The 57,671-nt window shown below is 64.6% G+C and carries 40 protein-coding genes (1 of these 40 running past the window's edge); 18 read left to right on the plus strand and 22 right to left on the minus strand.

Going from position 1 to position 57,671, the window contains the following annotated elements; translation table 11 throughout:
* The first annotated feature begins 111 nt into the window (after positions 1 to 111).
* The 3 genes from K9F62_00005 (at position 112) to K9F62_00015 (ending at position 3,623) form a co-directional block, all read left to right on the plus strand.
* Entirely contained in the window at positions 112 to 696 is a 585-nt protein-coding gene (locus tag K9F62_00005; GenBank protein ID UJX41127.1) for a hypothetical protein, read from the plus strand.
* Between the two features lie 275 nt (positions 697 to 971).
* Complete coding sequence (locus K9F62_00010) at positions 972 to 2,609, plus strand: MFS transporter (GenBank protein ID UJX41128.1); 1,638 nt, start codon at positions 972 to 974, stop codon at positions 2,607 to 2,609.
* A gap of 24 nt (positions 2,610 to 2,633) precedes the next feature.
* Positions 2,634 to 3,623, plus strand: coding sequence for a transporter (locus K9F62_00015; GenBank protein UJX41129.1), 990 nt, complete (start codon positions 2,634 to 2,636; stop codon positions 3,621 to 3,623).
* Positions 3,624 to 3,831: 208 nt separating this feature from the next.
* On the opposite strand, the gene K9F62_00020 is transcribed toward K9F62_00015, so the two are convergent.
* The 4 genes from K9F62_00020 to K9F62_00035 form a co-directional block, all read right to left on the minus strand.
* Positions 3,832 to 5,103, minus strand: coding sequence for an Hsp70 family protein (locus K9F62_00020; GenBank protein ID UJX41130.1), 1,272 nt, complete (start codon positions 5,101 to 5,103; stop codon positions 3,832 to 3,834).
* A gap of 474 nt (positions 5,104 to 5,577) precedes the next feature.
* Entirely contained in the window at positions 5,578 to 6,255 is a 678-nt protein-coding gene (locus tag K9F62_00025) for a response regulator transcription factor (GenBank protein UJX41131.1), read from the minus strand.
* Positions 6,240 to 7,412, minus strand: coding sequence for a sensor histidine kinase (locus K9F62_00030; protein ID UJX41132.1), 1,173 nt, complete (start codon positions 7,410 to 7,412; stop codon positions 6,240 to 6,242). Before K9F62_00030 ends, K9F62_00025 begins: the two co-directional genes overlap by 16 nt.
* Positions 7,413 to 7,509: 97 nt before the next feature.
* Positions 7,510 to 9,156, minus strand: a complete 1,647-nt coding sequence (locus tag K9F62_00035) for an FMN-binding glutamate synthase family protein (protein UJX41133.1) — start codon at positions 9,154 to 9,156, stop codon at positions 7,510 to 7,512.
* A 340-nt stretch (positions 9,157 to 9,496) separates the two neighbouring features.
* Here K9F62_00035 and K9F62_00040 point away from each other — a divergent pair, with 340 nt between their 5' ends.
* The 8 genes from K9F62_00040 (at position 9,497) to K9F62_00075 (ending at position 16,849) form a co-directional block, all read left to right on the plus strand.
* Entirely contained in the window at positions 9,497 to 9,955 is a 459-nt protein-coding gene (locus K9F62_00040) for a hypothetical protein (GenBank protein UJX41134.1), read from the plus strand.
* On the plus strand, positions 9,952 to 10,128 hold the full coding sequence (locus tag K9F62_00045) for a hypothetical protein (GenBank protein ID UJX43282.1): 177 nt from the start codon (positions 9,952 to 9,954) through the stop codon (positions 10,126 to 10,128). Before K9F62_00040 ends, K9F62_00045 begins: the two co-directional genes overlap by 4 nt.
* 230 nt (positions 10,129 to 10,358) lie before the next feature.
* The gene (locus K9F62_00050) at positions 10,359 to 10,646 is read left to right on the plus strand and encodes a hypothetical protein (protein ID UJX41135.1); all 288 of its coding nucleotides are present in this window, start codon (positions 10,359 to 10,361) and stop codon (positions 10,644 to 10,646) included.
* The gene (locus K9F62_00055; GenBank protein UJX41136.1) at positions 10,646 to 10,903 is read left to right on the plus strand and encodes a hypothetical protein; all 258 of its coding nucleotides are present in this window, start codon (positions 10,646 to 10,648) and stop codon (positions 10,901 to 10,903) included. Before K9F62_00050 ends, K9F62_00055 begins: the two co-directional genes overlap by 1 nt.
* 93 nt (positions 10,904 to 10,996) lie before the next feature.
* The gene (locus K9F62_00060) at positions 10,997 to 11,170 is read left to right on the plus strand and encodes a hypothetical protein (GenBank protein UJX41137.1); all 174 of its coding nucleotides are present in this window, start codon (positions 10,997 to 10,999) and stop codon (positions 11,168 to 11,170) included.
* Between the two features lie 722 nt (positions 11,171 to 11,892).
* Positions 11,893 to 12,981 (plus strand): efflux RND transporter periplasmic adaptor subunit, encoded by a 1,089-nt coding sequence (locus K9F62_00065; GenBank protein UJX41138.1) that lies wholly within the window; start codon positions 11,893 to 11,895, stop codon positions 12,979 to 12,981.
* Positions 12,978 to 15,722 carry a ribosome-associated ATPase/putative transporter RbbA gene (rbbA, locus tag K9F62_00070; protein UJX41139.1) on the plus strand — a complete coding sequence of 915 codons (2,745 nt, stop codon included), beginning with the start codon at positions 12,978 to 12,980 and terminating at the stop codon, positions 15,720 to 15,722. The genes K9F62_00065 and rbbA overlap by 4 nt, the downstream gene beginning before the upstream one ends.
* A complete protein-coding gene (locus K9F62_00075) occupies positions 15,719 to 16,849 on the plus strand; it encodes an ABC transporter permease (GenBank protein UJX41140.1) in 1,131 nt (376 codons plus the stop codon). Before rbbA ends, K9F62_00075 begins: the two co-directional genes overlap by 4 nt.
* A gap of 60 nt (positions 16,850 to 16,909) precedes the next feature.
* Here K9F62_00075 and K9F62_00080 read toward each other — a convergent pair whose 3' ends face one another.
* The 7 genes from K9F62_00080 to K9F62_00110 are packed head-to-tail and all read right to left on the minus strand — an operon-like array spanning position 16,910 to position 23,465.
* Positions 16,910 to 17,674 (minus strand): class I SAM-dependent methyltransferase, encoded by a 765-nt coding sequence (locus tag K9F62_00080; GenBank protein UJX41141.1) that lies wholly within the window; start codon positions 17,672 to 17,674, stop codon positions 16,910 to 16,912.
* Between the two features lie 28 nt (positions 17,675 to 17,702).
* The gene (locus tag K9F62_00085) at positions 17,703 to 18,875 is read right to left on the minus strand and encodes a radical SAM protein (GenBank protein ID UJX41142.1); all 1,173 of its coding nucleotides are present in this window, start codon (positions 18,873 to 18,875) and stop codon (positions 17,703 to 17,705) included.
* On the minus strand, positions 18,872 to 19,777 hold the full coding sequence (locus tag K9F62_00090) for a radical SAM protein (protein ID UJX41143.1): 906 nt from the start codon (positions 19,775 to 19,777) through the stop codon (positions 18,872 to 18,874). The genes K9F62_00085 and K9F62_00090 overlap by 4 nt, the downstream gene beginning before the upstream one ends.
* Positions 19,774 to 20,919, minus strand: a complete 1,146-nt coding sequence (locus tag K9F62_00095; GenBank protein UJX41144.1) for a glycosyltransferase — start codon at positions 20,917 to 20,919, stop codon at positions 19,774 to 19,776. The genes K9F62_00090 and K9F62_00095 overlap by 4 nt, the downstream gene beginning before the upstream one ends.
* A complete protein-coding gene (locus K9F62_00100) occupies positions 20,916 to 21,617 on the minus strand; it encodes a hypothetical protein (protein ID UJX41145.1) in 702 nt (233 codons plus the stop codon). The genes K9F62_00095 and K9F62_00100 overlap by 4 nt, the downstream gene beginning before the upstream one ends.
* Positions 21,614 to 22,321 (minus strand): hypothetical protein, encoded by a 708-nt coding sequence (locus K9F62_00105; GenBank protein ID UJX41146.1) that lies wholly within the window; start codon positions 22,319 to 22,321, stop codon positions 21,614 to 21,616. Before K9F62_00105 ends, K9F62_00100 begins: the two co-directional genes overlap by 4 nt.
* On the minus strand, positions 22,311 to 23,465 hold the full coding sequence (locus K9F62_00110) for a glycosyltransferase (protein ID UJX41147.1): 1,155 nt from the start codon (positions 23,463 to 23,465) through the stop codon (positions 22,311 to 22,313). Before K9F62_00110 ends, K9F62_00105 begins: the two co-directional genes overlap by 11 nt.
* Positions 23,466 to 23,804: 339 nt before the next feature.
* On the opposite strand from K9F62_00110, the gene K9F62_00115 reads away from it, so the two are divergent.
* Positions 23,805 to 24,635 (plus strand): glycosyltransferase, encoded by an 831-nt coding sequence (locus tag K9F62_00115; GenBank protein UJX41148.1) that lies wholly within the window; start codon positions 23,805 to 23,807, stop codon positions 24,633 to 24,635.
* Complete coding sequence (locus K9F62_00120; protein ID UJX41149.1) at positions 24,632 to 25,858, plus strand: radical SAM protein; 1,227 nt, start codon at positions 24,632 to 24,634, stop codon at positions 25,856 to 25,858. The genes K9F62_00115 and K9F62_00120 overlap by 4 nt, the downstream gene beginning before the upstream one ends.
* 156 nt (positions 25,859 to 26,014) lie before the next feature.
* On the opposite strand, the gene K9F62_00125 is transcribed toward K9F62_00120, so the two are convergent.
* The 5 genes from K9F62_00125 to K9F62_00145 form a co-directional block, all read right to left on the minus strand.
* Positions 26,015 to 28,045 carry a glycosyl transferase gene (locus K9F62_00125; protein ID UJX41150.1) on the minus strand — a complete coding sequence of 677 codons (2,031 nt, stop codon included), beginning with the start codon at positions 28,043 to 28,045 and terminating at the stop codon, positions 26,015 to 26,017.
* Positions 28,046 to 28,145: 100 nt separating this feature from the next.
* A complete protein-coding gene (locus K9F62_00130; protein ID UJX41151.1) occupies positions 28,146 to 37,334 on the minus strand; it encodes a hypothetical protein in 9,189 nt (3,062 codons plus the stop codon).
* 357 nt (positions 37,335 to 37,691) lie between these two features.
* Positions 37,692 to 38,882, minus strand: coding sequence for a response regulator (locus K9F62_00135; protein ID UJX41152.1), 1,191 nt, complete (start codon positions 38,880 to 38,882; stop codon positions 37,692 to 37,694).
* A gap of 11 nt (positions 38,883 to 38,893) precedes the next feature.
* Positions 38,894 to 39,997: a response regulator gene (locus K9F62_00140; protein UJX41153.1), complete on the minus strand. Its 1,104-nt coding sequence runs from the start codon at positions 39,995 to 39,997 to the stop codon at positions 38,894 to 38,896.
* A complete protein-coding gene (locus K9F62_00145) occupies positions 39,990 to 43,388 on the minus strand; it encodes a response regulator (protein ID UJX41154.1) in 3,399 nt (1,132 codons plus the stop codon). The genes K9F62_00140 and K9F62_00145 overlap by 8 nt, the downstream gene beginning before the upstream one ends.
* A gap of 247 nt (positions 43,389 to 43,635) precedes the next feature.
* Between K9F62_00145 and K9F62_00150 the strand changes: the two genes are divergently transcribed.
* The 3 genes from K9F62_00150 to K9F62_00160 all read left to right on the plus strand — a co-directional run bounded on the left by K9F62_00150 (position 43,636) and on the right by K9F62_00160 (position 48,388).
* Positions 43,636 to 43,941 (plus strand): hypothetical protein, encoded by a 306-nt coding sequence (locus tag K9F62_00150; protein UJX41155.1) that lies wholly within the window; start codon positions 43,636 to 43,638, stop codon positions 43,939 to 43,941.
* Between the two features lie 284 nt (positions 43,942 to 44,225).
* Positions 44,226 to 46,190 carry a sigma 54-interacting transcriptional regulator gene (locus K9F62_00155; protein UJX41156.1) on the plus strand — a complete coding sequence of 655 codons (1,965 nt, stop codon included), beginning with the start codon at positions 44,226 to 44,228 and terminating at the stop codon, positions 46,188 to 46,190.
* A gap of 1,016 nt (positions 46,191 to 47,206) precedes the next feature.
* The gene (locus K9F62_00160) at positions 47,207 to 48,388 is read left to right on the plus strand and encodes an iron-containing alcohol dehydrogenase (protein UJX41157.1); all 1,182 of its coding nucleotides are present in this window, start codon (positions 47,207 to 47,209) and stop codon (positions 48,386 to 48,388) included.
* Between the two features lie 279 nt (positions 48,389 to 48,667).
* On the opposite strand, the gene K9F62_00165 is transcribed toward K9F62_00160, so the two are convergent.
* The 5 genes from K9F62_00165 to K9F62_00185 all read right to left on the minus strand — a co-directional run bounded on the left by K9F62_00165 (position 48,668) and on the right by K9F62_00185 (position 54,772).
* Positions 48,668 to 51,820 (minus strand): efflux RND transporter permease subunit, encoded by a 3,153-nt coding sequence (locus K9F62_00165; protein UJX41158.1) that lies wholly within the window; start codon positions 51,818 to 51,820, stop codon positions 48,668 to 48,670.
* Positions 51,820 to 53,040 (minus strand): efflux RND transporter periplasmic adaptor subunit, encoded by a 1,221-nt coding sequence (locus tag K9F62_00170; protein ID UJX41159.1) that lies wholly within the window; start codon positions 53,038 to 53,040, stop codon positions 51,820 to 51,822. Before K9F62_00170 ends, K9F62_00165 begins: the two co-directional genes overlap by 1 nt.
* A gap of 215 nt (positions 53,041 to 53,255) precedes the next feature.
* A complete protein-coding gene (locus K9F62_00175) occupies positions 53,256 to 53,855 on the minus strand; it encodes a TetR/AcrR family transcriptional regulator (GenBank protein UJX41160.1) in 600 nt (199 codons plus the stop codon).
* 222 nt (positions 53,856 to 54,077) lie between these two features.
* Positions 54,078 to 54,443: a translation initiation factor Sui1 gene (locus K9F62_00180; protein UJX41161.1), complete on the minus strand. Its 366-nt coding sequence runs from the start codon at positions 54,441 to 54,443 to the stop codon at positions 54,078 to 54,080.
* Between the two features lie 71 nt (positions 54,444 to 54,514).
* Positions 54,515 to 54,772: a YjhX family toxin gene (locus tag K9F62_00185; GenBank protein UJX41162.1), complete on the minus strand. Its 258-nt coding sequence runs from the start codon at positions 54,770 to 54,772 to the stop codon at positions 54,515 to 54,517.
* Between K9F62_00185 and K9F62_00190 the strand changes: the two genes are divergently transcribed.
* Positions 54,771 to 55,211, plus strand: a complete 441-nt coding sequence (locus K9F62_00190) for a hypothetical protein (GenBank protein ID UJX41163.1) — start codon at positions 54,771 to 54,773, stop codon at positions 55,209 to 55,211. The genes K9F62_00185 and K9F62_00190 overlap by 2 nt on opposite strands.
* Positions 55,212 to 55,339: 128 nt before the next feature.
* On the plus strand, positions 55,340 to 56,866 hold the full coding sequence (locus K9F62_00195; protein UJX41164.1) for a B12-binding domain-containing radical SAM protein: 1,527 nt from the start codon (positions 55,340 to 55,342) through the stop codon (positions 56,864 to 56,866).
* Between the two features lie 100 nt (positions 56,867 to 56,966).
* Here K9F62_00195 and K9F62_00200 read toward each other — a convergent pair whose 3' ends face one another.
* Positions 56,967 to 57,671, minus strand: the final stretch of a protein-coding gene (locus tag K9F62_00200) for a 4Fe-4S binding protein (GenBank protein ID UJX41165.1). Its footprint extends 891 nt past the window's final position; only the last 705 of its 1,596 coding nucleotides appear in the window; its start codon lies off the right edge, out of view; its stop codon occupies positions 56,967 to 56,969.

Consider the following 57,671-nt stretch of genomic DNA (forward strand, 5'->3'; position numbering starts at 1 on the left):
TCGCACCGCAGCTTCCGCCTTCGACGTCCGGCCGTTGCCCTTTCCGCCGCGGATGGGCCCTGGCGTCTGGCTCGTCGCCACACCAGCCGCGCGTTTCCCCAAGGAGGCGTCATGACCGGGATTCATGACAAGGCCAATGCGTTAAAACATACATTCGTCTCGGAAGGACGCGTCTTCATCGTACTTTTTATCTATCTGGCGCTCTTGCTTGGAGGATTTGCCTGGTACAAGCGACTTGTCCTCCTGCAATACAAATTTCAATTTCTCCACTACGGCTACAGTATTGTCGAAGCCGCCGTTCTGGCCAAGCTCATCCTGGTGGGCAACGCCTTTGGTCTGACCAAACCTTTTCGCAAGTTGCCCTTGATCTGGACGAGCCTGTTTCAGACCCTGGCGATCAGCTTCCTGGCCATCTTCTTTTCCCTGGAAGAAGAAACTGTCATCGGCCTGTTCCACGGGCAAGGATTGGCCTGGGGCTTTCACGCCATCATGCGGCACAGTTGGCGACAAATCCTGGCGGACTTCATCATCATCTTCATGTCCCTTGTCCCGCTGTTCTCCATTTGGGAACTGGGAAAGGTCCTTGGCCCCAGACAATGTTACGACATGTTTTTCAAGAGACGGCCGCCAAGCGGCTTTTGCCTGATGCCGCAAGCGCCCTCGGCGAGCGCCGCTTCCCGTGACCAAAAGCACTAAGCGTCTGGTGAAAGGCCGGCAGGGCGGGACGGGATCGTCAGCCGGGGCGCACCGCGACAACGCCTACGGGTTGCGACCTGCCCGGTAGGCGCGAGCCTGAAAGACTGCAAGACCATTGGTTTGCCCCGGCACGAAGAAGCAGCGGATGTTCGTGATCCCGTTGACGCGGGACAGGCAGGACCGCAACGGACAGGCGTCCGGGCATTCTCTTTCCAAGAGGCGTGGCGTGGCGTGGCGTGGCGAATAAAACATAACCAGGGGACAAGGTGAAGAAAATGTCTGATCAGATACAGAAGAACACAAAAGGCTCCTGGGGTGTTCTGATGGCGTTTCTGGCCTTGACGCAGATCGGACTCGTGGCCGACAATGTATTGCTTACGAACGCCATGTCCGCCATCGCCAAGAGTCTGCATGCGACCGTATCCGATTTGCAGATCGCCAACCTCATCTATCCGCTGATCAGCGCCCCGGTCATGGTTGCCGCCGGCATTCTGGGCGGCGCGTTCGGCTGGCGAAAGCTCCTGATCGTGGGGTTGGCCATTGTGGTTCTGGCCGAGGCGCTCGCGAGCGTCAGCACGAACATCCTCTTTTTCAACTACATCGCCCGCACGTTGATTGGCATCGGCGCCGGGCTGTGCGTGCCCGCCGTCCTCGGGTACATTACCGACAATTTCAGTCGCGCCCAGATGACGACGTCATTCGCCCTCCTCAGCGCCTCCGTGGCGCTCAGCGCCGCATTGGCGCCGATCGCCAGCGGGATCGTCGTCATGTACCTGAGCTGGCAAGCCGGGTTCGTTATTCTGGCGGCGCTGTTTCTCCTGTGTCTTCTCGGCTTTTTCTTCTTCGCGCCACGCGACGCCGTAAGCGGCGGCGTGGCCAGGTTCGATTATGCGGGATTCATACTGCTCTTTGTCGGCCTGACGACAATATTGCTCGCCCTGTCAAAAGCCAGCACGTGGGGCGTTTTCTTTGCCAATTCACAAGCGCCGTTCTCGATTTACCAGATTTCTCCCTGCCTGTTCTTCGTGCTGGCGGGCATCGCCCTGTTGTGCATTTTCATGCGACACGAAAACCTCCGCGAACATAAATATGGCAAAGACGCTGTCCTGCTGCGATGCGTGCTTTTGACGACGCCCGGCATCCGGGCCGGCCTGTTTATGACCGGCTTTTATTATTACCTGGCCATGGGCGCCGCCTTTGTCCTGGTGCTCTACTTGCAAATTGTCCTTAAGTATAACGCCATCATCTCGGGCGTCATTTTCGCCGTCGTCTCGGTGGGAATGATCGGAGGCTCGCTGCTGACCCCGAAATTCGGCCAGAACTTTTCCCTCAGGGCAATCAGCCTCGCGGGCATTGGACTGAGCACTGTGTCCACCCTGCTGATCGTCATGGCCATCGGCCCGGACGGCTTTTCCTTCTGGCTGTATGTCGGATCGTTCTTCCTGGGAGTGGGCTCCGGCATGGTCACGGCGGAAGCGCCCTACGCCGTCACCTCGGCCATCGAGGACACCTTCCACGACAAACAACTGGCCGGCCAATCCTCGGGCGCCCAGGGGGCGGCGCGCAACGTCGGCCAAGCCATCGGGTTGGCCCTGGTGGGACTGGTGCTTGTTGTCGGGCTGACGACATTCACGAGAACGGAGATCCTGAAGAACAAGTCGTTTCCCCCTTCCGTGGACAACCTGAGCCGCATGGTCGACAGCATGGCTTTCGTGGTGGACGACAATGTCCGGTCATTTCTGAAAGACAGGAATATCGAGGACCAATATATCGAGGAAATCGTCGCCGAATACAACAAGGGACGTATCTTCTCCGTACGCGCATCCCTGTTGCTGCTCGCTGTCGGCGGCGCCTTGTTTCTCCTCCCGGCCATGAGCCTGACCAGTCGCAAGCTCAAGGACATGCGGGACTGACGCACCGTCGCGGAAGGAGACACCATGCGCAAGCTATCCCGACACGCACGCCGTTGCAGCAGCATCCTGTGGCTTCTGCTCTCCCTTTGCCTTTCCGGCAGCGCCCTGGCCGCCGAGAGCGGCGCCAGCCACTACACCCAGGGGGCCTACGGGGACTTCCTCATGGCCTACGTTCCGGGACCCGGATTTTCCGTGCGCAACGATACCATCTACCAGTCCGCCCACATGGACGGCACGCTCAAGGGCGGCCGCGTCTACGCCGGCCTCGACCAGACCATGGTGATGAACATCAGCACGCTCACCGGCATGCTCGAGGTTGAGGCAATCGGCGGCTTTCTTGGCGCGGGCTTCGGCGTGCCGTTCATCGTCAACGAACATGTCACTGGCGACGTGGCGGCGGACTACAACGCACGGTCCCGCCTGACCGGCCATACGTCCGACCGGCATCTGGCTTTCAGTGGCGGCGGGGACCGGGGGGGCCTTTCCGACCTCTTTTTCATGCCGCTCATCGCAAACTGGACATTCGGCGAATGCCATCTGACCGTCATGCCCATGGTGTTTTTGCCAACGGGCTATTACAATAAAAGTTCGCTCACCAACCTTGGCATGCATTACGCCACGTTCGACGGCAACATCGCGTTCACCTGGCTGCGTAACAAGCAATACGAGTTGTCGTTTGACGCGGGCTACATGATCAATACCGAGAACATGGCCACCCGCTATTTATCCGGGAACCAGATCCATGTGGACTGGACGCTGGCCTACCATGTCAATGAACGCCTGGCCTTTGGCGCGGTGGGGTATCTGTTCGCCCAGACGACGCCGGATTCGGGCCAGGGAGCCAGCATGGGCGGTTTTTACTCCTCGGGCACGGGAATCGGCCCGGCCATCACCTACACCGCAACCCTTGGCGGCAAGGAGTTCACGTTGGTGACCAAATGGCTCCACGGTCTGGGCGCCAGCCACAGCTTTCTGGGGGAGACTCTCTACGGCTCGTTCATTGTGTCTTTTTGAGCCTCGGGCGCGAGGTCGAGGCGGCCCCGCTTCCTGCCTGAAAGCAAGCCCTCCGGTTCTCCAGGGCGAGTGGAGAACCGGAGGGCTGGATAACGTCCGGAGAACCGGAGGGCTCCGGGGAAGATTGGGGTTATCTTGGGAGAGATAACCGCCGACGCCACATGGCGAATGCGTTCAACGGGAATTGGCGCGACACGACGCCGGTGTTCTATTTTCCGAATTTGATCCCGGCATCGATCGTCAGCCCCATGCCGACACTCCCGAACCGGTTGCCCGGGACCAGGCGTCCAGCGGGCACAGCATTCCTACAGGCTTGGGCGATAAGCGGAATCGCCGTGCTGCCGCCGGTCATAAAAAGCGTCTGTATCTTCGAAGCGGCTACGCCGGCTCTTTTGAGACATTCCTTGATCTGGAAAACAATGCCGTCTTTTTCCTTCTCGATATCACTTTCGAACTTTTTCCGGGAGACTGAAGCGCGAAGCCCCTTCTCGACATAGTTTAGCGAGACTGAGGCGGCATCCCGTTCCGAAAGCGCAATTTTGGCAGCCTCGACATCACCGGCCAGGCGATGGCCTTCCTGCTTCTGGATAATCCTGACCAGCCGATCCACCAGATCTTGCCGCTGCGCATGGTAGTGAACGTTTTTTACGCCTTGCAACGCTCTGTTGTTATACAAAAAAACTATTTTATGCCATGTCGCCAGTTCGCGATAATAGGTTGGCGGCAGGTCCAATACCGCATCACCGGGAAAAAGGCTCCTGGTCCGCGTCCTGTAGCCAAAAAGCGGCATTATCTGCTCGAGACTCAGTTTCAAGTCCAAATCGGTTCCGCCGATATGCACGCCCGTGTTGGCCAGGATGTCCTGCTTCCTGTCCGCCTTTCCCCGCCTGTCCGGGGAAACCCGAACAACGGAAAAATCGGACGTGCCGCCGCCGATATCGACAATCAAGGCCAGCTCTTCTCTCGTGACCGATTGTTCGTAATCCAGGGCCGCCGCTATGGGTTCATACTGGAAAAACACATGGCGAAAACCGGCCTTTCTTGTGATGTCCTCAAGATGCCCCTGCGCCAGCGCATCGGCCTGCTCGTCGGCGTCCACAAACCGAACAGGACGCCCCATGACGACATTCTCGATGGCATGGCCGACAGTGGATTCGGCCCTGCGCTTCAACTGTTCTATGAAACTGACGATGATATCCTTGAAGAAAATATTTTCGTAGCCCACTTCCGTCGATTCGTTGATCAGCGAGCTGCCAAGGATGCTCTTGAGGGATCGCAGCAAACGCCCCTCACAACCATCCATATAAAACGCTATCGCCTCATTGCCGAACAGCACGCCGTTTTCTTCGGTGTCATAAAAAATGGCGCTGGGAATCGTTTGCCGCTTGCCTTCCAATTCCACAAGACAAGGAGCGCCGTCCCTTAAAAAACCGACAGCGGAATTGGATGTTCCGAAATCAATCCCAAGAGCCACCGACATACCTTCTCCGTATTTATCTCGCGCCAACAGAGTGACCAACGCATGAAACCCGGCTGAAGAAACAAAAAAGCCCCGTTGGCGCTGCGCCGACGCGACCACCTTACGAAATAGGATTTAAAAAGAGTTTCAGGGTATTAAATCACGATCAGGGGATGTCGGGATGGCATGCAGGCGCGCCCCCTGCTCCGCGGTCCGGGAAACAAACCCCGGAAACAGGCGCGAGGCCCCGCCCCGTCCCGAAGTCCCCACGGGATTTCGGTCCCGAAAAAAAGCCGGGGGACAAAAAGCGTTGGTTTCGTTGGCTGTTGTTGGAGCGGGGGAGCTACACTTCCGGGGACGGGCAGGTCAAGCGCTTTTTCCCGGAGGGGAGCCCCGACTGCGACCGGACATCCCTGCAAGCGCGGCGGGCAGAGTTTTGTTGGTTACCCCATATCGTGCTTTCATGAGACATCCCCGCCAGCCGATGGGGCCGTGTCATGCCGTGTCGTCACCCACTTCGATGAGACCCATTTTGACGGCATAATGGACCAGCTCGGCCATATTGGAAAAGCCGAGCTTGCCGAAGATGTTCGAGCGGTGGTTCTCGACGGTCTTTCGGGAAATGTAGAGATCCGCGGCAATGGCCGCGACGCCGCGCCCCTCGGCCAGCAGGCGCAGGATCTGCTGTTCGCGGCGGGTCAGGGTGTCGTAGGCCGGATCGGCGGGCCGCGAGCGATGGGTGGCGTATTCGTCGAGCTTGAGGAGCACCTGGGGCACGATGGCCCCGTCGAGATAGCGATCCCCCCGGGAAACGGCGTCCAGGCCGTGCAGCAGACTGACCGCGGCGGAATCCTTGAGGACATAGCCGAGCGCCCCCAGCCGCAGGCTCTCCGCCACCAGATCCAGGCGCGTGTGCATGCTGACCACGAGGATGCGCGGCGGCACGGGCAAGGCGCGCAACCGCCGGATGACCTCGATGCCGTCGGCGTCGGGCAGGCCGATGTCCAGCACCACGATGTCCGGCGTCTGCGTCCTGGCCAGCTCCAGCGCCTCCCCGGCCGTGCCGGCTTCGCCAAGGACGGCGTAGGCCGATTGCCCGGCGATCAGCGAGCGCAGCCCCTCCCGGAAGAGCGGATGGTCATCGACCAGGAGAATCTTCAGGGGACCTGACATGGGCCTTGCCCCTCCACCGGGACTTCCACCTTGATGCGCACCCCCTTGCCGGGGCGCGCGCGCAGCGTGAACCGTCCGCCAAGCAGCCGGATACGTTCGCCCATGCTCCAAAGCCCCATGTGCTTTTCCGCCAGGGCCTGGGGAAGGCGCACCTGCGGATCGAACCCCTGGCCGTCGTCGCTTATCCGCAGCAGACAGTGGGGATACGAGGCGACCAGCCGCACGGAAATGCTCGAACAGCGGCCATGGCGGCAGGCATTGGCCAAGCCTTCCTGGAGCACGCGGTAGAGATTGATGCTCGTTTCAAAGGGCATACGGAGCGCTTCCATCCCGTCGGCGGAAAAAGCGATGGGCACCCCGTGCCGGGCGGAAAGCTCCTGGCACAAGCGGCAGGCGGTTTCGGCCAGGCCGAGCTGGGTCAAAGCCGGCGGCAGCAGGTTGTAGGCCAGATCGCGTAGCGCCATGACGGCCGTGCCCAGGCGGGTGGAACACTCCCGGACCGCTTCCCGGGCGTCTTGCGCGCCGTCGTCGAGCAAAGGGAGCAGCCCCTCCAGGCGCAGGCGCGTGACGGACAGGAGCTGGCCCACATCGTCGTGCAGTTCGCGGGCAATACGCTGTCGCTCGTGTTCCTGCGCCTTGAGGAGTTCCTGGGACAACCGCCGCAGCCGCTCCTCGTTTTCGCGCGCCTCGATGATTCTCCCGAGGTGGTCGGCGACCGCATCGAGCAGATGGCGTTCCTCGCGCAGGAAAGGCCCCTCGTCGCAGGGCGGCCGTTTGCCCAGATAGCCCACCTCGATGTGGCCGACGGCTTCCCCATGCACCCGGACCGGACTCGACTGCTTCGCCACGGGCCGCCGCGCCGCGGGCGTGGCAAAGCCACGACCGCCGATCGTCAGCTTCACGCAGGCGATTTCAGGATACTGCCAGGCCCGGGCCACGATGCCGCACACGCCGGACAGGATGTCGTCAAGGGCCAGGTCGTGGCGCTGCGACAGCCGCGTGATTTCGTAAAGGCAGTCCAATTCCTTGATGCGTTCGCGCAGGGCCGCCGTGACGTCCTTGGGCGCGGACTCCGGTCCGGCCGAAGTCCGGCGTTGTTCCCCGGCGGCCCCGGCAGCCCCGGCGTCAAGGTCACGTTGCCTTTCGGTCTTCTCCATGCGTCGTTCCGAATCGAATGCGTCCCTGTCGGGACAGGCCGGACCGGCTTTTTCCCCGGTCCGGCGTCGTTTCTTGCCTGTACGCGCCGCCCCCCTGTCAGGAGAGCAGAATGCGCCTGGCTATGGCGTCCTCGGCCTCCGCGACGTAGGCGAGGCCGGTTTCACGCTGGGTTTCCCGGTTCGCGGCCACGATATCCTCCCGGGAAATGGCCGGGGCGGAGAACTTTCGCGCGCCGGCCAGAAGTTGTTGCAGCCCGGCCCCGAGCTTGTCCAGCAAGGTGAAGGTGGCCACGGCCCCGTAAGGGATGCGCTCCATCTCCGCCGGGCCGAGAAGGCTTTGCAGCGTGTGCCAGGTGGCGAAAAGCTGCTCGGGCGCAGTGCCGAGCGACGACACGGATTTCGGCAGGCTCTCCCAGTTGCCATGCACGCGCTCCCGCCGTTCGGGATGCAGGGCCCCCTCGATGTTCGAGCCGAGAAACCCCGGAATCATGATGGCCCTTCCCATGCAGACGAGCTTGGAAAACGGCGCGCCCAGGGCCAGCGCCTTGAACACGTGGTCCTCCCGGGCGAAGCCGCCGGCCAGGGACATGTCCGCCACCGGCTGTCCCGAGGCGGCGAGCAGGGCCGCGTATTCCCGGGCCTTGGCGTGGAGCAGGATGGACGGCACGCCCCAGGTCTCCATCATGTTCCAGGGGCTCATGCCCGTGCCGCCGCCGGAACCGTCGATGGTGAGCAGATCGAGCCCGGCCAGCGAGGCATAGCGGATGGCCATGGCCAGCGCCTCCATGCCGTAGGCTCCGGTCTTGAGCGAAATGCGCTCGAAGCCCAGGCGGCGCAGATAGGCCACCTTTTCCAGGAAGCTCTCCCGCACCTGCCCCTCGCTGGTCGCATCCGTATAGCCCAGCCGGCTGTGACGGGCGAACTCCCGGATCGCCCCGGAGGCGAAGGCCTGGGCCACCTCGGGCAGCTCGGGATCGGGGTCCACGAGATAGCCGCGCTTTTTGAGGAACACAGCGTAGTCGATGTCCCGCACCTTGATCTCGCCGCCGATGTTCTTGGCCCCCTGGCCCCACTTGAACTCGATGATCACGTCCGGGCCGTATTTGTCGATGATGTACTCGGCCACGCCGTTGCGGGAATCCTCGACGTTGAGCTGGACAAGCATCGCCCCGTAGCCGTCCCGGTCCTGATAGCGCCGGTAGATGTCGATGCGGCGATCCAGCTCCGGGGCGAGCCGGAGGCGTCCGCCTTCAAAGACGGCCTGCCGGTCGACGCCGACCACGTTTTCCCCGACCACGATGGGGATGCCGGCCAGGGCGCAGCCCACGGCGAAACAGTCCCAATGGTGCGCCGCGATGAAGGTCGAGCCCAACGCGCCGGTCATGAGCGGAAGTTTGATCCTGGTCTTGCGGGTCCGGCCGAAGGCCGTTGTCAGGTCGACATTGTGGAACAGGCAGTCGTCCGGGGAGGTGGTCAGTCCCGGAGCCAGCCCCCGGGCGCCGTAGAGCCGCCCCTGGATGCGCAGCGTGTCGTAGGAGATGCCGCTCGGGCAGGCGTTCTCCGCCCCGACGGTCACCTTGCCGAAATCGCGCGGATACAGCATGGCCCGGCCGGCCAGGCTCGACAGCCACGTCTCGCAGCGGCCGGCGCAGTCTTCCCGGCACAAGCTGCACAATCCCGATTCCACAGGGGTCCCGCGATTGGCGGTTCCCAGCACGTCGTTGCTCTTTTGCCCGTTTTGCATGTTGCTCCTCGAAGGGTTGCCTGGCGCTCCATCGTAACGGGAGGCCATGAAAAAAGAAACCGGACGCATCTCTAGCATGCTCCCCCTCCTGTCGGTCGATAGGGGGAAGGCGGCAAATTCCGGGAAGCGCTCCCGGAAAACCGGGAATATTTCCCGATAACGGACAGGTGAAAGCCCGATTTCAAAAAGCGTCGGCCGCGCTAGAGGTGAAAAAAACGCCTGGACAAGCGGCGTCAACGAGGACCGGAAGATGGAAGCCAGCCGACGATTGCAATCCCCCACGCGGGATTTTGAAAACACACGGGAGCCCAGGGTTCCACGACGGTTTATCCGGCAAGCCATGGCCAGATGCAGCGTCGCGGGGGGGCTGACGGCCGTGTCCGTTTCCTGCCTGGACGCCATGCGCTGGCACATCCGGCTGACCCCAACGAACCAGGATTCCAGGAAGGAAATCTACATTTCACCCGAGGACGGCGGTCTTTTCTACGTCACGACCGCAGGCGGCAACATGCATATCACCCTCTACAGCGACCTGGGCGAAGACTGCGTGCGCAACCTCGGCGATTGCCTCGTCAAAGCCCTGTGTGACGAGGCGCGCCGCATCGACATCTGGCTTGGCGCGTCCACGCGCATCGCCGCCGCGGCAGGCGGTATGTTCGAAAGCCTCGGCCGCACCCTAGGGGAAAAAGACCGGCGCACCGATGTCACGATTCATGGCCCCGATCAGGCCGCCCGGATGTTGACCAGGGCCTTTGCCCGGGGAGCATCGCGCGCCAACAAACGCGGAGGTCCGTCATGAACGTCTTGTTGTGGTTGCTCGTGCTGGCCATTCTTGCCTGTCTGCCGCGCTTTTTCGCCAGAACGGGACGGCCGGCGCACAGGCTTCTCCCCCGGGATTTCGACTTCGACGTGTACAAGACCAGGGAGCTCAATCTCCGGGGGCTCTTCGACAAAACGACCTGGACACGATGAGTGCGCGACAACGACCTTACGCGCCAGACGCGGCACCGGCGGCCCGGGGCCCACGTCCGGCCGGGACCGCGCATGATCCCCCAGCAAAAGCCAGGGCCAAAGTCCGGCTCCCCGCCCGTGAGCCCTGGCGCAACGGTCGCCTCTCTGCTACCCTCGGGGCCTTGGCGCTCGGTACGTCTTGACCGGCCGGGCGCCAAGGCCCGACACACCTTTGCAAGCAGGAAAGGCCTATGAAAACGTTTATCTTGCTGTTGGCATGCCTTCTTCTTTCGACAGGCGTTTCGTTTGCGCAAAAGGCATCGCAGGATCCGCAGCCAAGCGATAAGGCCGCGAAAACAACCGCCAATCCATCCGGATACAAGTCCTCCCCCCGCCTCAACTACCATAGCAACCAATCGGACAAGGACAACAAGAGCCTTGAGGGGCTCAAACCAATGTTAAATCAGGCGCTTGGAAATAATCAAAATGGCGCCGCAGGTGGGGCGCTCATGCCGACCACCGGAACGTACAGCTTTTAATGTGCCGCATGAAAAAGGATATCCCGCAGCGGGCCACCCTGGCGGACAAGAAGGCCGACGCAAAAGAGCTGTGTCTGGCCCGGCTTCGGTCCGTGCCCCGCGACAAGCGGGACGCTGTCGCCGACGCGATCCTGGCCCTGGCCGATCCCGAATGGTGGGACCGGCGGCAAAAAGGCTCGGAAGTGTTCCTGCTCATCCTGGAGTCGCGCAAGGCCGAGACCATGAAAATCATCCAGGACGCCACCAAGGAGGCCTAACAGCCTGTTCCGAAATCCCTTTTACACCGGCAACCTTCCTGGCCCCTCCGTATTCGAGGATGACACGCGCCTCCTGCCCTGCTAGTACAGAGCATGGAATGGATCTTTATCAGCCTTGCCGTGGGCATTATCGCCCTGGTAGCCATCTTCGCCATAGCGGCCAATCGCTATGACGGTGCGACCGTCCCCGGGCATTTCGATTTCGACCGGTACAAGCAAAACGAACTCTCCAAGCGCGGGCTCTTCGACAAGACGAAATGGCGATGAGCGCCTGCCCCTGGCCGCCGCCAACGCCGGGTATAAATCCTTGGCCTCTTTTCGGGTCATCCCCGGTACAGTAAAGGATTCTGTACGCCACGCAGGCCGGGTCTCGCTGGGAAGCAACCGACAAGAACCCCTAACACACCGCGAAATAAGGCGAAGGCCGCCAAGAAAACCGATCGCCGCATCTTGGCACGCTCTCTGCTAGAGAGGAAATATCCTTCCTCTGAACAACCCATTTTTGAAAAAGGCTTTTCGGGTGGCTCCCGAAAAGCCTTTTTCCTTTTGCGCCTGTCCCCGTCGCCGCTGATCGAGCGTTTCCGCGCCCTTTGCGGGCTGGCCCGCCTCTCACCGCCAGTCGCGCGGATCACCAGGTGTCGCGGGAAACATCCCTCCGCCCCTCCCCGGCGGGTATAAAATACTGCACCCGGCCTCCCAGAGCCCCCCCGGCGGCTTCGGCCCCAACGCGTCGCGCCGCAGCCTGGGCCTGCCACCACGGACACGACAACGCAAATGCCACCACTTCGCGCCGGATGCGGCGACGCGACAGGCGGGGCTCCCAGGCGCATGGTGCAAAACCTTTCTTTTCCATCGGCCCATGGTTCTTGAACATTGCTTCAGGATACGTATTATAGTAACTTTTTTTGGAAGACTCTCTGGCTGTCCCAGGGCCTCGCCCTTGGAACGAAACGGGCAGCCGTACCGGGCGACGTCGACGGAGTGTGCCCATGCCGCTAAAAAGGTCCCAACGCTGGCTCGTTTCTCTCCTGCTCCTGCTCCTCGCCGCCGGGGGCTTTTTCACCTGGTACAAACTCAAGCCCCGCGACCTTGGCGGCGCGTTTGCCGTGGGCAACGGGCGCATCGAGGCCACGGAGGTGGATGTCGCCACCAAACTGGCCGGGCGTCTTACCGCCGTGACCGTGCGGGAAGGCGACGACGTCACGGTGGGGCAGGTGCTGGCCAGGATCGACACCAAGGTCCTCGACGCCGATCTGCGCGAGGCCCAGGCGGCCATCCTCCAGGCCGCGCACAAAAAAGCCAGCGCCGCGGCCTCCGTGGCCCAGCGCCAAAACGAAATCGCCGCCGCCGAGGCCCTGGTGGCCCAGCGGGCAAGCCAGCTCCAACTGGCCGAAATCGAACTGCGCCGCACCAAGGTCCTGCATACCGGCGGCATCGTGGCCCGCGAAAAGCTCGACGTGGACCAGACCGCCCGGGAGACCAACAATGCCCTGCTCGAGGCGGCCAAGGCCCAGGTTTTCGCCGCCAAATCCGCCTTGGAAGCCGCCGAGGCCGGCGTCGAGGAGGCCCAGGCGGCCATCGAGGCGGCCAGGGCCAAGGCCGAGACGATCCAGGCCGACATCGCGGACTGCACCCTGACCGCGCCCATCGACGGCCGGGTGCTCTACCGCCTGGCCGAACCCGGGGAAGTCCTCGGCGTGGGCGGGCGGGTCGTCACCCTGCTCGACCTCACCGACGTCTACATGACCCTTTTTCTGCCCACCTCCCAGGTGGGACGCACGGCCCTCGACGCCGAGGCGCGCATCGTGCTCGACGCCCGGCCGGACCTGTCCATCCCCGGCCGGGTCACCTTCGTCTCGCCCCAGGCCCAGTTCACGCCCAAGGCCGTGGAGACCCGCACCGAGCGCGAGAAGCTGATGTTTCGCATCAAGATCAACATCCTGCCCGGGTTGCTGCGGCGCTACGCCAAGCTGGTAAAAACGGGCCTGCCCGGCGTGGCCTACGTGCGTCTCGATCCCGCGACCCCCTGGCCGCGCGAAGTGCCGCCCGTGGTCGAAGTGAGGGAACCCGCGCCATGACCCCGGCGGGCGCGGCCCGGCTGACCGGCGTGGGCCTGCGCTACGGCAAGGTCGTGGCCCTTGAGGCCGTGGACCTCGACATTCCGTCCGGGCGCATGATCGGGCTTATCGGCCCGGACGGGGTGGGGAAATCGAGCCTGCTCGCCCTGGTGTCCGGGGCGCGGCGCATCCAGCGGGGGACGGTTGCGGTCCTCGGCGGCGACATGGCCGACGCGAAGCACCGGGATGCGGTCTGTCCGCGCATCGCCTACATGCCCCAGGGCCTTGGCAAAAACCTGTACATGACCCTCTCGGTGCGCGAAAACGTGGATTTTTTCGCCCGACTCTTCGGCCTGGGGCCGCGCGAACGCCGCCGTCGCATCGACCGCCTCCTTTCCAGCACCGGCCTGGCCCCTTTTGGCGACCGGGCCGCCGGCAAACTCTCCGGGGGCATGAAGCAAAAGCTCGGCCTGTGCTGCGCCCTGATCCACGACCCGGACCTGCTCCTGCTCGACGAACCGACCACCGGCGTGGACCCGCTTTCCCGCCGCCAGTTCTGGCGGCTTATCGACGACATCCGCGCCGGCCGTCCGGGCATGAGCGTGCTGGTGGCCACGGCCTATATGGAAGAAGCCCAGGGCTTCGACTGGCTGGCGGCCATGGACGCCGGCCGTATCCTGGCCACGGGAACCCCGGCCGAGATGCTTTCCCGTACCGGCGCGCCGGACCTGGACGCGGCCTTTATCCATCTGCTGCCCGAATCCAGGCGGCGCGGGCACAAGACGCTGGTGGTGCCGCCCCTTGCGACCGGGGGGGACGAACCGCCGGCCATCGTGGCCGAAGGGCTGACCATGCGCTTCGGGTCGTTTACCGCCGTGGACCACGTGAATTTCGAGATCCGCCGGGGCGAAATCTTCGGCTTTCTCGGCTCCAACGGCTGCGGCAAGACCACCACCATGAAGATGCTGACCGGGTTGTTGCCGCCGACCGAGGGCCGGGCGCGTCTTTTCGGCAAGGCGGTCGATCCCCGGGACATGGCCACCCGCAAGCGCGTGGGCTACATGACCCAGTCCTTTTCCCTCTACGAAGAGCTGACCGTGCGCCACAACCTCACCCTGCACGCCCAGCTCTTCCAGATGCCCCGGGCCCAAATCCCGGCCCGCGTGGACGAGATGCTCACGCGGTTCAACCTCACCGCCTACGCCGACGAGTTGCCCGAGCGCCTGCCGCTCGGCATCCGCCAGCGCCTGTCCCTGGCCGTGGCCGTGATCCACGGCCCGGAGATGCTGATTCTCGACGAGCCCACCTCGGGGGTCGATCCCGTGGCCCGGGACGGCTTCTGGGAGCTGCTCGTCGATTTGTCGCGCAACCAGGGCGTGACCATCTTCGTGTCCACCCACTTCATGAACGAGGGCGAACGCTGCGACCGCATTTCGCTCATGCACGCGGGCAAGGTCCTGGCCAGCGACGCGCCGGCGGCCCTGGCCAGACTTCGCGGCAAAGCCACCCTGGAAGAAGCCTTCATCGACTACCTCGAGGAAGCCTCGGGCCTGAGCGGCCCCGGCGCCCCGGACAAGGCGGACGCCGCTCCCCTGCCCCAACCGGAGCCCGAGGAAGCCGAACCGGCCCGCATCCCGGGACTGAGCCTCATGCGCCTTTCCGCCTACGCCGGCCGGGAACTTCGGGAAATCCTGCGCGACCCGGTGCGGCTTCTCATCTCGCTTCTGGGCTCGGTGATCCTGCTCGCCATCCTCGGCTACGGCATCACCTTCGATGTGGAAAACCTGCGCTTCGCGGTCCTCGACCGGGACCAGTCGCCCGAGAGCCGGGACTACATCCGCAATTTCAGCGGCTCGCGCTATTTTAAGGAACTCCCTCCCCTGGCCGACACCATGGACATGGACCGCCGCATGGCCACGGGCGACGTGAGCGTGGCCCTGGAGATTCCCCCGGATTTCGGCCAGGACGTGCGGCGCGGGCGCAAGACGACCATCGGCGTCTGGGTGGACGGGGCCATGCCGTTTCGCGGCGAGACCATACGCGGCTACGTGGAGGGCGTGCACAGCCTGTATCTGGCTAACCTCGCCCGCCAAAGCGGCGCGGCGACCGTTGCGGCCCCGGCCGGCGTCCAGGTGCGCTACCGCTACAACCAGGATTTCAAGAGCCTCTACGCCATGGTCCCTGCCGTCATCCCGCTCCTGCTGGTCTTCATCCCGGCCATCATGACGGCCCTTGGCGTGGTGCGGGAAAAGGAGCTCGGCTCCATCGTCAACCTCTACGTCACGCCGGTGACCCGGGTGGAATTTTTGCTCGGCAAGCAACTGCCCTACGTGGCCGTCAGCATGGTCAGCTTTTTCGGCATGTGCGGCCTGGCCGTTTTCGCCTTCCACGTGCCCGTGAAGGGCAGCTTCGCCGCCCTGACGCTCACCGGCCTGGTTTTCGTGATGGTGACCACGGGCATCGGGTTGCTGGTCTCGTCGTTTACCCGCACCCAGATCGCCGCCCTGGCCGTGGCCGCCATCACGACGCTTTTGGCCACCGTCACCTTTTCCGGGCTGACCACGCCTGTTGCGGCGCTTCAAGGACCGGGGGCCTTTATCGGCACCGTGTATCCGGCCACCTATTTCCTCAACATCAGCCGGGGCATTTTCACCAAGGCCCTGTCGCTTCGCGACCTCATTCCGGATTTTCTTGTCCTTTGCGCCTATGTGCCGGCCCTGACCGGCGTCAGCGTCTGGCTGCTGCCCAAGCAGGAGAAATGACCATGCGTCGCCTGCGAAACATATACCGCCTCGGCATCAAGGAACTGTGGGGGTTGTGGCACGACAAGGTGCTGCTGGTGGTCATCGTCTGGGTTTTCACCGGGGGCATTTACGTGGTGGCCCGGGCCACGTCCCAGGAGCTGCACAACGCGCCCATCGCCATTGTCGACGAGGACGATTCGTCGCTGTCCGTGCGCATCACCCAGTCGTTTTACGGCCCCTATTTCAAGACGCCGCGGCGCATCGCCCCGTACGAGATGGACCCGGCCCTGGACGCCGGGCGCTTCATCTTCGTGCTGGATATCCCGCCGGAATTCGAACACGACGTCCTGGCCGGCCGGCAACCGGACATCCAGGTCAACATCGACGCCACCATGATGTCCCAGGCCTATATCGGCGCAAGCTACATCCAGAACATCATTGCCGATGCGGTGCGCGAATTCGTCCAGCGCCACCGTGGCGCGGCGGCCACACCAGTCGCGCTTGCCGTGCGCGTCAAGTTCAACCCCAATCTGACCAGCTCCTGGTTCGGCAGCGTGATGGAGATCATCAACAACATCACCCTGCTTTCCATCCTCCTGGCCGGCGCGGCGCTCGTGCGCGAACGCGAGCGCGGCACCCTGGAGCATTTGCTGGTCATGCCCATCTCGGCTGTGGAGATCCTGGCGGCCAAGATCTGGTCCATGGGCTTCGTGGTGGTGACCGCCGTGGCCTTGTCCCTGGCTTTCGTCGTACGCGGGGCGCTCGGCGTGCCGCTGGCCGGATCGGTGCCGCTTTTCCTCGGCGGCGCGCTGCTCCAGTTCTACGCCACGTCCTGCATCGGCGTCTTTCTCGGCACCATTGCCCGCAACATGCCGCAGCTCGGGCTGTCCATGATCCTGGTCATCCTGCCGCTGGAAATCCTGTCCGGCAGCATCAGCCCCCGGGAGAGCATGCCGGAGCTGGTCCAGGACATCATGCAGATCGCGCCGACCACGCACTTCGTGAGTCTGGCCCAGGCGATTCTCTATCGCGGCGCGGGATTTTCGCTTATCTGGCCGAGCTTCGCGGCCATCGCCGCCATCGGCACGGGCTTTTTCCTGCTGGCCCTGGCCCTTTTCCGCAGGAGTCTGGCCAAGGCGCGATAAGGCGCGCTCCAAAGGAAACAATCGAGCGAAGCGGGGGGAGAAAAACGCCGCGAACGCGGCTCAGGCTTGCTTGGAACCGACGAGCACGGCCTTGTGCTCCTTGCGGCCGGGCCGGTCCTCGGCCGTGATGGTCAGCCGGTAGTCGTACAGATGCGTTTGGGCCAGCCGCACCAGTGACGCCCGGGAAAAAAAGTGCAGGCACATGGGGTCGGCGCGGCCGCTGTCCCCCACGGGGAGGATGCAGAAGATCCGGCCGCCCGGGGCGAGCAGGCGCATCCACGAGGCGAACGCCGCCTGCGGGCACGGTTCGTATTGGAGCACGAAATAGGCCAGCACCACGTCGAAGGCCCCGATCGGCGGCGCGCACCGGTCCACCGTGCCGGCCCGGATGTCCCGGCCGAAAGCCGCTCTCCCCCGTCGGGTCATGGTCTCGTTGATGTCGCAACCGGCGACGGTGTGCCCCCGGCGACCAAGCGCGTCGATGAGCCGCCCCTCCAGGCAGCCCACCTCGAACACGCGGCGCGGCGGCCCGGACCGAAACCCCGCTTCGGGAATGTACCACTCCAGCTCGTCGAATCGCCCGGCCAGCCAGCCTTCCCACTGGGCGTCGTCCTCCAGGGAAAAAATCCCCTGCCGGTTGTAGTTGGCGGCAAAGTAGGACTCGCCCTGAAACCAGGCCCAAATCTCCTGGGCGGACGGCTGGTCCTGTACGAAAGCGTGGCCGCAGTCCCGGCAGCGGGCGCTACGCCGCATGTGGGCGATTATGGCCACGATATCGAATACGCCGCCGCAGATGGGGCACGCGTTGTGGGTGATGCCGGTCATGACCTGCCTGTCCTTTCGCGCCGCCCGCTCAATCGACGATCTTGTCCTGGGCGTCGATGTAGTGCTTCGGGTCGGTGATCGGCGCGGGCGTGACAATGGGCGCGGCCTCGTCAAAGCCGAAAAACGAGGCGTAGTCGCCGTGGAAGCCGTCGCAGATGCCCCGCGCGCCGCAGGCGTCGCAGGCCGGGGCGTACCTGTAGCCGCAATGCTCCACGGCCCGGATGCGGGCGTTTTCGCGGTAAAGCTCCTCGGTGGTGAAACGCTCGGCCACTTCGGCCGGGATGGCCCGGTAGAGCGGCGAGCGCAGGTTGGCCTCGCGCAGGGTAATGAGCGGCGACAGCTCGCCGTCGCGCATGCGCTGGGGCTTCATGTCCGTCCAGGACCAGGAGGCGTAGTCCCACTCGTGGGAGTCGTAGGGCAGCTGCTGGAAGTCGTAGATGTTTTTCCGATAGGCGTCCGGCACTTGGCACAGGGGAAAATAGCGCACGTTGGCCTCGATGCCGGCGCGCCCCAGGCTGTCCAGGGCAGCGACCAGGGCTGGCGTCACCTCGCCGTAGGCCGGCACGTCCTTGCGGGAGCGCTCGCCGGTCTGCTGGTCCTCGAAGGGATTAAAGGCGATAAAATTGACCACCCGCGCCCCGACATCGGCGGCAAGCTGGGCCACATCGCCAAGCTGCGGCAGGGCGGAGCGCGTCAGCACGCAATTAAACCGCACGGGCAGCCCCACGGCCAGGCAATTGGACAAGGCGTCCATCTGCTTCTTGTGCGCGCCGGGCACGCCGACCACGTCGTCGTAACTGTCCCCCAGGCCGTGGACGCTGACGAGCAGATCGCGCACGCCGGCCTCGGCCAGACGCCGGCAGGCCTGCCGGTTGGCCAGGGCCAGACCGTTGGTGATGAGCGTCGGCGTCAGCCCGATGTTCGCGCAGTGCTCGCAGAGGCGCTCGATGCCCGGGAAAATGGTGGGCTCGCCGCCTTGGATGTCGATGGCCCGGTTGTCGTAGTGGCCGCGCAGGGTATCGACGATGGCGGTCGCCTTTTCCAGGCCCATGAAGGGATGCTCGGGGTGGTCCTTGGCTTCGATGCGCGTCTGGAAATAGCAGAACCGGCAGCGCAGGTTGCAGGTCTGGCCCAGCCAGACCACGCCGCGCCTGGTCAGGGAGCGTTTTTTCGTCGTGGGGAGGCGCGCCGACGCGTTCATGCCCGCTCCTCCGTCGCCCCGGCCGCGTCCCCGGCCGTTTCCCCGGTTTCGAGACGCCGGGCGATGCGCGCCCGGCAGGCCAGCTCCTCGCCGCGATCGATGGCCGACATGTACCAGTTGGGCCCAGGATGCCAGTCGGCTTCCAGGCCGCCGTGGAAGACCTCCACCTTGCCGGCCGCCGCCTTGGGCGAACCGAGGGCGGTAAGCCGCCGCAGGTTCCCCGGGCTCACGTCGTCGATGCCCTGCGCGCTCGGCCGGCGCGGCAAGGCGATGGCGCAGCCGCAATGCGGGCAGGCGCGCGCCATCTGGTCCCCATAATCGCCGGGAGCGCGTTTCCACCAGCCGGGCTCGACGGGCCAGCCGCCCGGGCCGTCGAACAGCATGTCCAGACTTGCGGCAACCTCGCAGAAAAACGCGCCCTTGGGCGTGATGGACGCCGACCAGTAACGCTGCACCCAGCAGTCGTCGATGAGCCGCCACATTTCCTCGGGATCGGCGACGACCTCCTCGGCCGCCACCAGCACGGGCTGGTGCAGGATCTTGTCCAGGCTGTGGTCGTTAAACGACTGGTAGCCGAACACCTCGCGGATCAGCGTCCCGTATTTTTGGCCCAGGGCCTTGGGCACGGTGGACCACAGGCCCCGGCGTTTGCGGTCCGGGACGACCGAAGCCAGGTAGGCGGCCATGGCGGCGAAGTCCGGGTGCACCAGCGGTTCGCCGCCGATCATGCCGACGACGCCGGGAAAATCGGCCAGCGAATCGACCGCCCGCCGAAACGTGTCCATGTCCATAAAAAACGGCTCGCGGTGATGCCCGACCAGCCGCGTGCAGTTGGAGCAGCGGTTGGGACAGGCATTGGTCACATCGATCTGGATGATCTGCATCCGGGAAAGGGGAATCATGTCGCCTGCCTCCCATCCGGCCGCGCGGGGCCGGGCCTTTCGTCCCGCGTCGCCGCGACCGGCAAAATCTTGAATTTCTCGCTGACCGGGGTCCGCGAGCGCGCCCAGGCGGCCCGTGTCGCCAGCCACAGGTAATGCGCCGTGGCGCGGGGAAAGATCTCCGGATACCGGGCCACCAGCCCCGGCAGCTCGGCGGGCCTGACCAGACGCAGCAGGAACCGGACCAGCCCCTTGCCCATGAAGATGGGATAAAAGAGGTCCCTGTTCTCGCACACGTGGCGGATGATGGTCTGCCGGAAAAGGTCGTGGGGCGGGTGTTTGTCCAGGTCGCCCACGCTGTTGATGTTGCCGAGCACCGGGTTGGAGCCGAAGTTGTTTTGCCCGTGGCGGCGGTAGCAGCCGTGGATGGTGGGCACGAGCAGCGAGTCGCCGATCAGGTGGCAGAAATGGGCGATGTAATAGTCGGCGCAGATGCGGAAGGTGGTCCCGTCCCGGGGCATGATCCGCTCCACGGTGCTGCGCCGGAATACCATGGAGCTGGAGGTGGCCCAGACCCAAAATCCCTTCTGGAAGCTCGTTTTGCGCACGTGGCGGAAATAGCCCTTGGACTGGTGGTCCATGTGCTGCCCGGCGATCACCTCGCCCGCGCCGTTAATCTGGTACTGGTTGGTGCTGGTCATGGCCACCGTGGCCACGGCGAGGTGCGCCCGCATGTGGGCGGTCAGGAAATCGGGCAACAGCACGTCGTCGGCGTCGAGCATGACCACGAAGCTGCCCGTGGCCCGGTCCAGGCCGTCGCGAAAGGCCTCCATCTGGCCGCCGTTGACCGGGCGCTCGATGAGCCTGAAGCGCTCGGGCGCGGCGGCGCTTGCCAGAAACGCCCGAACCCGGGCCACGGAATCGTCCGTGGAGGCGTCGTCGACCACGAGGCATTCCCAGTTGTCGTAGTCCTGGCCGGCCACGGAGGCCAGGCAGTCGGTGATGTAGCGGCCGTAGTTGTAGCTGGTGAGGATAAAGCTCACCCGGGGGCACGTCACCGGGACGGCAAAAAGACGCGTATCCTCCAACGCCCCGGGCAGGGCAACGGGCGGGCCGGCCTCGGCGGCGTCGCGCGCGGCCGCGATCCTCTCGTGGACGTTCATCGCGCCGCATCCCCCTTCCGGCCCAGCCGGTAGTCTTCCAGAAACGCGGCCAGGGCTACATCCGCCTCCTCCCGCACCCGGAAGGTCTCTGTCTTGTCGCAGGGCAGCCCGGCCACCTTGGGCATGCAGGCAAACACCCGGCTCCAATGGGTCAGGTAGGCCGGAGCCGGCCGGTGGAGCTGCGGGATGAGCTGACGGTCCACGGTCTTGTGCAGCCAGATCGGGAAAAAGTCCCCGCCGCCGTCAACGCGCGCCATAAGCTGCGGATCGACGGGGCACAGGGGCAAAAGTCGCGCCGTAAGCGGGTCCTCGAGCAGGGTATGGTACATCTTCTCCAGCATCCGGCCGTCCAGAAAGGGCATGTTCCAGGGCAGAAAAAAGGTCAGGTCGGCCTGGGTTCCGGTCTCCAGGGTCAGCTGGAACTCCCGGAACAGGTTTTGCCCCTCGATATTGAGAAAATTGCAGGGATGGCCCCGGAAAAATTCCGGGCAGGCCATGGTCCTGGCCCCGAGCCCCTCCCCCGCCGCCGCGATCGCGGGAACGTCGGTCACGACGCACACCGTATCCACGGCCCCGCTTTCCCGGCAATGTCGCGCCACCCGCGCAAGCAGCCCTTCCCCGGCGAGCCGCCGGTCCCACAGCGCCGCCGTGCCCGGATCGAGCCAGGACAAGGCCAGAATGACGGCGGAGGTGTTCATGGCGCCCCCTCCTCCCGCGCCCGGTCGGAAAGGTAATGCAGGGCAAAGGGGATGTCGTCCGCGTGCTGGAAATCGAAGCCCTCCCGGGACGACACCTCGTGGTAGCGCGTGACGATGTCGCCGGTATTGGGCATGGTATGATCGACCACGGCCGCGCCGACCATGCGGAAAAGCGGCGGATTGGCGTCCGGTGCCCGGTCCGTGTCGTTCCAGATCGGAAACAGCCGGCCATTGGCGGAATTTTCCAGGCACAGCCCGCCGGCCACCCGGCTGACGGCCTGGACGCGAAACACATGGCCCCGGCTCCCGCGCAAGAGGTCATACATGGTCCGCAGGCTCTCCGGCCGCAGGCACACGCAGTTGCAATTGAGCGGCACCACGTAGTCGTAACGCCGGCTCAGATGCTCTTCCATTTGCTTGTCCTGGGTGCGGCACCACTCGCCGAACGTCCAGCTGCCGCCGAAATAATGCACCATGTCCCTGGGGCGCGGCAGGGCCACGGCCCCGGCCTCCCGGGCGACGTCGGCCAGTTGCGCGTCCTCGGTCCAGACGAAGACCGTGTCGATGAAACCGGCCTGCCGCAGGATGTCGATGGCCCAGGCCAGGACCGGCCTGCCGTGGAGCCGAAAGGCGTTTTTCCGGTAGAGCGTGGAACCGCCGCCCCGGGCCATGATGAGCCCCACCACCAACGGATCAGTTGCCATGGCGACAAGCCTCCGGTGTCGGTTGCGTTCCCACGAAAAGCGTCCCCAGCCGCTGGCGCAGCCGGCTAAGCCAGATGCGGCCTGGAACGGGCGGCGGCGGCACAAAGGCGGTCTGGGGCGGATCGATGACCATGAGCCGGGCGTCAAAGGGACTGCGGTCATAAGCCAAGCGCGTCAGGCGGAACCGGACATAGCGGCGCAAAAGCCCCCGGCCGCAGGGCGCGAACGTGTCCGCGTGGTCCGTAAGAATCCGGCGCATCTCGTCGTAGCGGGCCAGCCGGTACAGCATGACCAGCACCCCCACCGGTCCGAAAATGGGCCTGAAGCGGTCGTAATGGGCCAGCACATGGGCGATCATGGCCCGGCGAAACGCGTCGTGGGGCGGATGTCTGGCCACGTCGCCCAGGGCGTTTATGGCCCCGACCAGCGGGTTGGCGCTGAAATTGTTCTCCCCATGGCGGCGGTAGCAGCCGTGGATGGTGGGAATGAGGATGGAATTGCCGACCTGCTGGCAGAAATGGGCGATGTAGTAGTCGGCGCAGATGGGAAAGGACACGCCGGGATCGGGCAGGATCAGGTCCAGGGTGGCCCGGCGAAAAACCATGGAACTGGCCGTGGCCCAGATCCACCAGGTTTTCTGGAACACCTGCTGGGGCACGTAGCGGTAAAACCCCTTGGCCAGATGGTCCGGGTGGTCGCCGCCGATGACCGCGCCGGAGGCGTCGATCTGGTACTGGTTGGAGCTCGTGAAGGCCACGGCCTTGGTGCCGAGGTGCACGGCCATGTGTGTTTCCAGGAAATCGGGCAGCAGCACGTCGTCGGCGTCGAGCATCATGACGAAGGGGCCCCTGGCCAGGGCCAGGCCGTCCCGAAACGCCTCCATCTGGCCGCCGTTGCCCTCCCGCCGGACGTAACGAAAGGCCGCCCCGCTCCCCGGCCCGGCCAGATAGGCGGTCAGGACCTCGTGCGTGTCGTCCGTGGAGGCGTCGTCCACGACAACGCACTCCCAGGCCGTGTAGGTCTGGCCGCGCACGGACTCCAGACACGCGACGATGAACCGGGCGTAGTTGTGGCTGGTGACGATGATGGAAACGAGCGGCCGGTCGACGCCGACGGCTTCCAGTCTGGGATCCCATGCAAACATGTTTTTTCCGGCTCTCCGACAAATATCCTGCCCCGTTGGGGCGCCCGTTCACGATAGCGCCAACGCCTTGGCCTGACGCGAAAATTTGCTTCCCGGAACATACGCCAGCCGGCTTCGGGGCGTAAAGGACCCGGGCACTGCGCCGCGCATGGCGGGGAAACCCTTTCCCGGCTCGTGGCGACCGGACCAGGTGGCGGCCGGCATCCCCCTGGACCAGACGGCGCTTTGTCCCGTACATCCGGGGAGGCGTCCGACCCGCAACCGGGAAAAAACGGCCGTGATACGAACCGCATGCGCCGATCATGCCAAACTTTCGCCGGTCCCGCGAGGTGCCGCGCCATGCCGCAATCAGCCCCCTTCCCCACGGTGTCCGTGGTCGTGCCGGCCTACAACCAGGCCCGCTATTTGCGTGCCTGCCTGGATTCCCTGTGGTTTCAGGACTATCCGGCCCTGGAAATCGTAGTCGTGGACGACGCCTCGACCGACGACACCCGGGGCGAACTGGCCCACTTCCAGGACGACCTGGAACATCGCCAGACCTCGTTCGCCAGCCATTACGACGCGGACAACGACGTCATCGAGCGAACCCGGCACCCGGTCTACCGCACCGCCGGCCGCGCCTTGCGCATCGTGCGCCACGAGCGCAACCAGGGACTCGGCCAGACGCTCAATACCGGCATCGCCGCCAGTTCGGGCGACTACTGCACCTACGTGCCCTGCGACGATCTGGCCTATCCCCACATGCTGGCCAGCCTCGTCGCCGCGCTTACGGAAAGCGGCGCGGATTTCGCCTACGCCGACATGCACATCGTGGACGACGCCATGCGCGTGCTGCGCCGCTTCGCCCTGCCGGACTACGGCTTTACGGCCTGCTTCGGGAACTGGTACCTGCTTGGCGTGTGCAAGCTCTACGCGCGCGCCCTGCACGACCGCTGCGGCCTCTACGACCCGGCGCTCCTGGCCCACGACCACGACATGTTCCAGCGCTTCGCCCTGGCCGGGGCGCGCTTCGTCCACGTGCCCCAAGCGCTCATGGCCGTGCGGGACCATCCCCAAAGCCGGCGGGTGGACATCCACGCCCCGGACAACTGGGCCCGGCTTCTGGAAGAGTCCAAGGCACTCGTGCGGCAAGCCCGGGCGGCCGTGGCCAGGGGGGACGTCGCGCCATGACCTTTCCCGGCGTCGCTTTTCACACGCCAGGACACCTCGGCCGCGGCGCGGTGCTCGACCTGGGGCTACGCTGCCCCCACTCCTGCGCCTTCTGCTATTACAGCTTCTTGGAAGGCGGACCGGAACAATTTTCCGCCCTGCGCCGGGCCAAAATGCGCGATACCGCCTCGTGCCGCGCCATCGTCCGGGCCATTGCCGCCAATGGGCTAACCCATCTCGACATCACCGGCGGCGAGCCGACCGTGCACAAGGGACTGCCGGAGATCGTGTCCGAAGCCGTCGCCGCCGGGCTGGCCGTGCGCTGCATCACCCTCGGGCAGTTTCTCCTGCGCGAGCGCGACGGGCGCACGCTCCTCGACCGGCTCCTCGAAGCGGGCCTGACGGACCTGCTCTTTTCGCTCCATGCCGCCGACGCGGACGCCTTTGCCGCCACCTGCGGCGGGTCGCTCGCCACCCTGCTCGCGGCCATGGACGCCCTGGACGCGCGCGGCTTCCAGTACGCCTGCAACACGGTCATGCTGGAGCGAAACCGCCGCAGCCTCCCGGACATCGCCCGGCTGGCCGTCTCCCGAGGCGTCTACGCCGTCAACTTCATCGCCTTTAACGCCTACCATGCCTGGCGCGGCATGGAGCAAGCCGCCGCCCTGGCCGCGTCGTACACGAAAATCCGGCCCTATCTGGAAGAAGCCGTGGCCATCCTGACCGCCGGCCGGGTCGCGGCCAACATCCGCTACGTGCCGTTGTGCGCCTTTCCGTCCCTGGCCGCCCATGTGGTCGGGGTCCTCGGCGTGCCCTACGACCCCTACGAATGGCGCAACCGCTGCCTCAACCACGACCAGCCGCCGGCCTACTGCGCCGAGCCCCTGGCAATTCCGGCAAGCGGCGTGCGCCCGGTTCATGCCTTCTCGCCGCTTGCCGAAACGCTCCCCGACGGCACAACGCTTTGCGGCATGCGCGGTGACCGCTTCAAGCTCTTCCCGGCCCAGTGCGCCGACTGCCCGGCCCGAGACGCCTGCGACGGCGTGGACCCGGTGTACCTGGGCCGCCACGGCGCCTCGGAACTCGCGCCTCTCCGCGAAACAACCGTCGGGCCGCTGCTCCGAAAACGCCTGGACTACCTCCCCGCCTTTCTGGTCAAGGTCCGCCCCGACGCCGACATGCGCGGCGCTATGCGTGAGGAATGGGGGGGAGGAAAAAAGGAAACTGGGGGGAAACCTTTCTGAAGAAAGGTTTCCCCCCAGGCCCCCCTTCCCAAGACTTTCAATAGAATTCAGTTGGTACGGTGAAAATCGTATCCATTGAAAACTTTAGGAAGGGGAGAGCGCGAGAGGGGAGAACCCTTTCTTGAAAGGGTTTCCCCTCTCGCACCCTCTTCCCTCCTAATGCTCTTCAATTCCCGGAAATTTCTCAACATCGGTAACGAGGCGGCGGTCGCGGGACAGGGGACGCTGCCGGTGGCGTTTGGCGAGGTGTTCCGACCACCAGCCGTGGTAATCGGCGAGGGACTGCACATCCAGGGCTTCGTGGTCCATGCGGGTGGCGACTTCCAGGTAGGCGTCGAGGTTGGTCAGGTCCGGTCGCGGCAGCCGGCCGGCTTTGAATGCTTCGAAGGCCTGGGCGTAGAGTTCTTCGAGCTTGCCGACGAGCAGCTGCATATTGAAGAGCACGCAGGAATCGTGGGCGTCGCGCAGCTTTTCCCGCACGACCCGCAGGGCCTCGGGGTCCTTGCCGAAGGCCACGGCCCGCTGGATAAAGGCCTCGGGCGTCTCGCACACCATTTCCGGCAATCCGGCCGCGCGCACCAGGCTGCCGCAGACCCGGGAGGCGAACGATCGGCCGCTCAGGGTCAGGACCGGCACGCCCATCCACAAGGCGTCCGAGGCGGTAGTGTGCGCGCCGTAGGGCGTGGTGTCCAAAAAGAGGTCCGCCAGGGGATAGCGGGCCAGATGGTTCGGATTCTTGACCTTGGGCGCGAACACGAGCCGTTCCCCGGCGATGCCGCGTCCGGCCGCGTAGTCGCGCAGCCGCTTCTCCACCGTCTCGGGGCCGCCGAGCAGCCATAGCACGCTCCCCGGCACCTCGGCCAGGATCGACAGCCAGCGCTCGAAGGTGAACCGGTGCACCTTGTGCAGGCCGTTGAAGCAGCAATAGACCATGGCATCTTCCGGCAGGCCCGCCTCCGCCCGGGTGGGACGTTCCGGGGCCACGGTCCTTGTCCGGTTGCTCGGCTGGTAGCACGGCAGGCGCAGGACCTCTTCCGTATAATAGAGCTCGTGATCCTTGGGGATGATCCAGTCGTCGGCGATGATGTAGTGATGGTAGGGGCTGGCCATGGTGCCGGGATAGCCCAGCCAGTTGATGATGACCGGCGCGGGGCGCAGGGCGATCAATTTGAGGCGCGCGTCCCGGGTGTAGCCGTTGCAGTCGACCAGGATATGGATGCCGTCGTCGACGATTTTTTGGGCCGCCGCCGCATCGTCCAGGTGGCTGATCGACGTCCAGTGGTCGGCTTCGGCCTTGTACTTCGCGTGCAGGTCGTCGGTGGCCTCGATGCCGCAGTAGTAGGCGTGGACCTCCACCTTGCTCCTGTCGTGGAGCCCGAAGATTTCGGTCATGAGGTAGCCCATGGCGTGTTCGCGCATATCCGAAGAAAGGTAGCCGATGCGCAGCTTGCCGGTCTGCTCCATGGCCTTGGGCCAGGCGAAATGCGCCCCCTCGGGCTGGCCGACATCGAGCAGGTTGTACCTGGCGGCGATGGCCAACTGCAAAACGGGGTCGTCGGCAAAGGCCCCGGCGGAAAGGGGCGACATGCCCTCGAGGAGCAGCGTGCGGTCCACCCGCTCCGAGGGCAAAAGCACCGGCCACTCGCATTGCCGCTGCCTAAGCGCGACCAGATGCTGGATGACCTCCCGCTGCTGTCGGTCCAGTTCCAGGCTCTCCCGCAGCATGTTTTCCGCGCTCTCGTCCTGGCTCAACGCCTCCAGCGCCCGGGCGCTCTGGTTGAGAGCCGTGGTCTTGTGCATGACGGACGTGCCGGTGACGCCCCCCATTTTGGCCAGGCCGGCCGACCACTGGATGACGGCCAGGCCGATCTTGCCCTGCCGCTCGTAGATGCGCCCGAGATTGATGTAGGCCGGCATGAATTCCGGATGTTGGGTGATGGCCTGCTCGAGGCATTCCCGGGCCGCGTCCAGCTTGCCGACGTCCTGAAGCGCGACCGAATAGTTGAAGAGCACCGCGTAGCGCAACGGATCGTCGGGATGGTGCCCCAGCCAGGCGGCGTAGACCGTCTCGATCGAGGCCGTCTGTCCGCTGCGCTTGAGGGTTTCCGCCGTCTTGATGAGGTCGGTGACACTAAACGAGGCCGTCATGGACTGGAGCAAGGCCGGAGACAGAATATCGTTGGTCATGATGCCGCCTGAATATTTGCGAGGTGTAAGGTGATGCCGTCAGCCCCGATGCGGGGCGACGCCGCCTGGAAACGGCGTCGCTTCATGTCGGGACCGTTGTTTAAGCCTTGGCGTTTTCCACCGCTTCAAGCTGTGCTTCCGTCATAGAGGCCAATTGCGTCGTCGTAAAGGCATTGAGCTGGGTTGCGTTGAGCGCGTCGATCTCTTCCGTGGTCAGGGCCGCGATGGTCGTGGTCGAGAGCCTGGAGATGGTGGTCGTGGTCAGGCCGCCGAGCTGCACCCCGGACAGGGAGCCGATCTGGGTCGCGGTCAGGGAACCGAACTGCTCGGCGCCCATGGCCCCGATCTGGGTGGAGGTGAGGATTGCCAGTTGGGCCGCCGTGAGGTTCTGCATTTCTGTTGCGGTCAGGCTGGAGATCTGGGTTTCGTCCATGGACGCGACCTGGGTCGTGGAAAGCGCCTGCAACTGCTCGGTGCTGAGCGACCGCAGCTGCACGCGGTTGAAGCCGTCGATCTGGGTTGTGGTCAGGGCCGCCATCTGCGTGGTCGACAGGGAGTCGATCTCGGTGGTGGTCAGAGCCCCGATCTGGGTGGAGGTCAGCGCGCCGAACTGGGTGGTGGACATCTTCGCGATCTGCGTCTCGGTCAATCCCTTGATGCCGTAGACCGACAGCGCCGCGACCTGGCTGGTGGACAGGGCCGCGAACTGGGTATCGGTCAGCGCGCCCACCTGGGTCGCGGTCAGGCCGCCCATCTCGGTCGCGGTCAGCATCTGCACCTGCGCGGTGGTCAGGCTGGCCAGCTGGGTGGCGGAGAGGCCGGAGACGCCGGTTTCGGAAAGGCTCTTGAACTGGGTCGCGGTCAGGCTGGACAGCTGCGTCGTGCTGAAGCCGGCGATGGCCGTGGCGGCAATGGCCCCGATCTGCTCGGTGGAAAGCGCCGCCAGCTGGCTGGTGGACAGGCCGGACAGCTGGGTCGCGGTCAGGCCGGAGATGCCCGTGGTCGAAAGCGCCGCCAACTGCCTGGTGGTCAGTTCGTCGATCTGGGTCGTGGAAAGGGCCGCGACCTGCGAGGACGTGAGCCCCGAGAGTTCCGTGCTGGTCAGGACCGCAAGCTGCGTGGCCGTCAGGCTGGCGATGGCCGTGGTCGAAAGCGCGCCCATGCCGGTGGCCGAAAGGCCGCTCAACTGGGTCGTGGACAGGGCCGCGATGCCCGTGGTCGTCAGTCCCGAGAGCGCCGTGGTCGAAAGCGCCGCCATTTCCGTGGTCGTAAGCGCGGCCAGCTGCTGGGTGGACAAGGCCGCGATCTGGTCGGCGGTCAGGCCGGAAACGCCCGTGGTCGAGAGGCTCGCGATCTGGGTCGGGGTCAGCGCCGCCAGCTGGGTCGGGGTCAGCGCGCCGATCTCGGAGGACGTCAGGCTCGCGATCTGGGTCGTGGTCAGCGCCGCCAGGCGGGTCGCGGACAGGCCCGCGATCTGGGTGGTGGTCAGCGCGCCAAGCTGCGTGGCGGTCAGGGCCGCGAACTGCTTGGTGCTCAGGGACTCGATTTCGGTCGCGGTCAGCCCGGCCATGGCCGTGGTGGAGAGGTGCGCGACCTGGGTCGTGGTCAGCGAGGCCAGCTGGGTCGTGGTCATCGCCGCCAACTGGGTCTCGGTCAGGCCCGACACCTGGGTCGTGGTCAACGCCGCCGTCTGCGTGGTCGAGAGCGCGGCCAGCTCGGTCGTGGTCAGCGCGCCGATCTGGGTCGTGGTCAGCCCGGCCAGCTGGGTCGCGGTCAGCCCGCTTATCCGCGTGGGATCAAGCGCGGCGATCTGGGTCGTGGTCAGCCCGGCCAGCTCGGTCGTGGTCAGGGCCGCGAACTGGCTATCGGACAGTCCGGCCAACTGGGTCGCGGTCAGCCCGGCCATGGCCGTGGCGGCGAGCGAAGCCAGCTGGGTGGTGGAAAGCGACGTCAGCTGCGTCGTGGTGAGGGACGCCAGTTGGGTGGAGGTGAGCCCGCCCATCTCGGTGGCCGTCAGCTGCCCCAACCGGGTGGTGGTCAGGGAAGCCAGCTGGGTCTCGGTCAAGGCGCCGATCTGCGTCGTGGTCAGCGCTTGCAGCTGCCGGGTGGTCAGCGAAGCCAGCTCGGTCGTCGTGAGCCCGGCCACGGCCGTGGTGGAAAGCGAGGCCAGCTGCGTCGTGGACAGGGCGGCCAGCTGTTCGGCGTCAAGCGCCGCCACCGCGTCGCTGGTCAGCGCCCCGACCTGGCTGGTGGTCAGCGCCGCCATTTGGGTGGCGGAAAGCGAGGCGATCTGGGTCGCGGTCATGGCCGCGATAGCGGCAGTGGAAAGCGCCGCCAGCTGCGCCACGTCCAGGACGTCCAGCTGGGTCGTGGTCAGGGCCGCGGCCTGGGTGGCGGTCAGGCCGCCGATCTGGGTCGCGGTCAGCGAGGCCAGAAGCGTGGTGGACAGCGCAGCGATGTCCTCGGCCGAAAGCCCCCGGACGGCGGCCACGGAGAGCGCCGTCAACTGGCTTTCCGACAGGGCGGCCAGCTGGTCGGCGGTCAGGGCCGTGATCTGGGTGGCGGAGAGGCCGCCGATCTGGGTCAGGCTCAACTGGGCGATCTGGGTCGCGGACAGCGCCTGCACCTGGGTTTCGCTGAGCCCTTCGATCTGGGTCGTGGTCAGGGCCGAAAGCTGCGCCCGGCTCAATGCCGCCAGTTCGGTCGCCGTCAGGCCGCTTATGGCCGTTTCGGCAATCGCCGCGATCTGCGTCGTGGACAAGGCGGCGAGCTGCGCCGTGGACAGGGAGGCCAGCTGGCTATCGGTCAGGCCGGAAATCTCGGTGGTGGTCAGGGCGGCCATCTGGGTCGCCGCAAGCCCGGCCATGGCCGTGGTGGTCAGGCCGCCGACGGCCGTTTCGGAAAGAGCGGCCACCTGCTCCGTGGACAGCCCGGCCAGCTGGGTCGAAGTCAGGGACGCCGCCTGGGACCGCGTCAACCCGGCCATGGCCGTGGTGGTCAGGCTCCCCCACTGGGTCGCGGCCAGGGACGCCAGCTGCGCCGTGGAGAGCGCCGCCATTTGCGCGGCCGTCAGGGCCGCCGTCTGCCGGGTCGAAAGCGCCGCGATCTCGGTCGCGGTCAGGCCGCTTACGGCCGTGGTGGAAAGCGACGCCACCTGGGTGGCGGCCAGCCGTTCCAGCTGGGTTTCCCGCAACGCGCCCACCTGGGTCGAGGTGAGGCTCGCCATGGCGGTCATGGTGAAGGCGTCGATCTGGGACGTGGTCAACGCCGCGATCTGGGACGTGGTCAGGTCGCCGATCTGGGTGGTGGAAAGCGCCCGGATCTGCGTCGTGGTCAGGGCTTCGATCTGGGTCTGCGTCAACGAGGCGATCTGGCTGTCGCTTAACGCCGCGATCTCGGTGGCGGAAAGCGCCGCCACCTGCTCCGTGGACAGCGAGGCCACCTGGGTGGTGGTCAGGCCGCGCATGGCCGCGGCGGAAAGCGCCGCCAGCTGCTCCGTGGTCAGAAGGCCCAGCTGGGTGGTGGTCATGGCCCCGATCTGGGTACTGGCCATGCCCGACAACGTGGTGGTGGAAAGCGCGGCCAACTCGGTTTCGGTCAGGGACGCGACCTGGCTGGTGGTCAGGGCCGAAAACTGGGTGGACGTCAGCGCGGAAAGCTGGGAGCCGGACAGGGAGGCCATCTGCGTGGCGGACAGGGCCCTCAGCGTGGTCGTGGACAGCCCCGCGATCTGCGTGGAGGAAAGCGCCGCCAGTTGCTCCGGAGACATGGCGGCGAACTCGTCGGCCGTCAGGCCGGCCATGGCGGTCACGCCGAGAGCGGCGATCTGGGTGGTGGCGAGCGTCGCGATCTGGTCCGTGTCCAGGGCGGCCAGCTGGGTGGCGGACAAGGACGAAAGCTGGGTCGTGGTCAGGGCGGCCAGCTGCGTCGCGTCGAGGCCGGAAAGCGCCGAGGCGGCAAGCGCGCCGATCTGCGCCGCGGTCAGGGCCGCGATCTGCTTCGTGGTGAATTCGCCGAGATCGGTGCTGGTAAGCGAGGCGATCTGGGTGGTGGAAAGCGAGGCGATTTGGGTCGTGGTCAGCTTGGCAATCTGGGTCTCGTCGAGGCCGGAGACGCCGTTGCCGCTCAAGGCCGCCAGCTGGGTGGTGGAAAGCGAAGCCAGCTGGGTCGTGGTCAGCGACGCCGCCTCGGTGGCGGTGAAGGCCGCAAGCTGGGTGGCGGTCAGGCCCCGCAGTTGGGATGTCGCCAGCGAAGCGATCTGGGTGGCGGAAAGACCGGCAAAGGCCTTCGTGGTCAGCGCCCCGATCTGGGTGGAAGAAAGCCCCGAAAGCTGGGTGGCGGAAAAAGCCGCCATGTCCGTCGCGTCGAGGCCGCTTACGGCGTCGGCGGAAAGCGCGGCAAGCTGGGTGGACGTCAGGGCCGAAAGCTGGGTGCTTTCCAGGGCCGCGATTTCCGTACTGGTCAGCCCGCCGAGCTGGGTGGTGGTCAAAGCGGCCATCTGCGTGACGGCCAACCCTTCCAGCGCGGTTTCGGAGAGCGCCGCGAACTGGGTCGCGGTCAGGGCCGCAAGCTCGGTCAGCGTCAGTTCGGACACGTCCGTGCTGGTAAAGCCGCTGATCTGGGTGGTGGTCAGGGCGGCCAGCTGGGACGAGGTCAGGGCCGCGACCTGGGTCCTGGTCAGGGCGCTGACGCCGGTGCTGGAAAGCGACGCGATCTGGGTGGTGGTCAGGGACGCCAATTGCGTATCCGTCAGCGAGGCCAGCGTGGTCGTGGTCAGCGCGTTGAGCTGGGTCGCGGCCAGCCCGCGAAGCTGGGAGGTTTCAAGCGAGGCGATCTGGGTCGCGTCGAGTCCGGTCAGGGCGCTCGTGGTCAGGGCCGCGATCTGGCTGGAGGAAAGCCCGTCCAGCTGGGTCGTGGTCAGGGACGCCAGTTCGGTCTTGCTGAGGCCGCCGATGGCGTCGGTGGAAAGCGCCGAAAGCTGGGTGGAAGAAAGCGCCGCCAGCTGGGTGGTGGAAAGGGCCGCGATCTCCGTGGCGGTAAGGCCCGACAGCTGGGTCGCGGTCAGGGCCGCCAGCTGGGTCGCGGTCAGCCCTTCCAGGGCGTCCTCTGACAGGGCCGCCAGCTGGGTGGAGGTCAGTGCGGCCAGTTCGGTCAGGGTCAGCTCGGACACGTCCGTGCTGGTCAGGCCGTTTACCTGGGCCACGGACAGCCCGGCCAGCTGCCGCTCGCTCAGGGAGGCGATCTGGGTGGCGGTCAGGGCGCTGACCGCGGTGGCGGTCAGTCCCCGCAATTGCGTGCTGGACAGGGCGGAAAGCTGTTCCTCGGTCAGGGCCCGGACTTCCGTTTCGGTCAGCGCGCCCATCTGGGTCTGGGTCAGGCCGTGCAGCTGGGTGGTGGAAAGCGACGCCATCTGGGTTTCGGAAAGACCGGCCAGGGCGGTGGTGGAAAGCGCGGACATCTGCCCCGCCGTCAGCCCGGCCAACTGCTCCGTGGTCAGCGCGGCAAGCGCGTCGCGGCTGAGCCCGCTTATCGCGCCGGTCGCCAGCGCCGCCAGCTGGGTGGCGGCCAGCGCGGCCAGTTGCGAGGTCTCCAGGGAATTGAGCTGCGTCGCGGTCAGGCCCCTGGCCTGCCTGGCGGTCAGCGCCGCGATCTCTTCCGTGGTCAGCCCCTGCAGGGCGTCGGTGGAAAGCGCGGAAAGCTGGGTGGAGGTCAGGGCGGCCAGTTCGGTCAGGGTCAGTTCGGCCACGTCCGTGCTGGTCAGCCCGCTGAGCTGGGTGGTGGTCAGGGCGGAAAGCTGGGTGGTGGTCAGGGCCGCCATCTGCGTCGACGTCAACACGCTCAGATCCGTGCCGCTTAAGGCCTTGGTCTGGGCCAGGGTCAGGGCGGCCAGCTGCTCCGTGGAAAGCGCGGCGGCCACCGTGGTCGTCAGCCCGGCCACCTGGGCCGTGGTCAGGCCGCGCAGCTGGGTCGTGGACAGGTCCGCGACCTGATCGGCGGTCAGGCCGGAAAGCGCCGTGGTCGTCAGGGCGGAAAGCTGGGTGGTGGTCATCGCCGCAAGCTGGGTCTCGGACAGCGCCCCCACCTGGGTCGCGGTCAGGCCGCTAACGGCGGAGGTCGAGAGGGCCGCGACCTGTTCGGCGGTCAGGCTCCCGACCTGGGTGGTGGTCAAGGCGGCGCTCTGGGTCTTGCCCAGGCCCCGCAGCTGGGTCTCGGTCAGGGCGGCCAGTTGTTCGCGAGACAGCGCCTCGATAGCCTCGGCGGTCAGGGCTCCGATCTGGGTGGACGTGAGGGCGGAAAGCACCGTGAGGGTCAGTTCCTTCATGTCCGTGGCCGAAAGTCCGCTTATCTGCGTGGCGGTCAGCGCCGCGATCTGCGTGGCGGTCAAGGTTCCGAGCTGGGTGGCGGTCAGTTCGCTCACGCCGGTGCTGGTCAGGCCCCGCAGCTGCGTCACGGTCAGGGCGGCCAGCTGTTCGGCGGTCAGATCGCCCACTGCCGTGGAGGTGATCGCCGCCAACTGGGTGGAGGTGAGCCGGGAAAACTGGGTCACGGAAAGGCTCGAAAGCTGGGTGCCGTCAAGCGCCGCGATCTGGGTGGCCGCCAGGGCCGAAATCTGCGTGGTGGCGAGCATGGCCAGTTGCGATTCGGAGAGCGAATCGATCTGGTCGGTGGTCAGGGCCGCAATCTGCGTCGTGCGCAGCGACCTCATCTGTTCGGCGGAAAGCGCTTCCAGTTGGTCCTCGCCAAGGGCCCGGATGGCCGTGGTGGTGAGGCTTCGCAGCTGGGTGGTGGTCATCGCCTCCAACTGGGCGTCAGTCAGCGCCGCAGCCTGCGTGGCCGTCAGGGCGCCTATCTCGGCGGTGGAAAGCGCCGCGATCTGCGTGGTCGTCAACTGCGCGATCTGGTCCTCGCCAAGCCCCTTGATGCCGGCGGCGGAAAGCCCCGCGAGCTGGGTCGTGGTCAGGGCCGCCAGCTGCTCGTCCGTGAACCCGGACACGGCCGAGGCGGTCAGGGCGGAAAGTTGCGTCGCCGACAGCGCGGCCAGCACGGTCAGGCTCAATTCACCGATGTCGGTGCTGGTGAGGGACTTGAGCTGGGTGGTGGTCAGCGCGGCCAGCTGGGTTTCGGTCAGCGCCTCGAGCTGCGTCGTATCGAGCTGGCTTATGGCCGTGCCGGTCAGCGCCTTGAGCTGGTTGAGGCTCAGCGACGCCAACTGGGTTTCGTCCAGGGACTCGATGACGGTCTGCGAAAGCGAGGCCATCTGCACCGCGCTCAGGCCGTCGAGCTGGGTGGTGGTCAGCACCTCGACTTCGGCGGCGGTCAGGCCCTTCAGCTGGGTCTTATTCATGGAGCCGAGCTGGGTTTCGCTCAGGGCGGCGAATTGCTCGGTGGACAGGTTGCCGATGTCCGTGCTGCTCAGGCCCCGAATCTGGGTCGTGGTCAGCCCGGCGATCTGGGTGGTGGTCAGGGCCGAAATCTGGGTGTCGGCCAGCGCCCCGAGCTGCGTGCTGGTGAGCCCGGCCATCTGCGTGGCCGAAAGCAGGGCCACCTGCTCTTCGCTGAGCCCGGCCAGGGCGGCGGCGGTGATGTACTTGATCTGGGTCGCGGTCAGCGCGGCCAGCTGGGTCAGGCTCAATTCGCTGATGTCGGTGCTGGTCAGGGACTGGATCTGGGCCGTGGTCAGGGAGGCCACCTGGGCGATGGACAGGACCGTGAACTGATCCTCGCTGAGGCTACTCAGCGAGGCGCCGGAAAGGCCCTTCAGCTGCGTTTCGGTCAGCGCCCCCAGTTCGTCGGCGGTCAGGGCCTTGGCCGCCTTGGTCGTCAGGTAGGCCAGCTGGGTCGCGGTCAGCACGCCGATCTGGGTCGTGGTGAGAAAGGGAATCTGATCCTCGGTGAGGCCCCGTATCTGCGCGCCGCGAAGGACCGACAGCTGTTCGGTGGTCAAAGCCTGGATCTGGGCCGTGGACAAAAGCGAAACGCCCGTGACCGAAAGCCCCGTCAGGGCCGTGGTGCTTATGGCGGCGATCTGGGTGGTGGAAAGGGCCGCGATCTGCGTATCGGCCAGGACCGAAAGTTCCGCCTTCGTCAACCCGGCGATCTGGGTCGTGGTCAACGACGCGATCTGTTCCTCGCTGAGGCTCTTGACGGCCGCCGCGTTCAGGGCCGCGAGTTGGGTGGACGAAAAGACGGACAGATCGTCCATGGACAGCTCATCGATATCGGTGCCGGTCAAGCCGCTGAGCTGCTTTTGCGTCAACGCCGCCAACTGGGTTTCGGTCAGGGCCTCGAACTGCGTCATGGTCAGCACGCTGACGCATTTGCTGTTGAGCCCCTGTATCTGCGTTTCGGTCAGCGACGCCAGCTGGGTTTCCGTCAAGACGGCGGCCTGGGTCGTTTGCAGGTACGCCAGCTGGGTCGCGGAGAGGCCGGCCAGCTGGGTCGTCGTCAGGTACGCCATCTGCTCCGTGGTCAGATACTTGATCTGCGCGTTGGTCAACGCCCCGATCTGGGTCTGGGACAAGGCGGCGATCTGGGTATCGGCCAGACTGGAAACGACGTCCTTTGTGAGCCACCGGAGGGCCGAGGTATCCAGGGCCGCGATGTTTTCCGCCGACAGATATTCCGCCTGGGCCGTGGTCATGGAGGCAAGCTCGGTCAGGGTCAGGGCGGCCGCCTGGGTGGTGGACAGGCTCGCGATCTGCTCGGTCGTGAGGTATCTGAACTGATTGCCGGTCAGGGAGGCGATCTGCGTCGTGGAAAGCGCGGCCAGCTGGGTGGTGGAAAGCGCGGCGACGCACGTGGTGGAGAGGTAGGTGAACTGCTTTTGCGACAGGGCGGACAGTTGCGTCGTGGAAAGGGCCTTGAGCTGCGTCGCGGAAAGCGAGGCGATCTGGGTCGCACGCAGGGCCTGCATCTGCGTGGTGGCCAGGGAGGCGATTTGCGTGGGCGTGAGCGCCGCGACCTGGGCCCGCGTCAGCTCCGTGATGTCGGTTTCGGTCAGCCCGGCAAGCTGGGTGCTGGTCAGGGAGGCGATTTCCGTGGTGGTGAAGGTCGACACCTGGGACCGCCCCAGGCCGGAGAACTGCGCGGCGCTCAAATTGACGATCTGATCCACGGTCAGGGCAGCGGCCTGGGCCGATGTCAGCCAGGACATTTCCGTCGTGGTGAAGGCTTCGACCTGCGTTTCCAGCAACGCGGAAAATCCGGTGGCGGCCAGGCTTCGAAACGCCGTCCGGGACAGATTCGAGATTTCCTCTGCGCTGTACGATGTGATGAGTGATACAGTCACGTTGGATTTCTCCTTGCCTTTTGTATTGCATGGCAGCGATGCGCTGCCCGACTTGTCCTTGTTGCCGCCATGGTCGCCCAATGCCGACATGCAGGAAATTTCTTCCCGGCAACGGTTAATGTGCAAACTTTAAACCATATTTTATCAAACAAAATAAGTAACTTAAAAACAAGCTCAATCCGGCGGGCTGCAAAAATTGCCGTTTGGAAAGGTTTGCCGTCAGCGGCAACCGAGGGGAAGGTGGGAGAAGAGGAAAGGACGCCGGTCCGTATCGCGGTCAAAGCAAGGCCGTCGGAAAAATCCGGCCGGGGCCGCCTGGCCGGCCGAGCGGATGGGCCCAGCCCCGACCAAGCGGGCTCAGCTCGCTTCGAAGGGCAACTCCAGGCAAAACAGGCTGCCGACGCCTGGCGTGCTCTCCGCCGTGACGCGCCCGCCGTGCAGCCCGGCCAGCGCCTGGGCAATACTGAGCCCCAGGCCGGCCCCGCCGAATTCCTTGCTCAAAAAATCCTCGGCAATGACGAAGCTGCGAAAGATCTCGGCCAGCTTGTCCGGGGCGATGCCCACCCCCGTGTCGCGCACGCAAAAGCGCAGCCACCGCCGCCAGGGGGTGCGTTCTTCGGGATTTTCCCGGGCGTCCGCCGGCGTGTCCATGGGGGTCGCGGTCAGGACCACCTCGCCCTGATGCGTGAATTTGACCGCGTTTTCCAAAAGATTGACCAGGGCCTGGACCAGCACGGCCTGGTCGCCGACCACGAGCCGGGGCATCTTCGGGGCGATGTCCACCCGCAACACGAGCCCCCTGGCCGCGGCCTTGCGGGCGAAAGCCGCCGTCAGGGCCTCCAGGGTGTCGAACAGGTCGTAGGGTTTCGGCGCCAGGACCAGTTTGCCGGCTTCCAGCCGGGACAGCTCCATCAGGGCGGTTAGAAGCGACAGGAGGCGGTTGGCGGAGACCTTGAGATAGGCGGCGAATTCCCGCTGCTGCGCGTCGAGTCCGCTTTCGGCCAACAGTTCGATCATGCCGTGGATGCCGTTGAGCGGCGTGCGCAATTCGTGGCTCATATTAGCCAGAAAGGCGGTTTTGGCCCTATTGGCCGCTTCCGCTTCCTCCTTGGCCCGCAGCAAATCGGCCGTGCGCGCCGCGACCATGGCCTCGAGCACCTGCTGCTGCCGGTAGAGCTTCAGGTGGGCCATGACCCGGGCCGCGACCACCGAGGGCTTGAAGGGCTTGGTGATGTAGTCCACGGCCCCCAGCCGCAGCCCCCGCTCCTCGTCCTCGCCGGCGCTCAGGGCCGTCACGAAAATTACGGGGATATCCCTGCGTGCGGGGTTTTCCTTGAGACGCCGGCACACCTCGTAGCCGTCGAGATCGGGCATCATGACGTCGAGCAGGATAAGGTCCACGGTCAGGGAGGAGGCGAGCAGCTCCAGCGCGTCGAGCCCGCCGAGAGCGATGCTCACGTCGTAGTCGCCGCGCAGGATCTCGTTTAACATCATGAGGTTGTATTCCTCGTCATCCACCACCAGAATCCGAAAACGTGGTTCAGACATGCGAAGACTCCTTACGGCTGCGAAACGGCGGGGGCCAGGGCCTGGCGTTCCGCGTCGCAATCGGCATGGGCGAGGGAAATTTCGCGGATACGATCCTCCTGGCCGAGGAAAATGGCGACAATGGCCGGGTCGAAATGGGTCCCCCCGCCCTGGGCGATGATTTCCAGAGCCTTCGCATGGGGCATCGGGGCCTTGTAGACGCGCTCGCTTATGAGCGCGTCGTAGACATCCACCACGGCCATGATGCGCCCGGGGATGGGGATGGCCTCGCCGACCAGGCCCTCGGGATAGCCGGTCCCGTCCCAGCGCTCATGGTGGGTATAGGCGATGTCGCGGGCCAGGCTCAGAAACGAATCGCGCCCCAGGAAGTTCTCGGCCCGGGTCAGGATATCGCGGCCGTGCACGGTGTGCAGCTTCATGGTTTCGAATTCCTCGGGCGTCAGCTTGCCGGGCTTGAGCAGGATGTTGTCGGGAATGGCCACCTTGCCCACGTCGTGCAGCGGGAGGGACTTGTAAAGGACGTCGATGGAGACGGTTCGAAAGAAATCGGCATAGGCGGGCAGAAGCTCCATCTTCCTGGCCAGGAGCCGGGCCACGCGCTGGGTGCGCCGGAAGTGGCCGGCCAGTTCGTTGTCCCGCGATTCGGCCAGGGCGGCCAGGCTCAAAATGGCCACGTCCTGGGTGCGCACGACCTCCCTGGTCCGCCGCCGCACTTCCTGCTCCAACCCGTCCTGATACGCCTTGAGGCGCAGGTGGTTGCGCACCCGGGCCAACACCACCGGCGGCCGCACCGGCTTGGTGATGAAGTCCACGGCCCCGAGTTCCAGGCCCCGGGTCTCGTCGCGGACGTCGTCGAGGGTGGTCACGAACAGCACGGGGATACGCCGCGTGGCGTCCATGGCCTTGAGCCGACGACAGACCTCGTAACCGTCCATGCCCGGCATGAGGACGTCGAGCAGGATGCAGTCCGGCCGAGGCACGTTCGTGGCGACCTCCAGGGCCTCGGGACCGTTAAGCGCCGCCAGCACGGTGTACTCGGGGGCGAGGATCTCCCGCAGAATGAAGATGTTGTCCGGGGTGTCGTCGACAACGAGCACGCGCTTCTTTTCACTCATGCGCCGCTCCCGGGACGCTTTGCGACAGGCGCGCCTCCTCGCCCAGCCTGTCGCGCAGCCTGTCGGCCTGGGACCGGGCCGCCTTGAAATCGAGTTTCCGCAAGGCGTCGGACAGGGCGGCGACGCCGTCCGGGTCGCGGCGACGGGCTTCGGGCGCCAGGGCGGCGAACACATCCAGGGCGCGGGTGTCGCTATGGGCCAGGGCGTCGACCAGCTCGCCGGCAAGCGTCAGCAGCGCGTCCCGGGACAACGGTTCCCCGGCCGCCTCCAGCGGGGACGAGGACGTTTCCGGCGGCGGCGCGCCGAGGTAGGCGGCGATTTCCTCCTGCGCCGCGGCAAGTTCCCGGTCGAGCCGTCCGATCAGGGCGTCGCAGTGCTCCGGCCTGTCCCTGATGCAGGCCTCGACGTCGGCGGCAATGGCATAAAGCGCCATGGCCCCGATATTGCCGGCAACGCCCTTGAGGGTATGGGCCTGCCGCCGCGCCACGGCCGTGTCCCCCGCCCCCAGGCGCTCGGTGATCGAGGCGGCGATCTCGCTGAATTTTATAGGGAATTCCCCAAGGATCTTGCGGTACAGGACTTCGTTGGACCGCACGCGCGACAGCCCCAGCCGGACGTCGAGGCGCGGTCGCTCGTCCGTTTCCGTCAGGAGCGGCACGGCCGGGGCCGCCTGCGTCCGGCCCGCGTCGGCGCCACCGCCGTCCGGGAGCAGCCAGCGGGCCAGGATGCCATAGAGCTCCGCCGGATCGATGGGCTTGCCGATATGGTCGTTCATGCCCGCCTCCAGGGTCTTGCGGCGATCCTGATCCATGGCGTGGGCGGTCATGGCGATGATCGGCAGGGCCGCATGGGCGGGGTTGGCGCGGATGCGGCGGGCGGCTTCCAGACCGTCCATCACCGGCATCTGCACATCCATGAGCACGGCCGCGTAGGCATGGGCATCGACCATGTCCACGGCCTGCGCGCCGTCCTCGGCCACCTCCACGACGAGGCCGGCCCCTTCGAGCAGCTCCCGCGCCACCTGCTGGTTGATGTCGTTGTCCTCAACCAGCAGGACACGCGCCCCGCGCGCGGCCGCCAGGCGCTCGGCCCCGTCGGCCGAAGCGTCGAAACGCCTGGTGCGGCAGGACACGCCCTCGGTGGGCACCCCGACCACGGCGGCCAGGGTGTTGAAGAGCACGGAGCGGCCCACTGGCTTGAGCAGGAAGGCGTCGACGCCGGTGTTTTCGGCCTCGCGCCGCACCTCCTCGCGCCCGAAGGCGGTCACCATGACGATGGCCGGCCGGCGCGGCAGCGACATGGCGAGGATGTGCCTGGCGCAGGCGGTGCCGTCCATGCCCGGCATCTTCCAGTCGAGCAGGACCACCCGGATGTTGTGGTCGGCGCGGGAAAGCACACGCAACGCCTCCTCGCCGCTCGCCGCCGTGGTCACGCTGAAACGCAGAGACAGCAGGACATCGCTTAGAATCTGGCGTGAATTGGCATTGTCGTCCACGACGAGCACGTGCATTCCGGCCAGGGCCTCGGCGTTTTCCGGACACTCCGCCTTCCCATCCTGGGCGACCGGCAACGTGAGGCTGAAATAGAATTCGCTGCCCTGGCCGGGAACGCTTTCCACCGCCAAGTTGCCGCCCATGAACTCCACCAGTCGATGGCAGATGCTCAGCCCCAGCCCGGTGCCGCCGTAACGCCGCGAGATCGAACCGTCGGCCTGGGAAAACGGGAGAAACAGCTTGTTTTTTTGCTCCGGCGTCAGCCCGATGCCCGTGTCGCGCACGGCAAAGCGCAACCGCGCGCCGTCCGCGAGCATCGCCTCCAGACGCACGTCCACGAGCACTTCGCCGGATTCGGTGAACTTGACGGCGTTGCCGACGAGGTTGAGCAGCACCTGGCCCAGGCGCAACGGATCGCCGACCAGCCAGGACGGCACGTCATCGCCCACGGACAGCAGGAATTCGAGCTGTTTTTCGGCGGCTCCCGGCCCCATGATATCGACAACGTTGCCGAGCACGACGTCCAGGTCGAAGGGAATTTGCTCGATGACGAACCGGCCGGCCTCGATCTTGGAATAGTCCAGGATGTCGTTGATCACGGCGAGCAAGGTGTCGGCGGAGGAGCGGATCTTGGTGAGGTAGTCCTCCTGTTTGGGCGTCAGTTCGGTTTTGAGGGCCAAGTGGCTCATGCCGATGACGGCATTGAGCGGCGTGCGGATCTCATGGCTCATGCGGGCCAGGAATTCGCTTTTGGCCAGATTGGCCTGCACCGCCTCCTGGCGGGCCGCGTCGAGCAGAAGCTGGGCGTTTCTGCGCTCGGTGATGTCCCGGGCCAGGCCCCTGCGGCCGAGAGTCTCCCCCCCGGGCGGACGCCGGGGCACGCAGCTGATTTCAAGCGACTTCTCGCCGCCCTCCCCCTCGCCGGGAAGTGTTGCCTCCCAGGTTTTGGGTGTGCCGTCGGGGGTGTCGCCGCCGGGGGGGAGGAACTGCGCCATTTTCGTGCCGAGCAGCCCTTCCGACGGCACGCCGAGCAGACTGGCCGCGCGCGGGCTGACGTAGGTAAAATACCCGTCCATGTCCGTTTCCCAGATCAGGTCGGGCGAGGTTTCGACCAGGCCGCGAAAACGCGCCTCGCTGAGGCCGAGGGCCAAGGCCGCGGCCTGGCGCTCCAACATGCGGCTGGCGTGCAGATAGGCCCCGAGAGCGCTCAGAATGAGAACCAGCGACGAGGCAATGAGATACATGGGCCACTGCTTGAAACGAACCTGGGCCAGGACGGCATCGGGCGTCAGGGACACCACCTTCCAGGTCTGCCGGAACTGCTCGGGCACTTCGCCGCGATGGACGTCGGAACCCGGCAACCTGTCCGGCGTGAGCACGATGGTGGCGAAAGTGTAGAGGCCGCCCGGCCCCATCACCTGGCCCGAGGTCGCGGCATTGATGACGCGCCACAGTTTGGGATGGCTGGCCGCGAACGTATGTCCGGCACGTTCCGGAAACATGAAGGACCAGTCGTTCTCCCCACCGCCGTGCAACCAGAAGCCTTCGTGGTTGAGCAGCATCACGGTCTGCCCGGCAAACTCCAGCCGGTTGTGCAATTTTTTGAGCAGCACGTCGCCCAGGTAATTGAGGACCAAAACAGCGGCCACGTCCCCCTTGGCATCGCGCAACGGCGCGGCGAGCCGCAACATAGGCTTGTACGGCAGTTCCAGTTTGCCGAATTCCATATTCAGGTCGAGGGGGGATGTATAGATTTGTCCGGGAGGGAGATCGACGGAATTCTTAAAATAATACCGGTCTGACTTTATTTGCAGTTCATTGCCCGGGACCACCCAGGGCTGGCCGTCCTTGCTGTTGATGCGCAGGATTTCCTGGCCGTCCTTGGTGAGCAGACGCAATTGATCGTATTGTGGATTATCCTTTGCAAAAAGAAGATAAGACGCCTTGACTTCACCCAGAGTCTCCGTATCAGGCTTCTCCAAAAAATGGACAACCGTCCTTCGGTGCATCAGTTCATAGAAGTCCTTAAAAAGCGTTCCCATCTCATACGAAACGAGTTCGGCCACATACTTCAGCTTTATCTGTTCAATTTCCTTGAATAGCTTTTCCCTGTTCGATATATCTATATATATCACGAAATATAAAATGGCGATCAACACAGTGGATAGCGGAATGAATCGCACCAAGAATGGCTTTACGACTTTTCTGGATAACTTCATCCCCACCCTCCCCTCGTTTGACGACATCCGTCAGCCGGCCCTGCATTCTCCCTGTCCCGCATCGCGTCCGATGCCTCGCACCGGACACGACACCTATTTTTCACCTATAGAATATTTGGAACCAGTCCACAACACGTTCCGGAAAAAATCGCCGTTCCAAAGGCCGGATTCACCGGTAAGAGGCGGAAAAGACCCGAACGGCGAAGCCGCCGGGGCCGGTTGCCAACCGTAAAAACGATATAGGGGAAAAGGAGCGACAGGCCTGAGAGGACAACAGGCACGGCCCTTCGAAAAGCCGCCCGAACCGTCTCGTCACGGTGCGGGCAAAGCCCGGAAAGCCTCCGGATCGAAAGGAGCGGACGGCACGGGCCGGGCCGGCAAGCCGGTCCACCTTACCTTCCCCCCGCTTTTTTGGTAGGCTGATCCTCGGGGCGTCCCCGGAGTCAGACGGCTCCCGCTTTGGAGATACCCCGAGGACCGCCGGCCAGGCCGGACCGAAGCGCCAGGAAGCTGCCTATGGAACGCACCATCTATCCCCCCCTGTCCCAGGACCACATGGACAACATCACCTTGCAGTGGCGGCGCTTCCAGGCCGACGCCCCGGTCGATCCGGAAATGGTGCGGCCCATGATCCATGCCTCGTGGCAACGCTGCCGCCAGGAAAAGCTTCCGGCCGACGACATGCCGCTTTGCCCCATCGACGCCACGGCGCTCGCCCTGGCCACGTCCCGAAACCGCGACCTGGTGGAAAGCGCCAAGCACCTCATGGACAAGCTCGTGCTGTCCATCCACATGTCCAAAAGCGTGGTGACCCTGGTCGACACCGACGGGCTGGTGCTGCACGCCTCGGCCACGAGCCAGGACCTGGAGAACGTGCCCTACGGCGTGCCGGGGCGGCGCTGCGACGAGAAAACCATAGGCACCAACGGCATGGGCCTTTGCATCATCGAAAAACGGCCCGTCCACGTCATCGCCTCGGAGCACTACAACGCCTCGCTGCATTACCTGAGCTGCGCCGCCGCGCCCATCCGGGGCGTCGGCGGAGAACTTATCGGGGCGCTCAATCTGGCCATCAACACCGAGAACTTCCACCAGCACACCCTGGGGCTGGTGGAAGCGGCCGCCCACGCCATCGAGGAACACCTGCGGCTGCGCAGCCTGGTGCGCAACCAGAAGGTCATCCTGGAACTGCTCGACGACGGCGTCGTCGTGCTCGGCGGCGACGGGGCCATCGCCAGCATCAACCGGCAGGCCTGCGACATGCTCGGCCTGGACGACAGCCAGGCGGTCGGCGGCAACATTCGAAACTTCCTGGCCGACAGCGCGGTCCTGGATTCCATCCTGACCTGCCGCACGCCCTTCTACGACCGGGAGATCACATTTCAACTCAAAGCCGGCAGGCTGTCGTGCGCCCTTTCCTGCGCGCCGTTCGGCGATCTCGGCGTGATTCTGACCCTGCGCGAAGCCCGGCGCATGCGCAAATACGCCGCCCGGGTGGCCGGGGCCAAGGCGGTCTATACCTTCGAAAATATCGTGGGCAACGCCGCGCCCCTGCACGAGGCCCTGCGCCTGGCCCGCGTGGCCTCGGGCAGCGAGGCCACGACGCTTCTGCTCGGCGAATCCGGCACCGGCAAGGAACTTTTCGCCCAGGCCATCCACAACGCCAGCAGCCGGCGCAAGGGCCCCTTCGTGGTGGTCAACTGCGGCGCGTTGCCGCGAAACCTGGTGCAAAGCGAGCTGTTCGGCTACGTGGCCGGGGCGTTCTCCGGGGCGCTCAAGGAAGGCAGCCCCGGCAAGTTCGAGCTGGCCGACGGCGGTACGCTCTTTCTCGACGAGATCGGGGAAATGCCGCTCGAAGCCCAGGTGAGCCTCTTGCGCCTGCTCCAGGAAAGCGAGGTCACGCGCCTTGGCGGCCAGCAGGCCAAGCGCATCGACGTGCGCATCATCGCCGCCACCAACAAGGACCTGCCCACGGCCGTGCGCGACAAGGCCTTTCGCGGCGACCTCTATTACCGCCTCAACGTGCTCACCATCAGCATTCCCCCCCTGCGCCAGCGCCCGGGCGACGTGGCGCTTCTGGCCCGGGGCTTTCTGGAAAAGTTCGCCGCCACCCTGCGCAAAAAACAGGTCCGCATTTCCCGGGAAGCCCTGGACGCCCTGGAAGCCTACCCCTGGCCGGGCAATGTCCGGGAACTCGAGAACTGCATCGAGCGGCTGGTCAACATCGCCCCAAGCGACTGCATCGACATCGCCGACCTGCCCCAGAACATCTGGGCCGACATGGCCCGCGGGCCGCGCGGCAAGTCCGGCGAAGCCTCCATGTCCCTCAAGCGCGTCCAAAGAGCCCTGATCCTCGAAACGTTGCGCGAAACCGGCGGCAACTTCCGCCGCACCTCCTCCATCCTCAACATCTCCCGCACCACGCTTTATACCAAGCTCAAGCAGTACGGCATCGCGGCGGACACCTTTCGGGTGTCGTAGGGAGGGGGAGAGGAGGCGCCTCCGGCGGCCAGGGGGAAACTTTTTGAAAAAAGTTTCCCCCTGGACCCCCTTCAAAAACTTTCAATGGGGTTAAGGGGTGGAGCTTCACCCGATATGGTGAGGAAGACTTCTTCATACGGGAAGACAAGAAGCCAGTTCTTGTCCCCTGGGAGTGCGGCGGTCGATTGCATCTTGAGCCAGTGACGGGATTGCTCCCCGGACAAGATGCAGTTGGAGCTTCCCGCCCGGCGGGCCTGTACCGCAACGGTTGTTCCCCGGGCATGAGGCCTACGACCAGGGTCGGCGGATGCGAAAGAAATGGCCCCCGAGCATGAGACTTACGACCAGGGCCGGTGGATTTGAACGGGATTCCCCGAGTATGAGACAGACAACCAGGGCCGGCGGGGGGCGGGACGGGCGCGAAGGCGTATTCTTCAAATATGCGCCGCACGCGGCCGCACCGCCCCCCCCCGGCCCGTAGCCAGCCAGCCAGTCAGTCAGTCAGTCAGCTAGCTAGTCAGGCAGGCATCCGTCTCCGGCCCGCCCGGACCACCGTCCGCTGCTTCCGTCTTTCGCCCCCGGCCCCTCCTCCGGCACCCCTCCCCGGTTGTCCACTCCGGTGTTCAGCCTGAAAACATGTCAAGCTGACATGTCCAGTTTCCGGACATAGCCTTCTTTCGCCGCGCCATCCTCAAAAACGCATCTATTTGAATTTACACATACAAATAGACAGTCCAGGCCGCAAGCAAGGATGGTCCGCCTTTTGCTCATGAATCGTGACTGAAGGGAAGGATGTCGCGCACACGCAAAACGCGGCTTTTCGGAGCGATGCACTCTCCGTTGCGGCTTAAGCGGGGGGGTAAACGCTATGCATCGCGACCGGAAAGCGACGGTGCCGCCGGAACGTGACAGCCGTATACACAACGCTTCGCCTCCGGAAAAAGGGGTCACCACGACCGGACGTGAAAGCGGCCCTGCAGCAACGACAAACAAAACCACCAACTTCGGAGGACGTCATGGCAGTTCAGGAACAAGTCTACGGTTTCTTCATCCCCAGCGTGACGTTGATCGGCATTGGCGCAGCCAAACAGATTCCCGATAAGATCAAGGCTCTCGGCGGCAGCAAGCCGCTTCTGGTCACGGACAAGGGCGTTGTGGCCGCCGGCATCTGCAAGCAGGTGACCGACCTTCTCGACGCCGCTTCCATGCCCTACGTCATCTATGACGAGACCGTGCCCAACCCCACGGATAAAAACGTCGCCGACGGCGTCGCCATCTACAAGAAAAACGGCTGCGACAGCCTCATCACCCTGGGCGGCGGCTCGTCCCACGACTGCGGCAAGGGCATTGGGCTGATCATTTCCAACGGCGGCCAGATCCACGACTACGAAGGCATCGACAAGGCCACCAAGCCGCTGATGCCCTACCTGGCCGTCAACACCACCGCCGGCACGGGTTCGGAAATGACCCGGTTCGCGGTCATCACCGACACCTCCCGCCATGTGAAGATGGCCATCGCCGACTGGCGCATCACCGCAGGCATCGCCATCGACGACCCGGTGCTCATGGTTGGCATGCCCCCGGCGCTGACCGCCGCCACGGGCATGGACGCCCTGACCCACTCGGTGGAAGCCTACGTCTCCACCATCGCCAACCCCATGACCGACGCCTGCGCCGTGGAGTCGATCAAGCTGGTCTTCAAGTACCTGCGCAAGGCCGTGGCCAACGGCCAGGATCTGGAAGCCCGCGAAGGCATGTGCTTCGCCCAGTACCTCGGCGGCATGGCGTTTAACAACGCGAGCCTCGGCTACGTCCACGCCATGGCCCACCAGCTGGGCGGCTTCTACAACCTGCCCCACGGCGAATGCAACGCGCTGCTGTTGCCCCATGTCGAGCAGTTCAACCTGATCGCCAAGGTCGAGAAGTTCGCCGAAATGGCGCGCATCATGGGCGAGAACACGGACGGCATGTCGCCGCGCGACGCCGCCGAACTGGCGCTCAAGGCCATCCGCCAGCTGTCGACCGACGTCGGCATTCCGGCCACCCTGGTCGAGCTTGGCAAGCGCTACGGCAAGGACGTCAAGGCCAGCGACATTCCGACCATGACCGCCAATGCCCAGAAGGACATCTGCAAGTTCACCAATCCGCGTTGCGCCACGGATAAGGACGTGGCCGCCATTTACACCGGCGCGCTGTAAAAGCCTCCTTCCCGGCGGATTCCGGCGGCCAACCCCGGAATCCGCCGACTCCCCAAATGGCCGGTTTTCCGGCCATGCTTTCGACAAAGGGTCCGTCAAAGCGGCAGGCAGCCGAACCGCCATGGTGCCAACCTACGGAAGATTCTTGCCAAAGCCCGGGCGGGCCCTTTGTCCGGAGCATGCCTCCCCTCCCCCTGCCTCCGTTTCATCCCCTGCCAAGAAAAAAGGCCGGGAGGACTATGTCCTCCCGGCCTTTTGTTGCGCAGCCTCGTGGCGCGATCACGCCTCGCCGTTTGTCGACGTGGCCTTCCTGCCCGCGAAGAGGTTGGAGACGACCACGAAGAACAGCGGAATGAAGATGAGGTCGATGAAGGTGGCGGAAAGCATGCCGCCGCAAACGGCGGTGCCGATGGCGTTCATGGCCCCGGCTCCGGCCCCGTTGGCCAGCGCCAGGGGCAGGACGCCGAAGAAGAAGGCCAGGGAGGTCATCATCACCGGGCGAAACCGCACCTTGACCGCGCCGAGGGTCGCCCGGACGAGCCCTTCGCCATGCCCCATGCGCTCCTTGATGAACTGGATGATGAGGATGGCGTTCTTGGTGGAAAGGCCGAGGGTGGTCAGAAAGCCGATCTGGAAATACACGTCGTTGGGCAGGCCCCGCATCGACGTGGCCACGATGGCGCCGAGCACGCCGAGCGGCAGCATGAGCATGTTGACGATGGGGATGGTCCAGCTCTCGTAGAGGGCGGCCACGCACAGGAAGATCACGAAGATGGAAAAGGCGTAGAGAATGGGCCCCTGGGCCGTGGCCATGCGTTCCTGATAGGACAGCCCGGTCCAGTCGAAGCCGATGCCCTGGGGCAGCTTGGAGGCAAAGGACTCCATGAGGGCCATGGCCTCGCCGGTGCTGTGCCCGGGGGCCGGTTCGCCCCAGAGGTTGATGGACGGGAAGGCGTTGTAGCGTTCGAGCTTGGGCGAACCGATGGCCCAGCGGCCCTTGGCGAAGGCCGAGACCGGGACCATCTTGCCGGCGGTGTTGCGCACGTAGAGCTTGTTGAGGTCCCTCGGCAACATGCGAAACGGCGCGTCGGCCTGGACGTAGACCTGCTTGACCCGGCCGCCCTGGATGAAGTTGTTGACGTAGGAGCTGCCGAAGGCCGCGGCGATGGTCGTGTGGATGGAGTCGATGGGGACGCCGAGCGCCCCGGCCTTGTCCCAATCCACGTCCAGGTAGTATTCCGGCACGTCCTCCATGCCGTTGGGGCGCACGCGGACCAGCCGCGGATCGTGCCGGGCCATGCCGAGCAGCTGGTTGCGGGCGGCCATGAGCTTGTCGTGGCCGAGCCCGCCGCGATCCTGCAATTCGAAGTCGAAGCCGGTGGCCATGCCGAGCTCAACCACCGGCGGCGGCGGAAAAGCAAAGACCTGGGCCCCCTTGATCTGGGAGAACTCCCGCATGGCCCGGGCGGCGATGGCCTTGACCTTGAGGTTGTCTCCCGGGCGCTTGTCCCAGTCCTTGAGCTTGACGAACCCGAGGGCCATGTTCTGGCCCTGGCCGCCGAAACTGACGCCCGAGATGTCCATGAAGGATTCCACGGCGTCCTTTTCCTTTTCCAGAAAGTAGCTCCTGACCTTTTGCATGACGGCCTGGGTCTGCTCCAGGGTGCTGGTGCCCGGGGGCAGCGTGGCCTGGACGGTCAGGATGCCCTGGTCCTCGTCAGGGATGTACGAGGTGGGCATGCGGTGGAACAGATAGCCGACCAGGACCACGATGCCGCAATAGAGGATGAGGTAGCGCGTGGCCTTGGAAAAGGAATGGCCCACCAGGCCGACATAGGCGGCCCGGACCTTGAAGAAGACGGCGTCGAACCAGCGGAAAAAGGGTCGCAGGAAAAAGACCACGTTCTCCGACGATTCATGTCCCTTGGCCACGGGTTTTAAAAACGTCGCGCAAAGGACCGGCGTCAGGATCAAGGCCACCAGCACCGACAGCAGCATGGAGGCGATGATGGTGATGGAGAACTGGCGGTAGAGCACGCCCGTGGAGCCCTGGAAAAAGGCCATGGGGCCGAAGACCGCCGAGAGCACCAGGCCGATGCCGATAAGCGCGCTGGTGATCTCGTCCATGGACTTGGCCGTGGCCTGCCGAGGGGAAATCCCCTCCTCGGACATGATGCGCTCCACGTTTTCCACGACCACGATGGCGTCGTCCACGAGCAGGCCGATGGCCAGCACCATGGCGAACATGGTCAGCATGTTGATGGAGTAGCCGAAGAAGTTGAGCACGGCGAGGGTGCCCATGAGCACCACCGGCACGGCGATGGTCGGGATGAGCGTGGCCCGGATATTGCCCATGAAAAGGAACATGATCAGGAATACGAGCACCACGGCCTCGAAGAGCGTCTTGACCACCTCGTGGATGGCCACCTTGGTGAAGGGCGTGGTGTCGTAGGGATAGACAACCTTCATGCCATGGGGGAAATAGTGGCTCATTTCCACCATCTTGTCCTTGATGGCCTGGGCCGTGGACAAGGCGTTGGCCCCGGACGCCTGCCGGATGGCCATGGCGGCCGAGGGCCTGCCGTTGTGATAGCCCACCACGTCGGAGCGCTCGGAGCCCAGTTCCGTGCGGCCCACGTCCTTGATGCGCACCATGGAGCCGTCCTGGTTGATCCGCAGCGGGATGTCGGCGAACTGCTGGGGCGTCTGGAGCAGGTGCTGCACGATGATGGGGGAATTGAGGTGCTGGCCCGGCACGGCCGGCGCGCCGCCGAACTGGCCGGCGGAGACCTCGACGTTGTAGGCGTTGAGCGCCGAGATGACGTCCCCCATGGTCAGGTTGAAGCTGTGGAGCTTGTCCGGGTCGAGCCAGACGCGCATGGCGTACTGGGTGCCGAAGTTTTCCACCTCGCCGACCCCGGGCACCCGGGACAGCACCTTTTCCAGGGTGGACTGGGCGTAGTCGCGCAGGTCCTCGCCGCTCATGCTGCCGTCCTCGGAGATGAGCCCGACGACGATGAGGTAGTTGCGGGTGGACTTGCTGACCTTGACGCCCGACTGCTGCACCGTCTCGGGCAGGCTGGCCATGGCGAGCTGCAGCTTGTTTTGCACCTTGGACCAGGCGATGTCCGGGTCGGTGCCCGGGGTGAAGGTCATCTCCAGCCGGGCCTCGCCCGAGGACGAGCTGGAGCCGGTCAGGTACAACATGCCGTCGAGGCCGGTCATCTTCTGCTCGATGATCTGGGTGACGGTATTTTCCACCGTCTCGGCCGACGCGCCGGGATAATAGGCCGTGATCGAAATCGACGGCGGCGCGATGGGCGGATACTGGGCGATGGGCATGCTGTAGATGGAAAGCCCGCCCAGAGAGAGCAAAATGATGGCGATGACCCAGGCAAAGACGGGTCGGTCCAGAAAAAATTTCGAGAGCATTACTTGCCCCCCGCATCCTTTTTCGCAGGTTTGGCCTCGGCCTTGGCTGCCGGGGCGTCCCCCTTGGGCTTCTGGTCAAGCTCCGTGGCCTTGACCACGGTTCCCGGGCGCAGCATCTGCAAACCCTCGACGATCACCCTGTCGCCCGGGGCCAGGCCCTTGTCCACGAGCCAATCGCTGCCGATGGCCCGATCCAGGGTCAGCATCCGCAACTCGACCTTGCTTTCCTTGTCGACGATCAGGGCATAGGGCTGGCCCTTGGCGTTGCGGGACACCCCCTGCTGGGGCACGAGGAGGCCCTCGGGATTGACGCCTTCGGTGATCACCGCCCGCACGAACATGCCCGGCAGGATCTCGCCCTTGGGGTTGGGGAAGATCAGGCGCAGGATGACCGAGCCGGTGGTGGGATCGACCGTCACGTCGCTGAATTGCAGCGTGCCGTCCAAGGAATACGGCATCCCGTTCTCCTGGATGAGCCGCACCTTTTCGTGGCCCTTGGCCTTCGGATCGATGAGGCCTTCCTTGAACCGGGCCTTCATGCGCAGCATCTCGGCCGTGGATTGGGGCACGTCCACGTAAATGGGGTCCAACTGCTGGATGGTGGCCAGGGCTGTGGACTGGTAGGCGGTCACGATGGCCCCGTCGGTCACGCTCGACTTGCCGATGCGGCCGGAGATAGGCGCGGTCACCTTGGTGTAGCCCAGATTGATGCGGGCCGTTTGCACCCGGGCCTCCAGGGAGGTGATGCTGGCCCGCACCTGGTCGAGGTTGGAGGCCGCGTCGTCGTAGTCCTGCTGGCTAAGCGCACTGTTGGCCACCAGGGACTTGTAGCGCTCGGCCCGCAGCTTCGTCGTCGGCAGCTTGGCCTTGGCCTCGGCCAGGGCGGCCTGGGCGTTGTCGAGCTCGGCCTGGAAAGGGGCGGGATCGATCTGGTAGAGGACCTGTCCTTCCTTGACGTTGCTGCCCTCCGTGAACAGGCGTTTTTCAATGAGCCCGTTCACGCGCGGCCGGATCTCGGCCACCCGGAAGGCGGAGGTGCGCCCCGACAGTTCCGTGGCAAGCGAAACCTCGTGCGGTGCCAGCGTCACGGTGGACACGGCGGGCATGGGGCGCTGCTGCGGCATGGCCGACTTGTCGTTACTGCAGCCGACAAGCAGAAAAAGAGAAACACAGGCCACGAGCGTCAGTTTGTACGAAGAGAAACTTCCAAGGCGCTGCATCAGGGACCTCCGACTGTGCTACTTCAGATGAGTCGTAACGAAAACGCACGTTATGCATCTCCAACCTTGCCCGGCGATGCTGCCAAGCATCCGGGATGCCCGTTTGGCACTGGCTGGGGAGAATCTTTCCGGCGAACGCATGTGTATAATTACAATATTAACAACATTTTTATAAAAAAAATTCTTGTATCATGAAAATGATACGTTTTAAAATACTATTGCAGCAAGGAAGCTGCTTTGGAAAACCGGCGAACCTGATCCATAATATGTTTTGTAACAGTCCCTTGCTCGAAATATTCCGAGGTTACTCCATTTAAATGTATGGCAATGACGGAATACTGACAATATCCGATAACCGTACTGGTCAAATAAATCGCTGCCAGTCTCGGGTCTGGCGTATCAATATAATCATCTATAATTTCTATGATTGTATCAAATGATTCTTGAAATATATTTTGCGTTAAAAACTTCAACCGATCCTTGTCGTCTGTCAGCAATTCCCTGAAGAAAAGCTTCGACAGAACATCATCCTCGAAAAGAAGCGCCACAAACCATGCGATGGCATGTTCCAGGCGCTCTTCCGCATTGGCGCCGCTGGCCAGGGCCTCCGCCAGGGAATGGCTCCTGCCGATGAACACAAAGGCCAGGACGGACCGAATAAGCTCTTCTTTATCCTTGAAATAATAATACAAATTAGCCTGCGTCATGCCGACCGTCGTGGCGATGCGGCGCATGGACACCGCGCTGTATCCCTCGCAAGCAAAAAGCTGGGACGCAACGACAAGGATCTTTTCACGCATATTCGGAGCAGGCATGACACCTCGTCATGTAAACAAGTGATTACTGAACGATCGTTTAAGAACCCTTCCGGGTGGTTTGTCAAGGTCGATTCGACGCCCGCCGCATTTGCTGCGGACGCCGGCGTGGCCGCAACGCGCCTTGGCCGTCGGCCAACAACGCCAAACGCCCCCACCGCCGCGCAGTGCAAGGTCCGGGACAAGCGCCCCGCTCCCGCGCCGCGAAAACGCGACAGGCCGCTAGCCGCCGGCAAGCTTTACGGTATAGCCGAGTTCCTTGAGGGCCAGGGCCAGGGCGTCACGGTGATCGCCCTGGATTTCGATGACGCCGTCCTTGACGGTCCCGCCTGCCCCGCAACGCTGCTTGAGCTTTTTGGCCAGGGCTTCGAGCGCCTCCGGCGGCAGGGGGACGCCGGTCACGCAGGACACGCCCTTGCCTTTGCGGCCCTTGGTCTGCCGGGATATGCGCACGATGCCGTCGCCTTGGGGCGCGCGTTGCTTCCCGGCGCAGGCGCAGGCCGCCACGGGCCTGCCGCAGCCGGGACACATCTTGCCCGCGTCGGTGGAATAAACGAGACTGGAATTTTGCCTTTTTTGCATGGCCATGGGGAGCCTTCCAAGGCGGTGCGGACCCGAACGAGGCGCGCAAATGGGCCGTCCGGGTCCGCGCCGATGCGTTAACGGTTATCCGGCTGCGACCGTACGGCCTTGAGGCCCGTCAGGCTGATGCGGTACGGCATGCCCGCTTTCGAGGCAATAAGCCGCTTGCTCCTGAGCTTTATGAAAATAGCCAACGTGCAGTCTGAAAGCACAAGCCCATCGCGGGTATGGCATTCGACAGCTTCAATGCGGCCGAACGCATCGCGATAATGCACGATGTAGCCGCCTTTGGCCAAAACGTGAAGGGTCCTCTGCTCGAGCTTGGAAATGTTCATGTCGGAGATGCTCACTGCGGTAATCCAATGTACAAAACCGGCGCGCATCAACGATGCCGCCGTCCTTTCGCACAAGCTGACAACCAAAGGCCCGGATCAAACGGGGTTTGGTTATCGGATTACCGCAATCTCCAACATGCACCCTCATCAAGCCGATCAGGCTTACAAAACGCGGATGGCATCGGCTAGCAAACACGCCATAGCCGGTCAAGTAATTTATGCACAACCGTCGATCAGGCCCGCAGGCAGCCGCGGCCAGGGCTCTTCGGCCGTCCGGAGCGGCCCCGCAGGGGGATCGGGGAAAAGAGAAACGCCGCGCGGGACGCGGGCCTCGTGCGGCGATGCCCGCCTGGGCGATCCGATCACCCGCTTCACGAAGGGCTTCGGCTCCTTCCAACGGGCAAGGTATTCTTTTTCAATGAAAACCAACACGTTTTAGAGACAGGACATATTCCGATCGGGGAGAATGCGACACATTTTTTTAAAGAACTTTCCCGCCCTTTGCGCTATGCAGGAACGAAACATTTTATTCCCTATGGAATACGCCGAAACCGGAGGTTTTGTAGCATGAGAATTCTTCTGGTTTATCCCCTCTATCCGGATACTTTCTGGAGCTTCAAACATATCTTGCCGTTTATTTCCCGAAAAGCGGCCTTTCCGCCGCTGGGCCTGCTGACGGTTGCCGCCATGCTGCCGACGCAATGGGAAAAACGACTTGTCGATGCCAACGTCGCGCCCCTTCGCGACGAGGACCTGGCCTGGGCGGACATGGTTTTCATAAGCGCCATGGTCGTGCAAGAAGCCGGCGCCAAGGACGTCATCGCCCGGGCGCGGGCCATGGGCAAATGCGTCGTGGCCGGCGGACCGGCCTTTACCGCCCAGCCCGAGCGTTTCCAGGGGGTGGACCATTTCGTCCTCAACGAAGCCGAGACCACACTGCCGCTTTTTCTCGAGGACTGGCGCCGGGGCGAGCTCAAGCCTCTTTACACCTCTTCCGAGCGGCCGGACATCGCCTGCACGCCCATCCCGCAATGGGATCTGATCAACTTCCGGGACTATGTCACCATGTCCGTGCAATACTCACGCGGTTGCCCGTTCGACTGCGAGTTTTGCGACATCGTGGTCCTAAACGGCCGCCGTCCCAGGGTCAAATCCCCCGACCAGATGCTGCATGAAATCAAAAGCCTGCACAACGCCGGCTGGCGCGGCCCGGTCTTTATCGTGGACGACAATTTCATCGGCAATATCGCCTCGGTGAAGCAGTTCCTGCCCCGGCTCATCGACTGGCAGACGCGGCATGGCTATCCCTTCAAATTCATGACCGAGGCGAGCATCAACCTGGCCCGGGATGGCGAACTGGTCGCCATGATGAGCAAGGCCAATTTCCATAAGATCTTTATCGGCATCGAGACGCCTTCCACGGACAGCCTCGAGGAATGCGGCAAAAAACAGAACGTGGCCATGGATTTCCCCCAAGCCATCAAGATCCTGCATCAAAACGGCTTGCAGGTCATGGGCGGGTTCATCGTCGGGTTCGACAGCGACACGGAAAGCATCTTTGAACAGCAAATCCGCTTCATCCAGAAGATCGGGGTGGTCACGGCCATGGTCGGCATCCTTACCGCCATGCCCAAGACGCGGTTATGGCGCCGACTCAAGGCCGAAAACCGGCTTCTCGGCGATGCCACGGGCGAAAACACGGACGCCAGCCTGAACTTCATCCCGACCATGCGCCGCGAAACCCTGATCAACGGCTACAAAAACCTTCTGTCCACGCTTTACGCACCCGAGTATTACTATGACCGCATCAATACCTTTCTGAAAAATTACAATCCGACCGCCCGGGGCAAACTTGCCTGGAGCGATTTCCAGGCCTTTATCAAGAGCCTGTGGCGCATCGGCATTCTGTCCCGGGCCAGGTTCGACTACTGGAAGCTTCTTTTCAAAACGGCCCTGACCAAGCGGAAGGCGCTGCCCGTGGCCGTGGAACTGGCCATCCTCGGCCGGCACTTTCAGTTGGTGGCCAAGCGGGCCCTTTTGGCCACGGATGCCTGGGCCGAATCCACGGCAAACGAGTCATCCCGGACGGGATGAGGCCCGGGTGACGGGAGGGCACAGCGGTCGGCGGGGGGGGAAACCGGCAGCCCAGAGCCGGGCATGATCCAGGCGTGCGCGGCCTGAAAGCCGCCTCGACTTAGAAAGGAAAGTCCTCGCCCATGGCGGGGGACGGCGGGAGCGCCTTCTCCACCGGTTTTTCGGCCTGCTTGTGGACCGGATTCGCCCTGACGTAAATGGCCTTGTAGGGCCGGGTGGGACAGGCGTGCTCACAGGCGCCGCAACCGACGCAGATGGCTTCGTTCACTTCCGGGATGACCAGTTTGCGGTCCGCCATGGTCAGATACGGCACCATGTGCACCGCCTTGGTCGGGCAGTGCTCGGAACAGGCGCCGCAATTGGTGTTGTCCGTGTGCACCACGCAATTTTCCTTGACGAACCGCGCCACGCCGAGCTGGGTGCGTTGCTTGAGCGCTTTCGCCACCGGCAGGATGGCCCCGCTTGGACAGATCGCCGAACAGGCGGTGCAGTCGAAGTTGCAGTAGCCGGACCGGAAATCCAGCCGCGGCTGCATGAGGCCGGACGGACCGTAATCGAGAAACGAGGGGACCAGCACCCGGGACGGGCAGGCGGCGACGCACAGGTGGCAGGCCGTGCACCGGAAGGTGAAGTGGGCCACGCTTTGCGATCCGGGGGGTGAAACCGGGCCGGTGCGCTCCTCGGGGATGGTGGTGGGACGGCTTTGGACGAATCCCGCCGGCTGGGCCGGCGTCGTTTGGGGCGCGGCCAGACCCAGGCCCGTGGCGGCCAGGCCGATCAAAAACCGCCTCCGGCCCGGACTTTC

The organism is Desulfovibrio sp. JY (genome assembly GCA_021730285.1).
GTDB lineage: Bacteria > Desulfobacterota > Desulfovibrionia > Desulfovibrionales > Desulfovibrionaceae > Solidesulfovibrio.

Excerpts from the sequence above, each read along its gene's own strand:
- K9F62_00005 (UJX41127.1), top strand. The coding sequence starts at position 112 with ATGACCGGGATTCATGACAAGGCCAATGCGTTAAAACATACATTCGTC.
- K9F62_00010 (UJX41128.1), top strand. The coding sequence starts at position 972 with ATGTCTGATCAGATACAGAAGAACACAAAAGGCTCCTGGGGTGTTCTG.
- K9F62_00015 (UJX41129.1), top strand. The coding sequence starts at position 2,634 with ATGCGCAAGCTATCCCGACACGCACGCCGTTGCAGCAGCATCCTGTGG.
- K9F62_00020 (UJX41130.1), bottom strand. The coding sequence starts at position 5,103 with ATGTCGGTGGCTCTTGGGATTGATTTCGGAACATCCAATTCCGCTGTC.
- K9F62_00025 (UJX41131.1), bottom strand. The coding sequence starts at position 6,255 with ATGTCAGGTCCCCTGAAGATTCTCCTGGTCGATGACCATCCGCTCTTC.
- K9F62_00030 (UJX41132.1), bottom strand. The coding sequence starts at position 7,412 with ATGGAGAAGACCGAAAGGCAACGTGACCTTGACGCCGGGGCTGCCGGG.
- K9F62_00035 (UJX41133.1), bottom strand. The coding sequence starts at position 9,156 with ATGCAAAACGGGCAAAAGAGCAACGACGTGCTGGGAACCGCCAATCGC.
- K9F62_00040 (UJX41134.1), top strand. The coding sequence starts at position 9,497 with ATGGCCAGATGCAGCGTCGCGGGGGGGCTGACGGCCGTGTCCGTTTCC.
- K9F62_00045 (UJX43282.1), top strand. The coding sequence starts at position 9,952 with ATGAACGTCTTGTTGTGGTTGCTCGTGCTGGCCATTCTTGCCTGTCTG.
- K9F62_00050 (UJX41135.1), top strand. The coding sequence starts at position 10,359 with ATGAAAACGTTTATCTTGCTGTTGGCATGCCTTCTTCTTTCGACAGGC.
- K9F62_00055 (UJX41136.1), top strand. The coding sequence starts at position 10,646 with ATGTGCCGCATGAAAAAGGATATCCCGCAGCGGGCCACCCTGGCGGAC.
- K9F62_00060 (UJX41137.1), top strand. The coding sequence starts at position 10,997 with ATGGAATGGATCTTTATCAGCCTTGCCGTGGGCATTATCGCCCTGGTA.
- K9F62_00065 (UJX41138.1), top strand. The coding sequence starts at position 11,893 with ATGCCGCTAAAAAGGTCCCAACGCTGGCTCGTTTCTCTCCTGCTCCTG.
- rbbA (UJX41139.1), top strand. The coding sequence starts at position 12,978 with ATGACCCCGGCGGGCGCGGCCCGGCTGACCGGCGTGGGCCTGCGCTAC.
- K9F62_00075 (UJX41140.1), top strand. The coding sequence starts at position 15,719 with ATGACCATGCGTCGCCTGCGAAACATATACCGCCTCGGCATCAAGGAA.
- K9F62_00080 (UJX41141.1), bottom strand. The coding sequence starts at position 17,674 with ATGACCGGCATCACCCACAACGCGTGCCCCATCTGCGGCGGCGTATTC.
- K9F62_00085 (UJX41142.1), bottom strand. The coding sequence starts at position 18,875 with ATGAACGCGTCGGCGCGCCTCCCCACGACGAAAAAACGCTCCCTGACC.
- K9F62_00090 (UJX41143.1), bottom strand. The coding sequence starts at position 19,777 with ATGATTCCCCTTTCCCGGATGCAGATCATCCAGATCGATGTGACCAAT.
- K9F62_00095 (UJX41144.1), bottom strand. The coding sequence starts at position 20,919 with ATGAACGTCCACGAGAGGATCGCGGCCGCGCGCGACGCCGCCGAGGCC.
- K9F62_00100 (UJX41145.1), bottom strand. The coding sequence starts at position 21,617 with ATGAACACCTCCGCCGTCATTCTGGCCTTGTCCTGGCTCGATCCGGGC.
- K9F62_00105 (UJX41146.1), bottom strand. The coding sequence starts at position 22,321 with ATGGCAACTGATCCGTTGGTGGTGGGGCTCATCATGGCCCGGGGCGGC.
- K9F62_00110 (UJX41147.1), bottom strand. The coding sequence starts at position 23,465 with ATGTTTGCATGGGATCCCAGACTGGAAGCCGTCGGCGTCGACCGGCCG.
- K9F62_00115 (UJX41148.1), top strand. The coding sequence starts at position 23,805 with ATGCCGCAATCAGCCCCCTTCCCCACGGTGTCCGTGGTCGTGCCGGCC.
- K9F62_00120 (UJX41149.1), top strand. The coding sequence starts at position 24,632 with ATGACCTTTCCCGGCGTCGCTTTTCACACGCCAGGACACCTCGGCCGC.
- K9F62_00125 (UJX41150.1), bottom strand. The coding sequence starts at position 28,045 with ATGACCAACGATATTCTGTCTCCGGCCTTGCTCCAGTCCATGACGGCC.
- K9F62_00135 (UJX41152.1), bottom strand. The coding sequence starts at position 38,882 with ATGTCTGAACCACGTTTTCGGATTCTGGTGGTGGATGACGAGGAATAC.
- K9F62_00140 (UJX41153.1), bottom strand. The coding sequence starts at position 39,997 with ATGAGTGAAAAGAAGCGCGTGCTCGTTGTCGACGACACCCCGGACAAC.
- K9F62_00150 (UJX41155.1), top strand. The coding sequence starts at position 43,636 with ATGGCGATCAACACAGTGGATAGCGGAATGAATCGCACCAAGAATGGC.
- K9F62_00155 (UJX41156.1), top strand. The coding sequence starts at position 44,226 with ATGGAACGCACCATCTATCCCCCCCTGTCCCAGGACCACATGGACAAC.
- K9F62_00160 (UJX41157.1), top strand. The coding sequence starts at position 47,207 with ATGGCAGTTCAGGAACAAGTCTACGGTTTCTTCATCCCCAGCGTGACG.
- K9F62_00165 (UJX41158.1), bottom strand. The coding sequence starts at position 51,820 with ATGCTCTCGAAATTTTTTCTGGACCGACCCGTCTTTGCCTGGGTCATC.
- K9F62_00170 (UJX41159.1), bottom strand. The coding sequence starts at position 53,040 with ATGCAGCGCCTTGGAAGTTTCTCTTCGTACAAACTGACGCTCGTGGCC.
- K9F62_00175 (UJX41160.1), bottom strand. The coding sequence starts at position 53,855 with ATGCCTGCTCCGAATATGCGTGAAAAGATCCTTGTCGTTGCGTCCCAG.
- K9F62_00180 (UJX41161.1), bottom strand. The coding sequence starts at position 54,443 with ATGGCCATGCAAAAAAGGCAAAATTCCAGTCTCGTTTATTCCACCGAC.
- K9F62_00190 (UJX41163.1), top strand. The coding sequence starts at position 54,771 with ATGTCGGAGATGCTCACTGCGGTAATCCAATGTACAAAACCGGCGCGC.
- K9F62_00185 (UJX41162.1), bottom strand. The coding sequence starts at position 54,772 with ATGAACATTTCCAAGCTCGAGCAGAGGACCCTTCACGTTTTGGCCAAA.
- K9F62_00195 (UJX41164.1), top strand. The coding sequence starts at position 55,340 with ATGAGAATTCTTCTGGTTTATCCCCTCTATCCGGATACTTTCTGGAGC.